Here is a 54,790-nt window from a genome sequence, read left to right as displayed (position 1 = left end):
CCGTTTCACCGGGGCCCTCCGGGCGCTTCCCTTCGTTCTTGCGTTTCCGACTCTATCAGACTCTTTCGTGTCCGATTCCCGGTCGAAGCGGGTTACTGCGGTACTACTTTTCGCTTTCCAGTTCTTCGCTTTTCGCGTTTCCCTTTCCGGCGAGTCCGACTCTATCAGGCCTTTTCCGTGTCTCTGACCGGGGTCCTCGCGAACATGCGGGGTCGCCGAACAGGGTTACAGTCTGGGCTTGGGAGTCGCTGCCGATCCCGGACTCGAAGTCGCTTCGGGGTCAGGCAGGGGTACGACAGTACAGGCGACGGTGGGACGAGGCAAATCGTTTGCGGTGCACCTCTAGGTCTGTCAACCGGTAGCTCTCGGGCGGAACCGGGACTTCATATGACTTACGCTGCTGATCAGTACGCCGCCCCCGATCAGCCGTGGCGGTGACCATCAGGATCCCCACCCCTGGGAGGCTCTCCATGACCACAGTGACGTCCCCTCTTGCCGGCCGCGCCATCGGGCTCACCGCGGTTCCCGACCCCGTCTTCTCCGGAGCGATGGTGGGGCCCGGTACCGCCATCGACCCCGTGCGGGAGCCCTCCGAGGCCGTGTCACCGGTCGACGGCATCGTCGTCTCCCTCCACCCGCACGCCTTCGTCGTCGTCGACGACGAGGGGCACGGAGTGCTGACGCACCTCGGGATCGACACCGTGCAGCTCAACGGCGAGGGCTTCGAGCTTCTCGTGAACAAGGGTGACACCGTGACCCGTGGTCAGGGCATCGTCCGCTGGGATCCCGCGGGCGTCGAGGCCGCCGGCAAGTCCGCGATCTGCCCGGTCGTCGCCCTGGAGGCCACGGCCGAGTCCCTTTCCGACGTCCGCGAGGACGGCGACGTCAAGGTCGGCGAGACGCTGTTCGGCTGGCAGTGACACCCTCGGCGCAGGGACGAGCCAGTCGGGCATCCACCGCGGCGGTGCGACCGCCGCACAATCGGAGCAGGTGAAATGGAGACAACGCTGCGAGGCGTCGGCGTGAGCCACGGTGTGGCGATCGGCGAAGTTCGGCACATGGGTACGGCGGTGCTGGAGCCCCCGGCCAAACAGATTCCCGCGGACGAGGCGGAGCGCGAGCAGGGGCGTGCCCGCCAGGCGGTGGAAGCCGTTGCGGCCGACCTCGTCGCACGCGGCAACCTGGCGGGCGGCGAGGCCCAGCACGTGCTCGAGGCCCAGGCCATGATGGCCCAGGACCCCGAGCTGATCGCCGATGTCGACCGCCGTATCGCCGTCGGCAGCACCGCCGAGCGCGGTGTCTACGACGCGTTCGCCGCGTACCGCGCGCTGTTGGCCAATGCCGGGGAGTACCTGGCGGGCCGTGTTGCCGACCTCGACGACGTCCGCAACAGGATCGTGGCGCGGCTGCTCGGAGTGCCGATGCCGGGTGTGCCGGACAGCGACGAGCCGTACGTGCTGATCGCGCGTGACCTCGCTCCCGCCGACACCGCACTGCTCGACCCCACGCTCGTCCTCGGTTTCGTCACGGAGGAGGGCGGCCCGACCAGCCACAGCGCGATTCTCGCGCGGGCGCTCGGGGTGCCGGCCGTCGTGGCTCTGCCGGGTGCCGGTGAGATCGCCGAGGGCACGGTCGTGGCGGTGGACGGCAGCACGGGTGAGATCTTCGTCGAGCCGAGCCAGGAGAAGCGCGCCGAGATGGAGAGCGCGTCGGCGGCCCGCAAGGCGGCGCTGTCGGCCGTGACCGGTCCCGGTGCCACCTCGGACGGCCACAAGGTGCCGCTGCTCGCCAACGTCGGTGGCCCCGGTGACGTTCCGGCGGCCCTGGAGGCGGGTGCCGAAGGCGTCGGACTGTTCCGTACGGAGTTTCTCTTCCTGGACGACAGCAAGCAGGCGCCGTCCGAGGAGAAGCAGGTCGAGGCCTACCGCGCGGTGTTGGAGGCGTTTCCCGAGGGACGCGTCGTCGTGCGGGTGCTGGACGCCGGTGCCGACAAGCCGCTGGAGTTCCTGACGCCCGCCGACGAGCCGAACCCCGCGCTCGGTGTGCGAGGACTGCGCAGTCTGCTGGATCACCCGGATGTTCTGCGGACCCAGTTGACCGCCCTGTCGCGTGCGGCCGAGGGGCTGCCCGTGTACCTCGAGGTCATGGCTCCGATGGTGGCCGACCGTGCGGACGCGAAGGCGTTCGCCGATGCCTGCCGTGAGGCGGGGCTGCAGGCGAAGTTCGGTGCGATGGTGGAGATTCCGTCCGCCGCGCTCCGGGCCCGCTCGATCCTGCAGGAGGTCGAGTTCCTGTCGCTGGGCACGAACGACCTGGCGCAGTACACCTTCGCGGCCGACCGTCAGGTGGGAGCCGTGGCCCGGCTGCAGGACCCGTGGCAGCCCGCGCTGCTCGACCTGGTCGCGCTCTCGGCCGAGGCCGCCAGGGCCGAGGGCAAGAGCTGTGGTGTGTGTGGTGAGGCCGCTTCGGACCCGCTCCTCGCGTGTGTGCTGACCGGTCTGGGGGTCACCTCCCTGTCGATGGGCGCGGCGTCCATTCCCTATGTGCGGGCGACGCTGGCGAAGCACACGCTCGCGCAGTGCGAGCGCGCGGCGTCCGCGGCGCGTGCGGCGGACTCCGCCGACGAGGCGCGGCTCGCGGCGCAGGCGGTGCTGTCGGGCGAGTGACGGCGTCCGCCGTACGCGGTCGTGTGTGAAGGGGTTCCCGCCGGTTCAGGCGGGAACCCCTTCGGTCCGATCGGGGTCAGCGGTGGGCCTCCGGCTCGTCGGTGCCGAGGTCGAACCCGGCGCAGTACTCGACACCGGATTCCGGGGACACGGGCTCGCCCGTGTCGGCGTCGGTGCAGTAGGCGTTGAACACCTCGCCCGCGGTGAGCGGGAGGAGGCTGCCCCGGTGCAGACGCCATCCGTGCACCCGGTCCGGATGTCCGGGCGTGGTGGTACGCAGGACGACGCCTCCCCGGGTCTCGAGCGCGACCCCCACGGCGAGCACGGTGGCGAACTCCGCACCCTCCGAGGACGGGAACCGGGCCTGGCCGTCCGAGTCCTGGGTGGTGTGGAGGACGGCCAGAAGCTGTTCGTCACCGTTGGGTGTGCTGCAGACGATGTGATGGCTGCCCGGTCCCGCCGTCTCCAGCAGACGCATCAACAGGTGCGACGCCCGGTCGAAGGCTGCCCGGCCGATGTCCTGTCCGCAGTCGGCGCAGTCGCCGAGTCCGGAGAGCAGCATGGTGGCGTACTCCCAGGTCGCGCGGCGGACGGCCCGCGAGACGAGGAGCGGGATCAGCGTGTCGATGGTCTGGCCGGCGTAGGCGACCGTGGCTCCGGCCGCGGCGATCTCGGCGGTGAAGCGGCTGCGGCTCGTGCGCGCGTCGGGATCGAGGTCCGACTCGGCGCAGAACTCCGCGTAGTCCTCGGGGTCGAAGAGGGCGACGGTGGTGTGCACGCCCTGCGCCGTGAGCGTGCGCAGCAGCCCCTCGACCTGTCGTAGGTAGACGGCGTGGTCGTCGAAGGTGAAGCTGCGGTATCGGCGCATGGCCGCGAAGTCCTCGGCGTCGACCAGGAGGCCGACGGTACTGGGTGCTTCGCGGCGCAGTGCGCGTCGCATGGACGGTGCGGAGCGCCGGTGGCTTCGCCCGGTCGGTTGGATGTGTGCCATGAGTCCCCCTGTGCACTGCGAACGGTTGCTCACTCAGCGTAGTCAGAGGGACTGACAGTGGTCGTGCCGGCGGCCGGGTCAGCGGCGCTCGCGGGCGAGCTCCTCGTAGAAGTGGAGGAGTTCGAGGTTGTCGATCGACCCCGGGTTCACTGCCTTGGCCAGTGCTGTTCCCTGGAGGAGTCGCTTGACCGGAACCTCGATGCGCTTGCCGGTGAGGGTGTGGGGGATGCCGGGGACCTCGATGACCTCGTCCGGAACGTGACGGGGCGACAGGTTCTCGCGGATGGTCCGCTTGATGCTGTCGCGCAGCCGGTCGTCGAGCGTGGCGCCCTCGGCGAGATGGACGAACAGGGGCATCCAGTAGCCGCCGTCCGGCTCTTCGAGGCCGATGACGAGGGACTCGCGGATCTCGGGGAGCCGCTCGACGGCCTCGTAGATGTCGGCGGACCCCATCCGGACGCCCTGCCTGTTGAGGGTGGAGTCCGAGCGGCCGTGGATGACGACGGAACCGCGGTCGGTGAGGGTGATCCAGTCCCCGTGGCGCCAGACGCCGGGATACATGTCGAAGTAGCTGTCGTGGTAGCGGCGGCCGTCGGGGTCGTTCCAGAAGCGGACGGGCATGGAGGGCATGGGCGCGGTCACGACCAGCTCGCCGACCTCACCGGTCAGCGGTTTGCCGGCGGGGTCCCAGGACTGGAGGTCGGTGCCGAGGCAGGGGGCCTGGAGCTCACCGATGTGGACCGGCAGGGTGGGGACCGCTCCGGCGAAGCAGCTGCAGACGTCCGTGCCGCCGCTGACGGAGGCGATCCACAGGTCGGCGCCGCTCTCGTGGAACTCGTCGTGGAGCCAGCGGAAGCCGTCGGGCGGGAGCGGGGAGCCGGTGGTGGCGACGCACTGGACACGGCTGAGGTCGTGGTCGCGGGCGGGGTGGACGCCCGCCTTCCGGCAGGCCATGACGTACGCCGCCGATGTGCCGAAGAGGGTCGCGCCGGTCTGCTCCGCGACGCGCCACTGGGCGCCGACGTCGGGGTGGCCGGGGCTGCCGTCGTACAGCACCACGGTGGTGCCGGTGAGGAGGCCGGAGACGAGGAAGTTCCACATCATCCAGCCCGTGGAGGTGTACCAGAAGAAGCGGTCGTCGGGGCCGAGGTCGCAGTGCAGCCCGATCTGCTTGAGGTGTTCGAGGAGGATGCCGCCCTGGGACTGGACGATCGCCTTCGGGAGGCCGGTCGTGCCGGAGGAGTACAGCACCCACAGGGGATGGTCGAACGGCACCTGCTCGAAGACCGGTTCGGTGCCGGAGGCGGTGAGTTCCGACCACTGGAGGGCGCCCTCGGGCGCGTCGGTGCCGAGCAGCGGGATGTGGACGACCGCGCGCAGGGTCGGGAGTTCGCGGCGGAGTTCGGCCACGGTGTCGGTGCGGTCGTGTTCCTTGCCGCCGTAGCGGTAGCCGTCGACGGTGAAGAGGACGACGGGTTCGACCTGCTGGAACCGGTCCAGGACGCTTCGCGCCCCGAAGTCGGGGGCGCAGGAGGTCCAGACGCCGCCCACCGCGGCGGTCGCGAGGAACGCGACGACGGCCTGCGGGATGTTGGGCAGGTATCCGCTGACGCGGTCGCCGGGGGTGACGCCGAGCGCCCGGAGTTCGGCGGCCAGCGAGGCGACCTGGCGCCGGAGCTCGGACCAGCTGACAGCTGCCTGGGTGTGGGTCTCGTCGACGTACAGCAGGGCCGGCGCGTCCGCGCGGAGCGGGTCGTCGGCGGTGCGCAGCGCGTGTTCGGCGTAGTTGAGGGTGGCGCCGGGGAACCACCGGGCGCCGGGCATGGCGCGGTCGCCGATGACGGTTTCGTACGGGGTGGAGAAGCGTACGTCGAACCAGTCGGCGACGGCCTTCCAGAAGGTGTCGAGTGCGTCGACCGACCAGCGGTGCAGTGCCGCGTAACCGCCGTCGGCGGGCGCTCCGTGGTGCTCGGCCGCCCATCGCTGGAAGCGGGTGACTGCGGCTGCCTCGACACGTTCGGGCTGGGGCTGCCAGAGGGGGGCTTCGCCGGCTGCTGAGGTCATGGAGGCTCCCTGGCCTTTCGGGGTGTACGCGGGGTGTGCGTAGGTCGCGCGCACGGGCTGGGGTGTGCGCGTGAACGGCTGTCACGGACGATGTCATGTGATCGTCCTGCGCACCAGGGTCCGCCCGCCATGGTTGCGTGTCCGGGTGTGTGGTGGAGCCACAGGTGAACGGAAGCTGAACGGAGCATGCTTGTGTCCGTGCTCGCGTCCGGGGGGATGGCAGGGTGGCCGCATGGATGGTCGTGACCTGGTGCGCTCGGTGAAAATGGTGGGTTCCGTGCAAGGGATGCGTGCGGTGCGCTCCGCCTGGCGGCACCGGCGTGCGGATGCCCGGGGACTGGTGCCGCGCGGTGCCGAGCGGGCCCGTGTGCCCGGGCTCCTGGTGGGCGCGGAGCCGGGGCCGGGCGGCGGAGTGGTGCGGTTCGCCCGCTCGGAACTGCTCGTTCGGGTGGCGGTGGGCGGTCCGGTGTTCTGGTCCTGGGACGGCGCCGGGCAGCTTCCCTCGTACGCCTTGCCGGGGGCCGGGCCGGAGGCGGATCCGCGGGCGTGCCTGGAGCCGGACACCAACGGCGGCTGGCAGGTGGTGTCGGAGCGGCTGACGGTGGTGGTGTCGCGGCACGGTGCGGTGGAACTGCGGACGCCGGGTGGGGTGCTGTTGCGCCGGGAGCTGCCGCCGCGCTGGTGGGAGCCGGTGGAGGGGGGTGCGGCCCGGTGGGTGCAGCGCTCCGAGGTACCGGCGGACGCACGGTTCTTCGGGCTGGGCGGGCGTTCCGGGGGGCCGAGGCTGAGGGAGGGCACCTACCGGTTGTGGAACACCGATCCCGGGGGGCGTTTCGGTCCGGGGGACGATCCGCTGTATCTGACGATGCCGGTGCAGGTGGTCGTCTCGGACGCGGGGACGCATCTGGTGTTCCACGACAACTCGTGGTCGGGCGGGGTGACCCTCAGGGAGGGCGAGGAGGGCGCGGGTTCGGGGCATGACCGGCCCGGTACGTGTGAGGTGCGGATGGACGGCGGTCCGCTGCGCTGCTGGGTGGTCGCGGGGACGCCGGCCAGGGTTCTCCAGGGCTGGACGGGGCTGACGGGTGCGCCTGCTCTGCCTCCGTCGTGGGCGCTGGGTCCGCAGCACGCGCGCTGGGGGTTCGGCAGCGAGCAGGAGGTGCGGCGGGTGGTCTCGGGATACCGGGAGAGAGGGCTGCCGCTGTCGGTGCTGCACCTGGACATCGACCACTACGACGCCCATCAGGTGTTCACGGTCGACCCGGAGCGGTTCCCCGGTCTCCCCACACTCGCGAAGGAGCTGCGCGAGGAAGGCGTACGGCTGGTGTCGATCGTGGATCCGGCGGTGCGGGCCTCGGTGGGCAACGCGGTGTTCGACAGCGGCATGGAGGTCGGTGCGGAGGGTGCCTTCGTCCGGGATCCTCAGGGGCGGCCGGTACGGGGTGAGGTGTGGCCGGGTGAGTGCGTCTATCCGGACTTCACTGATCCGGATGTGCGGGAGTGGTGGGGCGGGCTGTACGAGGAGCGGCTCGGTCAGGGGTTCGCCGGGGTGTGGCACGACATGAACGAGCCGGTGTCGTTCTCGGCTTTCGGGGATCCGTCGTTGCCGCGTTCGTCGAGGCACGCGCTGGAAGGCCGGGGCGGAGACCATCGCGAGGCTCACAACGTGTACGCCCTGGCCATGGCGAGGGCCGGGTACGAGGGCCTGCGCCGGCTGCGTCCCGAGGAGCGGCCGTTCCTCTTCTCCCGTTCGGGGTGGGCGGGGATGCAGCGGTACGGGGGCACGTGGTCCGGTGATGTGGCCACGGGATGGCCGGGGCTCCGGGCGTCTCTGGCCCTGGTGCTGGGGCTGGGGCTCTGCGGGGTGCCGTATTCGGGGCCCGACGTCGGGGGCTTCGACGGGTCGCCGTCGCCGGAGCTCTATCTGCGCTGGTTCCAGCTGGGCGCGTACATGCCGTTGTTCCGTACCCACTCGGCCATCGACGCGGGGCGCCGGGAGCCGTGGGAGTTCGGGCCGGAGGTGCTCGCGCACGCCGGGCAGGTGCTGGAGGAGCGGGAGCGGCTGCTTCCGTATTTCGTGACGCTGGCGCGGCTGGCCCGGCTGACGGGTGCGCCGTACGTGCGGCCCCTGTGGTGGGGTGCGCCGGGGGACCGTGAGCTGCGGGACTGCGAGGACGCGTTCCTGCTGGGTGACGCGCTGCTGGTCGCCCCCGTGCTGGAGGAGGGGGCCGGCCGCAGGACGCTGCGGCTGCCGCGGGGCCGTTGGTACGACACGGCGACCGGGCGCGCTCACGAGGGCCCGGGGCAGGTGGTGGTGGAGGCGCCGCTGTCACGGATTCCGGTGCTGGCCCGGGCCGGTGCGGTGATCCCGGTACGGAGCCCGGAGGGGGGCCTTGAGCTGGAGGTCTGGGCTCCGCCTGCCGGGCGTACCGGGGGCGGGCTGGTCGTGCGGGACATGGGTGACGGGTGGGAAGAGGCCGAGGTGGAGCGCTACACGTCGCGTCTGGGTGCCGGACGTGTGGTGGTCGAGCGGGACGGTGAGGAGGAGGCGGTGCCGTATCCGGTGCGTGTACGGGGGCTGCCGGGCCCCGCTCAGCCGTAGTCCCCGGCGAACCAGGCGCGTACGGCCCGGGTGTGCAGGGGGAAGGCGAGTTCGCCCGGGGTGCGCAGGACGGCGTACCCCGAGGTCTCGTCGGTGGGTGCGGAGAGCGGCAGTTCCCCGGCGGGGCGCGGCGGGAGCAGTCCGAAGAGCAGCAGGTGGCCGTCCGGGGAGCTGAGGGCGTCGGCGAGGCGTACGTCCGTCTCGTCGGCCCGGATGCCGGTCTCCTCGCGCAGTTCGCGGACGACCGCGTGGCGCCAGTCCTCGGTCTCGTCGATGTAGCCGCCCGGCAGCGCGGTTCCGCCGCGGTGCGGCGGGATGGCGCGGGTGATGACGACGAGGCCGGTGCCGTCGGTCCCGGTGACGGGCAGCAGGGCCACGGCGACGGGCAGCGGGTTGCGGTAGGCGGTGCGGCCGCAGGCCGTGCAGGTGCGCGGCCAGGTACCGGAGGCGTACAGGGCACCGCAGTTGCCGCAGTGGGAGTCCTTCACGGGCGGACTGTATCCGATCGCTCTTCTCTTGCGGCGCCGAAGCTGATAGACGGTGTGCCCATGACAGGAATTGCTCGTGCTCTCCGTACCCTGGCCGCCGCCGGCGCCGCTCTGCTCGCCGTGACGGCCGCCGCCCCGGTCGCCGCGGCCAGGCCCGAACCAAAGGCTCCGCCGGAGTTCGTCGACCTGCGCTCCGTCGATCCGACGATCATCACGGAGATGCGCTACACGACCGCGCACAACTTCATGGGTGAGCCGGTGGACGGCTACCGGCAGCCCGTCTGCATCCTGACCCGGCCCGCGGCTCTCGCACTGCGCACGGCCCAGCGGAGCCTTCTGCGCCAGGGCTACTCGCTCAAGGTGTACGACTGCTACCGGCCGCAACGCGCCGTCGACCACTTCGTGCGCTGGGCGAAGGACCTCGACGACCAGTCCATGAAGGACGAGTTCTATCCGCAGGTCGACAAGACGCGGCTGTTCGAGGACGGTTACATCGCGGAGAAGTCCGGACACAGCCGGGGCGGCACGGTCGACCTCACCCTGGTCAAGCTGCCCGCGTCGCCGACCCGGCCGTACGAGCCGGGCGAGGAGCTGGCGCCGTGCTATGCGCCCCGGGGTGAGCGCTTCCCGGACAACTCGGTGGACATGGGAACGGGATACGACTGTTTCGACACCCTGTCGCACACGGACGACCCCCGGGTGCAGGGGGTACAGCGCGCCAACAGGCAGTTCCTCAAGTCGACGCTCTCGGCTTCGGGCTTCGTGAACCTCGCCGAGGAGTGGTGGCACTTCACCTACAGGCCCGAGGTCTTCCCCGACACGTACTTCGACTTCCCCGTGGCGCGCCGCTCCGTCGCGGGGCACTGAGCCGAGGACGGTGGAAGGGCGACCGGGACCACCCCCGTGGGCTCCGGCCGCCCTTCTTCTTCTCGGACGCCGAACCGGCGTGTCCGGTTGCCGGTCGAGCCGTTACGGTGCCTCCATGTCACAACAGACGTTCGAGTCGTACGAAGAGTTCTGGCCGTACTACGTCGCCATGCACTCCAGGGCGGCGACCCGTTGGGTGCATCTGACCGGGACGCTGACCGGTCTCGCGCTCACCGCGTACGGTCTGGCGCGCGGCCGCAAGCGGTACGCCCTGGCCCTGCCCCTGATCGGGTACGGGACGGCGTGGCCGGCGCACTTCCTGATCGAGAAGAACAATCCGGCGACGTTCGGGAACCCCGCGTGGTCGCTGCGCGGCGACGCGCAGATGATCCGGATGATGCTCGCCGGCCGGGACGGCGAGCTCGCCGACACCGCGGCCCGGTGGCTCGCCGAGAACAGGTGATCTCCTGGTGCGCACAGGGTTGACGGGCCGTCACTCCGGGTGAAGACTCCTTCCACGCCCGCCCCCCGCACCGTACGCGCGGTCCGTACCCCAGTCGGCGGGGGTACGGACCGCGTCCGGTGCCGTCAGGTGGCCGCGGGCTCCCTGACCCGGTCGGCGTGCACCATGGCGTGCTCGACGACCGCGACGAGGACGTCCCGTACGGCCGCCTTGTCGCGCGCGTCGCAGATCAGCACCGGCACCTCGGGGTCGAGGTCGAGTGCGGCCCGCACCGTCTCCACCGGGAACTGCTCGGCGCCCTCGAAGAGGTTGACGGCGACCGTGAAGGGGATCGCCCGGCGCTCGAAGTAGTCGACGGCCGCGAAGCAGTCCTCGAGCCTCCGGGTGTCCGCGAGGACCACCGCCCCGAGGGCGCCCTGCGCCAGCTCGTCCCAGAGGAACCAGAAGCGGTCCTGCCCGGGGGTGCCGAAGAGGTAGAGGACGAGGTCCTCGCGCAGGGTGATGCGGCCGAAGTCCATCGCCACGGTGGTGGTGCTCTTGCCCTCGACCCCGGCGACGTCGTCGACGGGGCGGCCCGCCTCGCTCAGCCGCTCCTCCGTGCGCAGCGGTCTGATCTCGCTGACCGCCCCGACCAGGGTCGTCTTGCCCACACCGAAGCCGCCCGCCACCAGGATTTTCAGGGTAACGGGCTCGACGGGCCGCTTTCTGCGGCTAGAGCGCCCGAAGGCCATTGATCACCTCGCGAAGAATGCTCACGTCCGGCAGCTCGGCCGGCGGAACGGGACGGGTGACGTGCACCAGTTCGTCCTCGACGAGGTCACCCACCAGGACCCGGACCACCCCGACGGGGAGGTCCAGTCCGGAGGCGAGTTCGGCGATCGACTGGGGCATGTCGCTGCACAGTTCGACGATCTCCACGTGTTCCGGGGAGAGCGTCTGGTCCCTGCCGGGATCGTCGGCCGCCGGTTCGGGGACGACGATCGCGATCAGGTCGAGACGATGACGGGACGCGCTGCTGGTACGCCCCCGGGTCATCGCGTAGGGCCGGACCACCGGACCCGCTTCGGCGTCGTACCAGCGCGAGGATCCCGCTTCGGCGGGAGCGGGCGGTGATCCGGGCGCGGCGTCCCGGACGGAGTCTGCGCTCATCCCCTCGCCTCACCCTCCGGCGGACAGACCGGTGGTCCGGGGTGCGTTGGCCAGGTGGACCCCCACGCGCTTGACCATCAGGGTCATCTCGTACGCCACCTGTCCGACGTCCGAGTCCGACTCGGCCAGGACGGCGAGGCAGCTGCCGTCACCCGCCGCGGTGACGAAGAGGAACGCCTCGTCGAGTTCGACCACGGTCTGCCGGACCCGGCCGGCGTCGAAGTGACGGCCGACCCCCTTGGCCAGGCTGTGGAATCCGGAGGCAACGGCAGCCAGGTGCTCGCTGTCCTCGCGGGTCAGGTCCTGGGACGTTCCGGTGGCGAGGCCGTCGCTGGAGAGGACCAGCGCCTTGCGGATGCTCGCGACGCGCTCGACCAGTTCGTCGAGGAGCCAGTTGAGTTCGCCGGAGCCCTGGCGTGCGGCGTTGTGTGCTGCTGCGTTCGGTGCGGTCATCGACCGTCCCCTCCCGGAGTGGTTCCTGGTGCTGTCTCGCCGGGGCCGGTCACGTCCTCGGCGTTCTGCCGACGGCCGCGCTGCCAGCCGCGTTGTAGCGAGGCCATGCGATTGCGTACTTCGTCCGCGTCACGTTCGAGGTCGTCGTCGGTGTCCGCGGGGGCGTGGCCGGAAGTCCGTCCTGCGGAGTCCTCCCGGAGCTGTGGGGCGAGGCTGGCCTGCCGGACCCTGCGCGGGAGGCCGCCGATCGTGTCCGGCGCCGCCGGCCGGGGTGCGGACCTGAGCCGTACCGGGGGACCGTCGGCAGGGGCCGCTCCCTGACCGGACCCGGCGGCCGTCCCGCCCGAGCCGCCGTCCGGGGGGAATCCGTCGGCAGCGCCGTGGTGGGAACGGCCCGCGTCGCCGATGCGGCGTCCCTGGTCGGCGACGAGCGTCGGCGGCTTGCGGCGCGGCAGGGGGACGGGCCCCGCGGGCCGCATCGGCCTGACGTCCGCGGTACGGCCGTCGGACGCCTGCTGGTGCTGCTCCCGGTCGGCTTCACGCCGCAGGTCACGGGCCCGGAAGATGCCACCGCGCTCGCTCTCGGTGTCCTCCAGGTCGGACACACCGTCCAGGACGGGCCCGAGAGCCGGATCGAGCTCCCGGTCCCGTGCCGGGTCGGTGAAGCCGAGTGTGCCCACGGGTCCTTCGAGTTCGACCGGGCCGTTCAGCACGGACGGGTCGGTGAGACCGGTGGGGACCGGGGAGAGTCCCGAGGGCCTGCCCGGGACGTCGGTGTCCGCGATACCGTCCCTGCGGGCCTTGTCGCTGCCGGGCGCGTTCCTGCCCGGCCGCCCGCCGCCGATCGCCTTCTCGGCCCGCCGGTCGAGGCGGAAGCCGGTGCCGTGCGTGTCGGGGGCGTCGGTGAGCAGTTGCGCCGGGATGAAGACGACCGCGGTCGTCCCTCCGTACGGTGAGGTCTGCAGCGACACCCTGACGTTCTGACGCTGGGCGAGCCGGCTGACGACGAAGAGGCCGAGCCGGTCGGTGTCGGAGAGCTCGAAGTCGGGCGTCTCCGCGAGTCTCAGATTGGCGTCCAGGAGGATTTCCGGCGCCATGCCGAGGCCTCGGTCGTGGATCTCCAGGGTGAAGCCGTTGGCGACCCGTTCGCCGTGCACCTGGACCGCGGTGTGCGGGGGCGAGAACACCGTGGCGTTCTCCAGCAGTTCGGCGATCAGGTGGGTGAGGTCGGCGACGGCCGGGCCGCCGACGCCGATGCGGGGCAGGCGGCGGACCTCGATGCGCTCGTAGTCCTCCACCTCCGCGACCGCGGCCCGCACCACGTCCATCAGCTGGATCGGCTTGCGCCACTGACGGGACGGCGCCGCCCCGGAGAGGATCACGAGCCCTTCCGCGTGGCGGCGCATACGGGTGGTGAGGTGGTCGAGGCGGAAGAGGTCGGCGAGTTCGTCGCCGTTCTCGGTGCGCCGTTCCATGGTGTCAAGGAGCGTCAGCTGGCGGTGCAGGAGAACCTGGTTGCGGCGTGCGAGGTTGACGAAGACCTCGGACACCCCGCGGCGCATGTCGGCCTGCTTGACCGCGGCCTCGACCGCGGCCCGTTGCAGGGTGTTGAGCGCCTGTCCGACCTGGCCGATCTCATCGCGCTCGTAGCTCAGGTGGGGGGCTTCGGTCTCCACGTCGACCTGTTCGCCCGCGGCCAGCCGCCGCATGACGCTGGGGAGCCGCACCCCGGACACCTCGTGGGCGTCCTTGCGCAGCCGGGAGAGGTCACGGACGAGCTCGCGTCCCACGCGTACCGAGACGAAGACGGAGACGAGCAGGGCGACGAATCCCAGGACTCCGGCGACACCGGCCCGGATCAGGACCCGGTATCCGGCGGGTTCCGCGCGGTCCTGGAAACGGACGGACATCTCGGTGCCGTCGTTCGCCAGGCGCTCCAGGACCGGCGGGGCGACCTCCTCCCAGCGCGCGGAGTCGACGGCGCCCGGCTCGGTGATCGGCCCCGCCGCGATGAGCTTCTGCTCGGTGGTCCGGAGCGGCTCGGTGTCGGGGCTGTCCCAGTACTGCTCCATGCGCGTGCGTTCGCTCGCCGGCAGGAGTTCGAGGTTGACCTCGTACAGGAGCTTGCGGCTGGCGGCGAGGTCGGAGACGGCGCGGAGTTCCGGGGCGCCGAGGCGTCCCGCGATGAGGCCGGAGGCGATCAGCGCGTCCTCGCGGGAGAGCATCTCGCGGGCCCGGGAGACGCCGACCAGGGCCCGGACCTGCTTGTCCATCGAGACGTTCTCCATCGTGTGGAGACCGTTGAGGAAGCGGTAACAGGGGTCGACGAGACCGTTGTAGAAGGCGAGCGTCCTGGTCCGGTCGATGGTGCGCCTCTCGACGGATCCGCGCAGCGCGTCCAGACCGTCGATCTCACCGAGGATCGCGTCGAGCTGGGCCTCCGACTCGGGACTGAGCTTGTCCCGGATGTCCTTGCTCCTCGCGCTCTGCCTGACGTCGGCCACGACACGGTCGGTCACGGCGCGCCGGCGGCGCAGAAGGGGAAGGGCGTCGGAGGCACGGGGGTCGGCCAGGAAGACGAGAGTCTGGCGGCGTTCGCCCTGGACCGCGCGGATGGTGTCCTCCAGCGGGTGGCCGACCTCCTCCACGATGGCACTGGCGCCCATCAGCTCGCCGGCTTCCCTGCCGGTGACGTAGGTGGCGAAGACCCAGAGGCCCGTGAGGGAGGCGAGCGGCACCAGGAGCAACGCCACGATCTTCCTGCGGATGGACTTCCCGCGAAAGCGCATGGCCTCCCCCAGCTCGGCCCCGCACCGCGGGGGTGTTCGTGTCGGCGTCCCGGGCGGTTCCGGCTGCCCGGTCTTCCTGCGTGTTCCGGCGTTCTGCCGCGGTCCACCGGGCGCCTGCCCCGTGTTCCGTCAACAAACGGCGCGAGCCTACTACTGACTCCCCGGTAACTCGAAGGCGTGTCCGGACGATTTCCGGCCGCTCTTTCCTGCGGTTGTTCACCCGTTGTCCTGGTATTCCCTGCGAAGAAGTTCGCGAAAGCGACAGAGAATCGCTGGAGGGACGCGGCGCATCCACACAAGGCAGTTGGCTGGAATTCTTCGTTCCGTGACCTTTCAGGGCTGGTTGATGCCTCTTGGCGGGAATCTTCACCGCCTTGCGTTCGTCCGTACGTACGGGGCAGAAGAACCTCACGGGGGCGTGTGCGACGGACGAACCGCTCGGTCCGCGTAGAACGGACGCGAGGCGGGAAGCCACCCCTTGTGCCGGACACTGATGGGGAGTTGAGGTCCTTGGACACGGACAAGCGCCGGGGGACGACGGCACCGCCGGCGACCGGCGCACCACCGGATGCCGCGTCCGCGGCCGGTGCCAGGATTCCGCGGCAGTTGTGGGTCGAGGAACCCGCGACACGGCGGAGAATGCCGGACCCGGTGAGAACAGCGGCCGTACGGGCCGTTCTCATCATGTCGCTGACCATCATTCAGGCCTTGGTGGCCTTCCTGTGCACGATGGCCGGGTCCTGGCTCGCCTTTCCCATGGTGCTGGGTGGTGTGGCGAGCACGGTGGTGGCCACGTGGTCGGTGCTGGACGTCTGGGTGACCCGGCAGGTGTGGAACCAGCGCAACGGCGTGGTCTCCGTACCCAGCAGCACGGCGCGGCGTATGCGCCGGGAGCGGCGGATCGCCAGGCGCGGCGCCCGGGCGAGGGCGCGCGGGGAGGCACGGATACGACGCCGGGGCGAAGGCAGGCTCTCGCGGGCCTGACCTCCGCCCCGGCTCCTAACGGCCGTCGGAGGCAGGTGCGGGGTCCAGGTGCGCGTCCGGGCGCGTGTCCGTCATCTCCGCGCGCATCTCGGGGACGGCCGCCGCCGGAGCGTTCCCGCCCGACCCGCCGGTCCTCTTGAACATGCGCGTCGCGGTGATCTCGCCGTGGACGGTCTCGCCCTCGGGGTCCTGCTGCGGCAGACCGGGCCTGAGGTGCTCCTCCACACTGATGTACTTCAGTCCCGCCCTCAGGTCCGCGTCGTTGCGGAGGCGGATGACCAGCGGGAACTCGGCGAGCGCCGTGGTGTCGAACAGCCCCGTCGTGTACAGCAGCTGGACACCCAGCGCGTCGGAGACCGCGCGCTGCAGCTCGAGCAGGTACGTGGCGTTGGCCCGGCCGATGGGGTTGTCGAGGAAGAGCGTGCCGGCGTGCCGGTGCCGGTCTCGGCCCCGGTCGTTGCTGCGCAGGGCCGCCATCGTGCAGTACAGCGCGATCGCGGCGGTGAGCAGCTGCCCGCCGGAGAAGACGTCGCCCATCTGTCCGACCGGGACGCGCTCGGCACGGAGTACCGCGTCCGGCTTGAGGATCTCGACGGCGATGCCCTTGGGCTGCAGTGCCGCCTGCACACCGCGCAGCAGCAGGGACATACCGTCCCGGCGCAGGTCGGAGTTCTTCTTGAGGGCCGCGTGCGTGGCCTCGTCGATGACCTCGCCGAGCCTCTCGGTGAGCGTGGCCTGGTCGGGTTCCTCGAAGCGGATCCGCAGGAACTCCTGGCCGGACCACTCCCCCAGCCCTTCGGGGAGCCGGGAGAGCCGCTGCGCGGAGCGGAGCGTCGTGAGGGCCGACTCGACCAGGCCGCGGAGCCGGTCGACGATGGACTCGCGGTTGCGCTCCAGCTGGGCCAGCTCGTCGGTGAGCACACGCAGCCTGGGCGCGAAGGCCGCGGCCCACTTCTCGGCGTGGTCGGGGAGTGCCGCCGCGGGGAGTTCCCTGATCTGCTGCCGCGCGGGGGTGCGGACCTGTTCGTACCGGGTGGAGTTGGCGTGCCGTACGAGGACGTCGCTCGCCTCGCGTACGGAACTCTCCGCCGCCGAGAGGTCGGTGGCGCAGCCGCGCAGTGAACGGCGCGCCTCGGTGGCGGACTGCCTGGCTTCCTCGAGGGTCCCCGGGTAGGGGTCGGGGGACTCGGTCTCGTCGTCCGGGCCGTGGTCCCTGAGCAGGTCGCGCAGAAGTGCGGCGGTCTCGTCGAAGCCGCTCGCGGAGTCCTCGGCGGTGCGGTGGGCCCGCAGCAGTTCGGCGTGGGCCGCACGCGCGGTGTCCAGCGCCTGGGTGGCGGAGGCGAGTTCGGCCGTCGCCGTGCGGAGCAGGGTCTGCGCCTGGTCGGCGTCGGCCGGGGCGAGATCGGCGGGCAGCTCGGTGTGGTGGGAGGCCTCGTCCGCGGGGGCGAGCCGTTCGGCCTCGCCCCGCAGCCGGCCGAGCTGTTCGCTGGCCGTCGACGCACGGGTCTCCAGGAGCTGGACCAAGGACTCGGCGCGGGCGGAGGCGGCCTGCCGGGAAGGTCCGTCGGCTCCGTCGGTCCCTTCGAGGAGCTGGGCGGCGCGGGTGCGGACCTTGTTGGTCAGCCGGTCGAGTTCGGCGAGAGCGGCGCTCTCGTCGCTCTCGGCGCGCGCCTGCTCGGCGCGCAGGTCCGCTCCGACGCCCACCTTCTCGTACAGGCGGGAGGCCGCCCGGTACGCCTCGCGGAGGGCGGGCAGGGAGGTGCGTGCGGCGGAGGCGTCGGGCTCCGGCAGGGATTCGGGGGCGCCCGCGATCTCGGCCCGCTCGGCGCGCAGGGCGCGGGCGGTGCGGTGGGCGTCGTCCGCGGCACGCTGGGCGGCCCGGCGGTCCTCGTCGGCGGCGCGTGCCCGCTCGAGGTACGACGTGGCCCGTGCCTCGGACTCGGCGGCCTCGTCGGTCAGTTCACGCAGACGCGCCTGCCAGCCCGCCCGGTCGCGGAGCCGGTGGGCGAGTCCGGCGAGCGCGTCCGCGGCGCGGCGTGCGCGCTGCGCCGCCTCCTGGCGTTCGTCGCGGACCCTCGCCGCGTCGGCTGCGGCCTCGTCGGCCTCCGCTCGCACGGTGCGGGCCTCGGCCAGCTCCGCTTCGGCGGTCTCCGCGGCGGCCCGGGCGATGCGGGCGGCTTCACCGAGCTCGGCGAGCATGCCGGGCGGGCAGTCGGCACGCCAGGAGCCGATGCGGGCGGCGAGGGAGCGGTCGGCGGTGAGCCGGGCGGCGAGCGACCTGATGTCCTCGTCGCGTGCCGCGGCCCGCTCCCTCAGCGCCTGGCGCTCCTCGTCGGCGGCGTGTTCGTCGTGCATCGCGGGGTTGGGCGGGACGAGGAACACGCCGTCGTCGCCGCCGGACGCGGGTACGGGCGCGAGGAGGGCGGTGGTGGTGCCGACGGCCACGGCCGACCTCGGCAGCAGGGCGGCGGCGGCCAGGACCTCGCGGGCGCGGGTGTGCGCGTCCGGGTCGGTGATGACGACGCCGTCGACGAGCTCGGGCCGGGCGGCCAGGACCGCCGCGTGGTCGGCGGGGTCCACGGCCTGCGCGAGGTAGCGCCAGCCGGGCAGGGCGGGGATGCCGTGCTCGCCGAGGTATTCGACGGTGGCGAGGACGTCCGGCCCCGGGGGCAGCAGTCCCCCGTCGCCGAGGGCACCGAGGATGCGGGAGTCGTCGGCGGCGGCGGTGCGCAGGTCGAAGAGCCTGCGTTCGGCCGCGGTGACGCCCTTCTCCAGGAGCTCCTTCAGCTCGTCGGCGCTGTGGTCGAACTCCTCGGCGGTGAGGGACCGGGCATCGCCGGAAGCCGCTTCGTGCGGGCCGTCGGTGGTGGCGTCCGTCCCGGCGGCGGGGCTGCGGGGGTGGGGAACGCCTGCTCCGGCCGCCGCGGGCAGACCCAGCAGGTCGGTGAGCCGGTGGTCGGCGGCGATCGACTCCGCGGCCCTGCGCTCGGCCTCGTAGGACTGTTCCGCGGCCCGGGCGGCGTCGGCCGCGCGGGCTGCCGCGAGCTCGGTGCGGCTCTCCGCCGCCCCGGCTTCCCGGGCCTGGTCGGCGGTGGCCCGGGCGGCTTCCCGCGCGGTGTCCCAGGCTGCGACAGCGGCCTGTTCGGCGTCGTTCGCGGCGAGGGCCGCGCGGGCCGGGTCGGCGTCCGGCGCGGTGTCGTCGAGCCAGCCGGCCCGCACGGCCTCCGCGGTCTCCTGCTCGACCTCGGAGAGGCGCTGGCGCAGGTGCCCGGCCTCGCTGCGGGCGCGCTGGGCCTCGGTGGCGGCGGTGGTGGCGTCCCGGTGCGCCGTCTCGCCGGTGGACTGGAGGATCGCCGAGCGCTCCTCCTCCTCCTCGGCCACCCGCTCCCCCGCCTCCGCGGCGGTGTGCAGGGCGCGTACGAGGTCGGCGGCGGCCGTGGCGCGTGCGGCGAGGGCGGGGGCGGCGTCGCGCTCGGCCTCCCGGATCGCCACGGCGACGCGCGCGGAGCGGTCCGCCGCGGCCCGGTGGCGCAGGACCGCTTCGGCGGCCTGCCACGCGGAGTGCAGGGTGCGCGCCTCGACCAGCTCACGGCGCTGGGCGGCAGCGCTCTTCTCGGCGGCGGTCAGGGCCAGCGAGGCGTGCCGGTAGGCCAGTTCGGCCGCGATCAGACCACGGTGGCCCCGGGTCGCCTCGGCCTCGGTGACGGTGTGGGCGGCGGCGGTGACCTGCTGGGCGAGCTCGCCGGTGCGGCCGCGTTCCTCGGCGGCCCGGCCGGAGAGCCTGCGGGCGAGGGTACGGGTGCGCCGCTCGGCACCGGCGTGGACGTCGCGGCTGCGGGCCCTGGCCGCGGTGGCGTCGACGATCCGGCCGAGCAGGTCGACGGAACCGGCGGTGAAGTCGCGTTCGGCGGTGAGCTCGGCGCGGCGGCCGAGTTTGTTGCCGAAGCCGCTGACGAGGTCGGCGAGGCCGTCCGTGTCGCGGGTGTCGGTGACGGCCCGCAGCAGCAGGTCGGTGAAGTCGGAGTCCTTCTTCACGGCGAAGAGGCCGGCGGCCTCGCCCTCGTCGGCGTTCATCTCCCGCTGGTAGCGGAAGAGTTCGGGGTCGAGTCCGAGGTCGCCGAGGTGTTCGTTCCAGCGGTCGTGGATCTCTTCCCAGTGCACGTCGAGGTGCGGGTAGAACTTGCCGGCGTCCGTGAGGGCGTCGCGGAACCCCTTCATGGTGCGGCGCCTGCCGCGTGCCGCCGAGGCCCCTTCGGCGGGCCGGCCCACCGCGCCGGCCTCGGAGACGGGCAGGCTGTCGAGGCTGAGCCCCGGGCCCGGACGGAAGGAGTACCAGGCCTCGGCGAACTTGCGCGGGTCGTTGGAGACCTGACGGCCGCGCCATTCGCTCACCTTGCCGACGACGACGCACTCACCGGTGAGCGTGTGCTGCCACTCCAGGGCGACGTGTCCGCAGTCGTCGGCGAGCAGGAACTTGCGCAGCACGCCAGAGCTGGCTCCGCCCAGCGTGTTGCGGTGCCCCGGCAGCATCACCGAGAAGATCAGCTTGAGCAGGACCGACTTGCCGCCGCCGTTCTCCAGGAACAGCACGCCCGCGGGCGCCGGGCGCCGTGGTGGGCCGACGGGCTCGTCCTCGAAGAACTCGGCCTGGGCCGGGGCGGGCCTGGGCACGGGCTCACCGACTCCGCGCAGGTCCAGCACGGTGTCGGCGTAGCGCGCACCGGCGGGTCCGATGGAGTAGAGGCGGACCCGGGACAACTCGTACATGGCGGCGGACTCTCGTCGTTCAGGCGGGGCGGGCGGCTGCGGCTGGGGCGGTTCAGGAGTGGAAGGGGAGGCCCGCGTCGGCGGCCAGTTCCAGGCCCTCGGTGTCGGGCGGGGGCAGCAGGGTGGCCGAGCCGTCCGTGACCGGGACGACTCCGAGCTCCAGCAGCTCGGCCATGGCGGCGCTGCCCGCCATGTCGCGTACCTGGAGCTGGTATCGGGCCGTGGTGCGGTAGGCGCCGCCCGCGTCGTCCCCGGTGCGCTGGAGGAAGCCGGAGTCGGTGAGGAAGGCGACGGCCTTGCCGATGATGCCGGTCGTCGAACCGGCCAGCCTGCGGGCGTCCTTGGTCGCTCCGGTGGCACTGCGGCGGGCGTAGATCCGCCATCCCGATTCCAGGCCGGGGGCGTCGGTGGCGGGGTCGGTGTTGTCGCCCTGTTCCTCCGCGCGTTCCTCCAGCCGGTGGCACGCCTGCCGGACGAAGGCGTCGATGCCGTTGACCGTGATGCGGCCGATGTAGGAGTCGTCGGCCAGGTCCTCGGGCCGCGGAAAGGCCATGGCGGCGACGGCGAGGTGGGCCAGGCCGTGCAGGAAGCGGTCGGCGGAGTCGGAGGAGGCGCGGCGGGCGTAGTCGCCCATCCGCACGGCGAAGACCGAGTCCTCGCCGGCGGTCACGGCCATACCGGCGCGGGTGGAGACCTCCAGGACGACGAGTCCGAGGCCGGTGGCGACGGCGTCGGCCAGCCGGGCGAAGGCGGGCTCCTCCCGGTAGCGGCGGAGCAGCTCGGTGTATTCGGCGTCGCGGGCGGGCATCAGCTTCGGCTGCAGCCCGAAGGAGACCAGCCTGGCCGCGTCCGCGGCGTCCGCCGGGGTGACAGCGGCGGGAGCGGCCGGCCGCGCGGCGTCGGCCGCGTGCGCGGGGGACGGGTCTCCCCACGCGTCGGTGTGCTCGGCGTGCTGCTCGCTCAACTCTGTGACTCCTCGGTGCGGGTGCCGCGCTCGGGCGGCAGGGGGTGGGGGGACGGGCCGTGGACGCTCACGACGCGTCCTTGCGGTCCGCGGCCATGCCCGCCGCGTCCAGCAGGGCGGTGCCCACTATCAGGTCGGCTCCGCCGAACTCGTGGTCCTCGAGCGGGGTGCCGTCGTCGACGGCGAACAGCAGCCGGCGCTCGCCCTGGCGGTAGGCCGTGCCGACCGGCGGGCTGGCGGCGTGGACGGCGAGCAGCGCGACCAGGTAGGGAAGCTCGGGGTCACGCAGCCGGGCCTCGGCGAGGAGGCCGGAGAGCCGCCGTGGGACGTCGTGGTCCAGGTCGAGCAGTTCCATGGCGGCGGAGAGCTGTTCCTCGCTGAACCGGCTGTCGTCCGGGGTGGCGATGAGGTCGGGCTCGGGCATCTCCGCGCCCAGGTGCTCGCGCTCCACCGGGGGCATGAGCAGCAGGTCGACGAGGTCGCCGACGCGGACGGACGTGGGGGTGCGCAGCCCGGTGCCGTGCGCGAAGAACGCGTCGGTCGCCCGGGTCGCCTGCTCGACGGGGAGCGGGAGCAGCGGTACGACGAGCTGGCCGTACAGGTCGAGGCCCGTGCGCGCGGTGGGGGTGGCGAAGGCCTGTCTGTCCTGCTCGGCGCGGAACAGCGGCCCGGCCTCCAGCAGCCGGGACTGGAGCTGGGTGTGGCGGCGGATGCAGTCCTTGACGATGTCGACGAGCTCGGCGGCGCGGCGCTTGTTCTCGGGTTCCTCGGCCTCGTCCCTGGCCTTGCGGATGTTGGTGAGGATCGCGTTCTCGTGGCGGTAGCGGTCGGCGACGTGGTCCAGGGCCTCGGTGATCATGTCGGGGACCGCGTTGAGCCAGTCGACGGCGCGGACGTTGCGCCGGGTCGCCTCCAGGGTCCTGCGAAGCGTCTCGGCGTACTGCACGGTGCGGTAGCGGGCCTGCTCGGCGGCGAGCTGCGCGTCCGCGAGGCGGCCCCTGCTGACGAGGACCTCCAGCTTCACCTCGGCGGCGATCTGGGCGCTGGTGACGTCCGTGTCCAGGGCGCCGACCAGGACGTTGACCGCCTCGTCGGTGGCGCGGAGGTAGACGGTGCCGCCGTGGCCCGGGACCTCCTCGACGAGCTTGAAGTCGTAGTCCCGGCGGACGTAGACGCCGTCGGGCCCGAAGGTGCCGTACACGGCGCGGAAGCCCCGGTCCACGCTGCCGACGTTGATCAGGTTCTCCAGGACCCAGCGCGCGACCCGTTCGTGCTCGGCGACCGGCCGGCCGGGCGCCTGGGCCGCGACCCGCGGGAGGAGCCGGGCCACTATCTGGTCGTGGTCGGCACCGGTGTCGAAGTCCATGTTGAGCGTGACGAGGTCGATGGCGGCGAGGGCGACTTCGGCCATGGCGTAGACCGTGTACTCACCGGCCAGATTGGCCTTACGCACGTCGAGGTCGTGCAGGGGGGCGGTGCAGGCGAGCGCGCGCAGCCGACGCGAGAGCCCCTCATCGGCGGCGGGTCCCGGAGCGGGCCTCGGTCCCGCGCTGAGCTGGGGCGCAGCGGTCTGGGTGTCGGCAGGCGAAGTCACGCTGCACAGATTAGGTCCTCACACCGACAACGGTCGAAACGGCGCAGAAGCGACCGGTCACGGGCGGCCGTAGCCACCGCCTCCGGGGGTGCGCAGCACGAGGACGTCCCCGGTGTCCAGTGCGGCCGTGTCGCACCCTTCGAGGGGGGTCACGGTCCTGCCGTCGGCCCGTTCGACGTACTGCTCGCCGAGGGCTCCGGGGCCGCCTCCCGCCATGCCGTACGGCGGGACCCGGCGGTGTCCCGACAGCAGGGCCACGGTGACGGGTTCGAGGAAGCGGATCCTGCGTTCCGCCCCGCTGCCGCCGTGCCAGCGGCCCGTACCGCCGCCGGCCCCGCGCACGCAGAAGCTCTCCAGCAGCACCGGGTAGCGCCATTCGAGGATCTCGGGGTCGGTGAGCCGGGAGTTGGTCATGTGGGTCTGGACCGCGTCGGCCCCGTCGAACCCCTCGCCCGCGCCGGAGCCGCTGGCGACGGTCTCGTAGTACTGGATCCGGTCGTTGCCGAAGGTGAGGTTGTTCATGGTGCCGGACCCCTCGGCCTGTACGCCCAGGGCCGCGTACAGGGCGCCTGTGACGGCCTGGGAGGTCTCCACGTTCCCCGCGACGGTCGCCGCCGGGTGGACGGGAGCCAGCATCGATCCTTCCGGGACGCGGATGTCCAGGGGCTTCAGGCAGCCGCTGTTGAGCGGGATGTCCTCCTCGACCAGGGTCCGGAACACGTAGAGGACGGCGGCCGTGACCACGGACCGGGGGGCGTTGAAGTTGCCGCCCTGCTGGGGCGAGGTCCCCTCGAAGTCGATGACGGCGCGGCGCGCTTCGCGGTCCACGTCCACCCGGACCGCGATGACCGCCCCGTTGTCGGTCTCGTAGCGGCAGGAGCCGTCGCGCAGCCCGGCCACGATCCGGCGTACGGACTCCTCGGCGTTGTCCTGGACGTGGCCCATGTAGGCCTCGACGACGTCCTGGCCGAACTGCCGGGTCATGCGGCGCAGTTCCGTGATGCCCTTCTCGTTGGCCGCGATCTGGGCGCGCAGGTCGGCGAGGTTGGTGTCGGGATCGCGGGAGGGGTGGGCGGCGCCGGTGAGCAGGCGCCGGGTCTCGGCCTCGCGGAGCGTGCCGTCGCGCACGAGGAGCCAGTTGTCGAACAGGACGCCCTCCTCGTCGACGGTGCGGCTGAAGGCGGGCATGGAACCGGGGGTGATGCCGCCGATCTCCGCGTGGTGGCCGCGCGAGGCCACCAGGAAGCGCAGCCGGGCCCGCTCCCCGTGCGCGGGCTCGTCGAACACCGGGCTGACGACGGTCACATCGGGCAGGTGCGTCCCGCCGTGGTACGGGTCGTTGACGGCGTAGACGTCGCCGGGCCGCAGGGTGCCCGCGTTGCGCCGGAGCACCTCCTCGATGGACTCCCCCATCGACCCGAGGTGCACCGGGATGTGCGGGGCGTTGGCCACCAGGCCGCCGTCCGCGTCGAACAGGGCGCAGGAGAAGTCCAGGCGCTCCTTGATGTTGACGGAGTGGGCGGTGTTCTCCAGTCGTACGCCCATCTGCTCGGCGATCGACATGAAGAGGTTGTTGAACACTTCGAGCATGACGGGGTCCACCCGGGTCCCGACGGCCGTCCGGCCCGGTCTCGGTTCGGCCCGGCTCAGCACGAGGTGCCCGGCCGTCCCGGCCGTGGCCTGCCAGCCGGGGTCGACGACGGTGGTGGCGTCGTCCTCGGCGACGACGGCGGGCCCCCTCACGACGTCCTCCGCGCGCAATGTGTCGCGGCGGTGCAGCGCGGCGTCCCGCCATCCGTCCCCGGTGAACATCCTGACGGTGCCGAGGGGCCTCGGCGGCCCCTCCCCGGTACGCACAGCGGTCCGGGGCGCGGTGTGCGGGCCGGCGGTTCCGGTGGCCTCCACGGAGACGGCCTCGGCCACCAGGGGTTTGTCCATGGTGAAGCCGTACCGCGCCCGGTGTGCCTCGGTGAACTCCCGTGCCATGGCCGCGACGGTGCCGTGGGCGACGGGCAGGGAGGCGTCCGTCCCGGCGTACCGCAGGAGGATCCGTGCCCGGGTGGTGACGGCGCTGTCGGGGATGCCGTCGGCACGGAGCTCCGCGCGCGTCCGCTCCGCCAGGTCGTCGCGGACCGCGCGGACGCGCCGCGCCGAGTCCTCGTCCAGGGCCGCCTCGACGGACTGTTCGCGCATCGCGGTGGCGTCGGCGAGGCCGATCCCGTACGCGGACAGGACGCCGGCCAGCGGCGGTACGAGGACGGTGCCGACGCCCAGGGCGTCGGCGACGGCGCAGGCGTGCTGTCCTCCGGCGCCGCCGAAGGAGGTGAGGGCGTAGCGGGTGATGTCGTGGCCGCGCTGTACGGAGATCTTCTTGACCGCGTTCGCCATGTTCAGCACGGCGATCTCCAGGAACCCGGCGGCCACCTCGGCGGCCGTGTGTCCGCTCCCCGTGGCGGCCGACACCTCCTCGGCCAGGGCGTCGAAGCGCTCACCGACGAGACCCGCGTCGAGTGGCTGGTCGCCCCCGGGCCCGAAGACGGCGGGGAAGTGCTCGGGGCGGATGCGGCCGAGCATCACGTTGGCGTCGGTGACGGTGAGCGGCCCGCCCCGGCGGTAGCAGGCGGGGCCCGGGTCGGCCCCGGCCGAGTCGGGGCCGACCCGGTAGCGCCGTCCGTCGAAGTGCAGGACGGACCCTCCGCCGGCCGCGACGGTGTGGATGCTCATCATGGGCGCGCTCATCCGCACCCCTGCCACCTGGGTGCCGAGTTCGCGTTCGAACTCGCCCGCGTAGTGGGAGACGTCGGTGGAGGTGCCGCCCATGTCGAAGCCGATGACCCGGTCGTGGCCGGCCTGGGCGGACGTGCGCACCATCCCGACCACGCCGCCCGCGGGACCGGAGAGCACGGCGTCCTTGCCCCGGAAGTGCGCGGCCTCGCGCAGCCCGCCGTTGGACTGCATGAACATGAGCCTGATCCCCGCGAGTTCGGCGGCCACCTCCTCGACGTACCGACGCAGGATCGGTGAGAGGTAGGCGTCGACGACCGTGGTGTCGCCGCGCGGGATCAGTTTGATCAGCGGGCTGACCTCGTGCGAGCAGCTGATCTGGGTGAAACCCGCCCGCGCCGCCTCCTCCGCCACCGCTCGCTCGTGGTCCGGGTACCGGTAGCCGTGCATGAGCACGACGGCGGCGCTGCGGATGCCGTCCCCGGCGACGGCTTCGAGCCGTTCGGCCACGACGGCGCGGTCGAGTGCCCGTACCACGGCTCCCCGCGCGTCGGTCCGCTCCGGGACCTCGACGACCCGGTCGTAGACGGCCTCGGGGAGCAGGATGCGCCGGTCGAACAGGCGGGGCCGGTTCTGGTAGGCGATGCGCAGGGCGTCCCGGAAGCCTTCGGTGATGACCAGAGCGGTCGGCTCGCCCCGTCGTTCCAGGAGCGCGTTGGTCGCGACCGTCGTGCCCATCTTGACGCCCGCGACCCGGTCGGCGGGGACCGGGTCGTGGGGTCCGAGGCCGAGCAGCAGACGGATTCCGGCGACCGCGGCGTCGCGGTGGCGTCCCGGGTCGTGCGACAGCAGCTTGCGGGAGACCAGCCGGCCGCCGGGGTCACGTCCCACCACGTCCGTGAACGTGCCGCCGCGGTCGATCCAGAACTCCCAGCGTCCGGTCATCCCTCCATTCTGGCCCGGGGGACGGACCTCCGCAGAAACGGCGTACGGGGCAATCCGTCCAGCGCTTCGCGCAGGGCCCGCTCCGCCCGCGCGTCGAGCTGCCGGCTCGTGCCGCGTGCCCGGTGGCCGATCTCGGTGGTCGCGAGGCCGAGCAGTCGGGGCAGCAGATCGGTGCTGCGCCTGGCGAGCCGGCCGGTGCCCTCGGTGGCCGGCCAGAGCACCGCGGCGGCGCGGGTGGGCGTGGGCTGCCGCGGCTCGCGTCCCGGCGGGGATCCGAGGGCCAGGTCGCGTTCGGCGAGCAGCCGGTGGAATCCCGCGGCCAGTCTCCGGTGACCCCGCTCGCCCGGGTGGAGCCGGTCCAGCTCCACAGTGAACGGTCCTCGGTCCAGGCCCGGTCCGAAGGCAGGCGTGACGAAGTTCGCGAGCCGCACGATCCTGAGCCCGCCGGAGGCCTTCCCGGTCATGCGGCCACCGCCGTCCGGCCGCCGAGGACCTCGTCGTAGTGGCCCAGGAGCTGGTCGCCGACGGCTTCCCAGGTGCGGCCCTCGACAGCGGCCCGCGCAGTCCGGCCGAAGGCCCGGGAGCGCGGGGTGTCCGCGCCGCGCGCAGCGGCGCCTCGCTCGGTCCGTCGCCGACGACCACGACGCGTAGCTCCGGCAGTGAGCAGGCGCCGGCGAGGAGTTCGACGTGCTTCTCGGGGGCGAGACGTCCGGCGTATCCGATGATCTTCTCCCCGCCGGGGGCGAGGGCGCGGCGGAGGGCTTCGTCGCGCAGTCCGGGGCGGAACCGTGCGGTGTCCACTCCGCGCGGCCACAGTCGCACCCCGGGGACTCCGTGGTCGGTGAGGTCGCGCTGTGCGGCGGTCGGGGGGGCCAGGGTGAGGTCGGCGGCGCTGTGCACGGCGCGCATCCGGCGCCAGGCGGCGCCCTCCCCGGTGCCGAGGTAGGTACGGGCGTAGCCGGCCAGGTCGGTCTGGTGGACGGCCACGGCGGGCAGCCCCAGCCGGGCGGCGACCGCCATGCCGCGCACCCCGAGGACGAACGGGCCGGCCAGGTGGATGAGTTCGGCGCGGTGCCGGGTGAGCGCGGCGGCGAGCCGCCGGCCGGGAAGGGCCACGCGGACCTGCGGGTAGCCGGGCAGGGGCAGCGAGGGAACCCGGACCACGGGGCAGGGGTCGTCGGTGGACGCGGAGCCGGTGGGTGCCGTCGCCCCGGCGGGGGCGATGACGAGCGGCCGGTGGCCACGGGCGGCGAGGTGCCGGGCGGTCTGCAGGGTGCGGTGGGCCACGCCGTTGACGTCGGGCGGGAAGGATTCGGTGACGATGACGACACGCATACGGGTGTTGTCACCGCATGGGGCGTGTCCCTGCCGACTTGGATCTGTCCGCCCGGGGAGCTCACGTGAGCGTTTGCCGCGCGCCCCCGGCGCGCGGCGTCCGGACTCCGTCGGTCTGCGGAGTGCCGGTTCAGACGGCGGGTGCGTCCGGTCCGATCCTGCTGCGTACGGCGGTCTGGACCTCGGCCTCCTCGGCCGGGTCGGCGGCGAGCCGCCTCAGCCGCTCGGCGACGCGGATGTCCCCGGTCTCGGCATGGTGTGCGGCGAGTTCCCGGGTGGTCTCCTCGCAGTCCCAGAGGCACTCGACGGCGAATCCGCTGGCGAAGGACGGGTCGGTGGCGGCCAGCGCCCGGGCGGCGCGGCCGCGCAGGTGCGAGGAGCACGTCTCGCGGTACACATGACGCAGGACGGGTGCGGCACAGGCGATACCCAGCCGGCCCGTGCCGTCGACCAGGGTCCACAGCCGCGGGGCGTCGGGGCCCTCGCCGCGGACCGCCTCGCGCAGTGCGGCGAGGACCAGCGGGGCGTCCTGTGCGGCGCCACGGCAGGCCAGGACCCCGGCGGCCGACGCGCCGAGGGCGTCGGGCCGGTGGGCCCAGCGCCGCGCACGGCCGACCGCCTCCTCACCGCACATGCGCTCGAAGGCGGCCACAGCCGCCTCGGCGACGGTGCGGGAGGCGCCGGCGACCGCCTGTTCGACGAGATCGAGCACGGCGGGGTCCCGGGCCTCGGCGAGGTAGTGCAGGGCGGCGCAGCGCGCGCCCTCCGGGCCGCTGCGGGCGGCCTCGACGATCAGGGGGCGGTCCTCGGTGCCGGCGACCGCCGAGAGGCAGCGCGCCGCGGGGACGTGGAGCGCGCTGCCGCGCTCCAGTCCTTCCTGGGCCCAGTCGAAGACGGCCTGGACGCTCCAGCCCGGGCGCGGTCCGCCGGGCCTCATCTGCCGCTGCCACCGGTCGAAGGAGCCCTGCTCCGTCGCGGACCTGACACGGGCGCCGACCGTGTCACGCGGGTCGTCGGCCCAGAGCCGCCAGGGGCGGGGCTCGAAGGCGTCCCGCACGGTCGCGGCCAGTTCCGCGGTGCCCTCCGGGGTGGCGGGGAAGCGGGCGAGCACCGCCTCGGCGAGGGAGCGCAGCCCGGTGTCGTCGTCGCGCAGGGCCAGCTCGTCGAGCGCCCAGGCCCAGTTGGCCCCGGTCGCGGCGTACCGGCGCAGGAGCACGAGGGCGTCGTCGCGCCCGTAGGAAGCGAGGTGCCCGAGCACGGCGAGTGCGAGGCCGGTGCGTGAGTCGTCGGTGTCGAGGTGGTCCTCGGCGTCCCACAGATGGCGCTCGATCTCCTCGGTGCCACCGTCGAGGTCGAGGTACAGGCGGGCGTAGTAGAGGGAGCGGTTCTCGACCTGCCAGTCATGACGCGGATCGCTCAGGACGCAGTGGTTGAGAGCCGCGAGGGCCTCGGAGCGGGGGGCGGCGAGAGCGTGGAGCGTGCCGTCGCCGCGGCCCCTCTGCAGCAGGCCGAGCAGTGTGCCGCTCGGCGCTATGAACGGATCGAACATGGGGAAAGCCTCACATCAAGCTGTCGACGCAACCGGGACTGTGCTGTTCCATGTGCCGGGGTGACATCCCCTAGGCCGCGCAGCAACATGATCGGCCGACCGCCGTCTTCTGCCTGGTGTTCATCTTCCTCTGCCTCTCGTCGGTGGCCCGATTCGGACCCGCGACGTCATGATGACCCAGCCATTTCGCCGACGCGACCACATTTACGACGCACCGGTCGGTACGCGGTCCGGGCCGCCGCTCAGCGCGCACCGAAGAGTTCCAGCAGGTCGTCCTTGCCGAACATGCGCGCGGTGTCCACGGCGGAGGGTGTGCCGGCGGCCGGGTCGGCGCCCGCGGCGAGCAGTGCGTCGATCACTTCGCGCTCGCCCTTGAAGACGGCTCCGGCCAACGGGGTCTGCCCCCGGTCGTTGGCCCGGCCCGGGTCGGCGCCGCGGTCCGCGAGCGCCACGACGGCGGGGGCGTGGCCGTGGTAGGCGGCGAGCATGAGCAGGGAGTCGCCCCGGTCGTTGGTGAGGTTCGCGGGGACGCCCGCGTCGACGTAGGCGGCGAGCGCGTCGCTCTCGCCCCGGCGGGCCAGGTCGAAGACCTTCGTCGCCAGCTCGACCACCTCGGGATCGGGGGTTTCGCTCATCGGGGCGGTCCGCCTTTCATGGCCTTCGCGGCCGTGGCCGGCCTGGTGGGGGTACGGCGAGGGCCGTACGAGTGAATCGACAGAGTACTGCTCGGGACAGTCGTGAGCCTTCCCCGCAGGGGCGGAAGATCACGGTGCCGGGGCCGCTTTTCCGGCGGGGACAGGGCCGCAGCGGCTCCCCCCGGGCAGCGGGGTGGCGGCCGTCCACCCTCCGGTCGGGTGAAATCACACCTTGATCACTCAGTTGCACCTTTAATCGTATAGATACATCTTGTGATCCTGGAAGTACTCATGGTGACTGTCCCCTCGACCAGGAGAACCGCTCATGATCCTCTCCATCTCGGGCGTGGTGCTGCTCGGCATCATCGCCTTCCTGTTCTTCAAGAAGGACGGACTCAAGGCGTCCCACGCCCTCGTCTGCTCCCTGTTCGGCTTCTACCTGGCCGGCACGGCGATCGCCCCGAGCATCACGGCCGGCGGGGCGAGCCTCGCCAGCATGCTGGGCGGGATCAAGTTCTGACGCCCCCAGACCGCTCCCACCTCTCCAGGAGACCGACGTGGCCCGGCGACCACTCCCCCGCATCCTCAGCAGCGGCAGCGCTTCGATCACCCGCAGTCGCGAGATCGCGCGCACGGCCGCCGACAACGCCACCGACGTCCTCCATCCGCTGATCACGGTCACCCGTGGCATGCGGTTGCTGGCGGGAGCGGGGCGGCAGAAGTGGACCGCGACACCCAGGGACCGGCGCGGACACGTGCTGTTCCTCGTCGCGGCCTGCGTCCTGGCGGTGGCGCTCATCCCCTACGGGCCGCTGCTGGCCCTCATCTCGGTGATGGGCGCCGCCGCATGGCGGGGACGCGACCGCACCCCCGCGAGGACCGGCCCCGACGAGGCGGGGACCGCACGGCTCCAGGCCCTGTACGAGGCGCTGGTCCCGCACTTCTCCGTGCCCGACGACCCCGCGCCGCTGTTCTCCCACGGCGGCGACTGGGAGAAGGCCTTCGGCACCTCCTACGTCTTCGACGCCGACGGCCGCCTCACCCGGCTCCAGGTGACCTACCCGGCGTACTTCACCGACGGCGACCCCGCGGCCCGCTCCCGGGTCGAGCAGGTGCTCCACGCCAAGTCGGGCCGGGGCCGCGAGTACCACTTCGCCTGGGACGAGGAGAGCAACCAGCTCCTCATGACGGTGCTCCCACCCCTGCCCACCACCATCGCCGCCCAGCGGTTCGTCACCGCCCCGGGCGAGACCGTGCTCGGCTTCACCGACGCCGACGCGGTCCGGCGGACCGTTCCGGTCGAGGACGGCGACGTGACCCGGGACGCCTCCCCGGTGATCTGGCGGACCGGGGGCCGCTCCACCGAGCCCCATCTGCTGGTGGTGGGGCACCCCGGCAGCGGCACCACGACCCTGATGCGTTCACTCGCCCTGCAGGCGCTCCAGCAGGGCGACGTCCTCGTGGTGGAGGGCGGCGGAACCGGCGAGTACGGCTTCCTTGCCGGCCGGGACGGAGTGCTGGCCGTGGAGCGCGGTCTGGCGGGAGCCCTCGCCACGCTCGAATGGGCGGCTCACGAGACCGAGCGGCGGCTCATCGCCGCCAACCGGGCCCGCCAGTCCGGGCATCCGGAGCCCGAGGACATCGGACGCCCTCTGTGGATCCTGCTCGACCGCCCGAGCGCGCTCGGGCACCTCGCGGCCGCCGACGGGCGGCAGGATCCGCAGGAGCTGCTCCGGGTGCCGCTGCGGCACGGCCGCGCCGCCGGGGTCACCGTCCTCGTCGCGGAACAGTTCGACAGCCTGCACGCCCTCGACGAGACCGTGCGGACCCACACCAGAGCACGCGTCGTCCTCGGCCCGGCGGACCGCGACGAGGTCGAAGCCGTCCTCGGCGCCCAGCCGCACACCACACCCACTCCCGACGTCCCGCCGGGCCGCGGGTACACCCGGCTGGGCGGCGGACCCGTCCTGCGGCTCCAGGTACCGGCCACTCCGGATCCGTACGACGACGCCACCAGCGAGGCGCACCGCACGGCGGTGCTCGACCTGCTGCCCGGCGGGGCGCCGGCGGTGGAGGCCGTGCAGGAGGCCCTTCCGGAGCCGGAGCCGGAACCCGAGATCGTGTCCACGCACAAGGACCGGCTGATCGGGGCACCGGCCACCGCGGAACGCTGAGGCGCGGGTCCTCAGGCGACGAAGGTCCGGGGGGCCTCCGCCCCCACCCCCGCGCCGGAGGCGACCAGGCCGGCGGCCGTGGCGAGCCGCTGAGCCGCCTCGTCCGCCACCGCGCCGCCCACCGTGAAGGGCAGCCGCACATAGCCCTCGAAGGCCCCGTCGACCCCGAACCGGGGCCCCGACGGGACGCGGACGCCGACACGTTCGCCCGCCACGGCCAGCCGGGAGCCGGACAGCCCGCCGGTGCGCACCCAGAGCGTGAGGCCACCGCGCGGCACCTCGAACTCCCACGCGGGGAGCTCTCGTCGCACCGCCCGCACCAGGGCGTCCCTGTTCTCCCGCGCCTGCTCACGCCGGACGGCCACGGCCTGCTCCCAGCCGCCGGTCCGCATCAGCCAGTTGATGGCGAGCTGCTCCAGCACCGGGGTTCCCATGTCGGCGTACGCGCGGGCCGCGACCAGGCTGCGGATCACGTCCGGCGCGGCCCGGACCCAGCCGATGCGCATACCGGCCCAGAACGCCTTGCTGGCGGATCCGACGGTCAGGACGGTGCTACCCGCGGGGTCGAAGGCGCAGACCTTGCGCGGCATGTCCTCGCCGGCGTCCAGGTCCAGCTCGCTCATGGTCTCGTCGACGACCAGCACCGTGCCCGCCGACCGCGCGGCTTCGACCAAGGCGCGGCGCTGCTGCTCGTCGGCCAGGGCGCCCGTGGGGTTGTGGAAGTCCGCGACGACGTAGGCCAGGCGCGGCGCCGCGTCCCGCAGCACCTGCCGCCACCGGTTCATGTCCCAGCCGCCGAGCCCCTCCTCCATCGCCACCGGCACCAGCCTGGCGCCGGTCTCACGCATGAGCTGGAGGATGTTGGCGTAGCTCGGGGACTCCACCGCGATGCGCTCGCCGCGCCCGGCGAAGAGGTGGCAGATGGCGTCGATGGCTCCCATCGCCCCGGTGGTGACCATGATCTGTTCCGGCATCGTCGGGATGCCGCACCCGGTGTAGCGGTCCGCGATCATCTGCCGGAGGGCGGGCAGGCCGGCCGGGTAGTCGCCGTGGGTGTGCGCGTACGGCGGCAGTTCCTCCAGTGCCCCTTGGACGGCCCTGGTGAGCCACGGTTCCGGGGCGGGCAGGGCGGCGCAGCCGAGGTCGATCATCGAGCCGAGGGATTCCGGCGGCAGCGGTTCGAGGCCCCGGGCCGGCAGCGGGTTCCCGGCCGGGACGGCGGTCCAGCTGCCGGCACCGCGGCGTGACTCCAGGAATCCCTCCGCGCGCAGTGCCTCGTAGGCGGCGGCTACGGTGGTGCGGCTGAGGGACAGGGCGAGGGCGAGCTCACGCTCGGCCGGCAGCCTCGCGGCGACCGGGACCCGGCCCTCCAGGACGAGCAGACGGACCCCGTCGGCGAGGGCGCGGTAGGCGGGCGGTTTGCGGGTGCCCGGCGCCAGGGGACGGGCCTGCTGACCCTGGAGCTGGCGGGCGAGCTGCGCCGCGCCGACGGTCGAGGTCCACTGCACCATGAGAATCAGTCCACCTTCCTCGGATTGGCCATAGTTGGCAGCCAATCCCCTGCCACAGAGTGACACGGAGCAGTCCACCACCACCACACAGGGGGCACCACCTTGTCCGATCCCACCGCGCGGAGCGGCACCAGGCTCACCCGGCGGCTGACCCATCTGTACGTCGGTCTGGCTCTGTACGGGGCCAGTTCGGCGCTCCTGGTGCGCGCCGGGCTGGGACTCGAACCGTGGGGGGTGCTGCACCAGGGGCTCTCCGAGCGGACCGGTATCTCCATCGGGGTCGTCTCGATCATCGTCGGGGCGGTCGTCCTGCTCCTGTGGATCCCGATCAGGCAGCGACCGGGGCTCGGCACGGTGTCCAACGTCTTCGCCGTCGGGATCGCGATGGACGGCACCCTCGCCCTGGTACCGGATGTGCACGGCCTCGGGGCGCAGATCCCGTTGACGGCGGCGGGCATCGTGCTCAACGGCGTGGCCACCGGCCTCTACATCTCGGCACGCTTCGGTCCGGGTCCCCGCGACGGCCTGATGACGGGCCTGAACCGGCTCACGGGCCGCTCCATCAGGATGGTGCGCACGGCGATCGAGGTGGCGGTGGTCGTGACCGGCTTCCTTCTCGGCGGATCCCTGGGCGTCGGCACCGTCCTGTACGCCCTGGCCATCGGCCCGCTCGCGCAGTTCTTCCTGCGCGTCTTCGACCTCTCCGCGCCGGATGCCCGCACCGTGGCCGGTACCGGACCGTCACCTCGGGAGGCGATACTTCCGCGGTGACCGCAGCGAATTCGGGGCGCCACCCCTACCTGGACCATCCTTCGACGATCGCCTTCGCCCACCGCGGCGGGGCGGCGGACGGCCTGGAGAACACCGCAGCCGCGTTCCGCCGGGCGTCCGGCGCCGGCTACCGCTACTTCGAGACCGATGTGCACGCCACGTCGGACGGGCGCCTGGTCGCCTTCCACGACCCGACGCTGGACCGGGTGACGGACGCCCGGGGGCGCATATCCCGCCTCCCCTGGAGCGAGGTGCGCCGGGCGCGGGTGGGAGGCAGTGAGCCACTGCCTCTGTTCGAAGAACTGCTGGAGGAGTTCCCGCACGCCCGCTGGAACGTGGACATCAAGGCGGAGCCCGCCCTCGTGCCGCTCGTCGACCTGATCCGCAGGACCGACGCCTGGGACCGGGTCTGCGTGGGGTCGTTCTCGGAGACGCGGGTGGCCCGGGCCGCCCGCCTCGCGGGTCCGCGGCTGGCCACCTCCTACGGGGTACGCGGGGTGCTGGGCCTGCGACTGCGCTCCTACGGCATCCCGGCGCCGCTCCGGGCGGGCGCCGTCTGCGCGCAGGTCCCCGAGAGCCAGAACGGCGTCCGTGTCGTCGACCGCCGGTTCGTCCGCACGGCACACGCCCGCGGCCTGCAGGTGCATGTCTGGACGGTCAACGAACCGGAACGGATGGCGGCGCTCCTGGACCTCGGGGTGGATGGCATCATGACCGATCACATCGAGACGCTGCGCACGGTGCTGAGCGGGCGGGGGGCCTGGGCCTGATGCCGGGACCGGCCGCGTCCGCACGGGACGAACGAGGGGGCGCGGTGTGAGCACCGGAACCGCAGGGACCGCGGATCCGGCCGGGCAGCCGGCCGGGACCGACGAGCGCAGGCGCGAGCAGCGCGGCTGGTACTTCTACGACTTCGCGTGCTCGGTGTACTCCACCAGCGTGCTGACGGTCTTCCTCGGCCCGTACCTGACGTCCATAGCCAAAAGGGCCGCGGACGCGGAGGGGTTCGTTCACCCGCTGGGCATACCCGTCCGCGCCGGTTCGCTCTTCGCGTACGCCGTGTCGGTGTCCATCGTCGTGGCGGTGCTCGTGATGCCCGTCGTGGGTGCGGCGGCGGACCGCACGGGCCGGAAGAAGCCCCTGCTCGCGGCGGCCGCCTACACGGGCGCGACGGCGACGGCCTGCATGTTCTTCCTGGACGGCGACCGCTACCTCCTGGGCGCCTTCCTGCTGATCGTGGCGAACGCGTCGATCTCCGTGTCGATGGCCCTGTACAACGCGTATCTGCCCCAGATCGCCACCCCGGAGGAGCGCGACGCGGTCTCCTCGCGCGGCTGGGCGTTCGGGTACACCTCGGGGGCGTTCGTCCTCGTCCTGAATCTGGTCCTCTACACGGGCCACGACTCCTTCGGGCTGTCGGAGTCCGACGCGGTACGGATCTGCATCGCCTCGGCCGGCGTGTGGTGGGGGGCCTTCGCCCTGGTACCGCTGCGGCGGCTGCGCGACCGGCGGGTCGAGGCGGGCGGCGACGGAGCGGTCGGCTCCGGATGGCGGCAGCTGCGGGCGACGCTGCGCGACATGCGCCGCCATCCGCTCACGCTGTCCTTCCTGCTCGCCTATCTGGTCTACAACGACGGCATCCAGACGGTGATCTCGCAGGCCTCCCTGTACGGCTCCGAGGAGCTCGGCCTCGATCAGACGACCTTGATCACCGCGGTGCTGCTCGTGCAGGTGCTGGCGGTGGCCGGGGCCCTGGGCATGGGACGACTCGCCCGGGTGTACGGAGCGAAGCGCACGATTCTCGCGTCGCTGGCGGTCTGGACCCTGATCCTCGCCGCGGCCTATGTCCTGCCCTCCGACGCGCCGGTGTTCTTCTACGTCCTGGCGGCCGCGATCGGGCTCGTGATGGGCGGCAGCCAGGCTCTCTCGCGGTCGCTGTTCTCGCACCTGATCCCCCGCGGGAAGGAGGCGGAGTACTTCTCCGCCTACGAGATGAGCGACCGGGGGCTCAGCTGGCTGGGGCCCCTGGTCTTCGGTCTCGGCTACCAGCTCACCGGCAGCTACAGGGATGCGATCCTGTCCCTGGTGCTCTTCTTCGCGGTCGGCTCGGCCCTGCTGGCGAGGGTGCCCGTGCGGGCCGCGGTGGCCGCCGCGGGCAATCCCGTTCCGGAGCGGATTTAGACGTCGAAGTGAAAGGCCGGTAGTGTACGCCTTTGGCCTGCCCGGAGGACCGTTACTGCGAGTGGAAGACGTCGAACCGTTGGGTGACAACGTCGAACATAGGTGACAAACCGGGCACCGATGGGTAAGCAACCCAGACCAAGCAGCGGCACGACGGGCGACGCATGACCGGCGACGGGAATCTTTGCCGCCGACCGGACGTTGACCGGATGACGACGACAGCGACACCTGTCCTGTGGGCGACAAGCCCGGGAGGCACGATTCATGAGTGAGCGAGCTCTCCGCGGCACGCGACTCGTGGTTACCAGCTACGAGACGGACCGCGGCATCGATCTGGCCCCGCGCCAGGCGGTGGAGTACGCATGCCCGAACGGACATCGATTCGAGATGCCGTTCTCGGTAGAGGCGGAAATTCCGCCGGAGTGGGAGTGCAAGGCGTGCGGCGCCACGGCACTCCTGGTGGACGGGGATGGCCCCGAAGAGAAGAAGGGCAAGCCTGCGCGTACGCACTGGGACATGCTCATGGAGCGGCGCACCCGCGAGGAGCTGGAAGAGGTGCTGGCCGAGAGGCTGGCGGTTCTCCGCTCCGGTGCCATGAACATCGCCGTGCACCCGCGGGACAGCAGGAAGTCCGCCTGACCGCGCCACACCGCACAGATCAAGAGCCGCGGGCCGCGACACAGCACATGTGTCGCGGCCCGCGGCTCTTGGTGTGCCAGGACCTTTCCGGGGGCCCGCCGCCGCGCCCCGTGACGGGTGACGGCGGCGGGACCGGGAGGTCAGGGGGTCAGCGGCGGCCGGTCCGTGCCGGTGCCGTCGTCCGGGCGGGGGTGCGTGGTCCGGCCGTCCTCGCGGATGACCTCGCCCTGGACGACCTTGCCGTCCGGCCGGTGGATGCGTGCCTGCTGGAAGGCGTCCGAGAACCCGCCGGGCGTCGCCGCCCTCATCCGGCGGTCCAGGGAGCGCTCGGCGGAGCGCCCGAGCACGGTACGGACCGGGGGCAGCAGGAGCAGGAGCCCCGCCACGTCGGAGATCATGCCGGGGATCATCAGGAGCAGGCCGCCCAGCATCAGGAAGCCGTTGCCCTTGGTGCCGGACGGGGCCTCGGCCGGGCCCTCGGGAGCGCCGGGCTGCCCGGGCATCCGCTGCAGGGTCTCGGTGAGGTTGCGGAAGGCGCGTCGGCCGGCCCGCTTGATCACCGCGGCGCCGAGCACGGCGCCGGCGACCAGGATCAGCAGCACGGTGAAACCGTTCGTCGCACCGGCCACCACGGTCAGCAGCCAGATCTCCAGGACCAGCCAGGCGGCGATGCCCAGCGGCAGGAGGGTACGGGCGCGTGAGCGCCGTGGACGGGTCGGAGGCGGGGTGCCGGTCGTCATGCCCCCAGTGTGCCTGTACGGGCGTGCAGGCGGCGTAAGGGGGTGATCATGAGGCTTCGGCCGGCAGGGCGGTCAGGGGGCCTTGCGGCCCAGCACCTTGTTGGCCCGTCCGGTGATGCCCCAGCCGGTGACCCGCCACAGGGCCTCGACGAGGATGTCGCGGCTCATCTTGGAGTCGCCGATCTCGCGCTCCATGAAGGTGATGGGCACCTCGACGACGTGGTAGCCCGCCTCGACGGCCCGCCGGGCGAGGTCGACCTGGAAGCAGTACCCCTGCGAGGCGACCTCGTCGAGGCCGAGCCCGTCCAGGGTCTCGGTGCGGAAGGCCCGGTAGCCGCCGGTGACGTCCCGGACCGAGAGGCCCAGCAGCATCCGGGAGTAGAGGCTGCCGCCGCGGGAGATCATCTCGCGGTGCCGGGGCCAGTTGACCACCCGGCCACCGGGCACCCAGCGCGAGCCGAGGACCAGGTCGGCGCCCTTCAGCGCGGTGAGCAGGCGGGGCAGTTCCTCCGGCTGGTGCGAGCCGTCCGCGTCCATCTCGACCAGGACGCCGTAGCCGTGCTCGGAACCCCAGCGGAAACCGGCAAGGTAGGCGGCGCCGAGCCCTTCCTTGCCCTTGCGGTGAAGGACGTGCACATGGCTGTCGCCGACCGCGAGCTCGTCGGCGACCTTGCCGGTGCCGTCGGGGCTGTTGTCGTCGGCGACGAGGACGTCCGCATCCGGAACGGCGGCGCGCACCCGGGCGACGATCAGCTTGACGTTCTCGGCCTCGTTGTAGGTCGGAATGATCACCAAGACTCTGCCGAGCGGGCCGAACTGCCTCTGACCGCCGTCGTTCACTACTGCCCCTTAAAGTCCGTACGCAGGTGCACACCATATCCAGCACGGGGCGGCAGGACTCCGACATGGTCACGGGTCGCGTCCGCCCCCGCGGACAGAAGCGTGGAACTGCGGACAGAAGGGGACCACTGCGGGTGGGGGCCCGGTGTCCTTCGGGCCGACCTGGGATCCGCTGGCTGCGGGTCGACCGAGAGCCGTTGTCTACTGAACCTCCGGGCCCCACCCGGGTCGCACCTGCCGTCCGGACGAAACCTTCCCACGCCCCCGAGGCGCGGGCGCTGAACCTGGCTGTCGTGGTGCTGCACCGGTGCGGCACACCACCCCACATGACCCAGCGGCGTTCGACGACTGCGTGGAGGTCTGACCGGTCGGACGTCCAGTGGTGGACCCGGCCGAACCTACCGGCCCGCAGCCGCTTTCTGTCAACAGTCGCCCGACCTGCCGTTTCTTCGGAAAACGCCTGGTCAGCGCAGCGGACTCACAGGTCGTCGCAGAGTGCCCGCGCCATCGATCGGCGGTACGGAACAGCGCGACGTCACTCGTTCGGCCGTACGTAGACATTTTGTCCGAACACCACCGTGCGGAGACAGACCGGAAGGTCCGCTCCCGGGGAGAGATCGGGCAGACCAGGGGTGCCGGAGCGTGGATCGGTGGACCAGCGCGCCACCCGGTCGTCGGGGGCCTGGACCAGCAGGTCGCCGGTACGCCAGACGGCGTAGTCGGCGGGGGCTCCCGGGACGAGCACACCCCCGTCGTCGCGCCCCACGGCCCGCCAGCCGCCCCGCGTGTGGGCGGTGAACCCTGCGCGCACGGAGACCCGGTGGTCCGGGGTGCGGTGGTGGGCGGCGGCCCGCACGGTCCCCCAGGGGTCCAGCGGGGTGACCGGGCTGTCCGAGCCGAAGGCGAGGGGCACACCGGCGCGCAGCAGGGCGGCGTACGGGTTGAGCGTGGCGGCGCGCTCGGCACCGAGGCGCCGGGCGTACATGCCGTCGGGACCGCCCCAGGCCGCGTCGAAGGCCGGCTGGACGGAGGCGGTGAGGCCGAGCTCGGCGAAGGCGGCGACGGTCTCCGGGGTGAGCATCTCGGCGTGTTCCACCCGGTGCCTGGCCGCCCTGATCCGGGCGAGCCCGAGCGTCTCGGCCGCGGCCCGGACGCCGGCCACCACGGCGGAGACCGCCGCGTCACCGATGGCGTGGAATCCGGCCTGGAGACCCGCTTCGGTGCACGCCGTCACATGCGCGGCGATCGCCGCGGCGTCGAGACGGCCCTCGCCGGTGTGCGGGGCGTCGGCGTAGGGCTCGTGCAGGAGGGCGGTGTGCGAGCCCAGCGACCCGTCCACGAAGAGGTCGCCGGCCGCGCCCACGGCACCGAGTTCACGGATCCGCCGGGCACCCTTCGCGTCCTCCACCGGCTCGGCCCAGTAGCCGAAGACCCGGGGGCCGGGCTGTTCGGAGGCCAGCCCCAGGAGCGCGGTGAAGTCCTCCTCGTCGGAGATCTCGGGGCCCGCGCACTCGTGCACGGTGCCGATGCCCAGCGAGGCGGCGTGCGCGAGTGCGGCGCGCTGGGCCCGCGCCCGCTGCGCCGGGGTGACGGCCCCGTGGGCCGCCGCGCGCACCGCGTGGTGGGCGTCGCCGGTCAGGGGGCCGTCGGGGTGGTAGCCGGTCCTGCCGGTGACGCCCGGCACCAGGTCGAGGAGCGCCGTGGTCACGACGGCCGAGTGGACGTCGACCCGGGGCAGGTACAGGGCCCGGCCTCCGGCCGCCTCGTCGAGTTCCCGGCGCGACGGGGGGCGCTGCTCGGGCCAGCGGGCCGCGTCCCATCCGTGACCGAGGATCACCGCGCCGTCCGCCTGGTCGCTCGCGAACGCGCGGACGCGTTCGAGGGCTTCGGCAAGCGTGCGCGCCCCGGAGAGGTCGAGCCCGGTGAGAGCGAGTCCGGTCGACGTGGTGTGGACGTGGGAGTCGGTGAAAGCGGGGGTGACCAGGGCCCCCTCCAGGTCGATCACCTCGTCGACACCGCTCGCGAAGGCGTCGGCCGCCCCCTCGGACCCGACCCAGGCGACATGGCCGCGTTCGACGACCATCGCGGTGGCGAACGGATCGGCGGGGCTGTGGACGTCTCCACCGCGCAGCAGCACGGTGCGGTGTTCGCTCTGGGGGGCGGTGCTCTCGGTCATGGGAACAGTCTCGCGCCTGCCGGGACAGGTTCGTCCCCCGCCCCCTCCTCGACGGCGGGCGGGAGCCCTCAGACGCGCGGCGGCCGTGCCTCGTAGGGCGTGGAGAGGACGACGGTCGTACGGGTGGAGACGCCGGCCAGCGTCCGGATCCGGGTGAGCAGGTGTTCGAGCTCCAGAGGGCTGGAGACCCGCACCTTGAGGATGTAGTTCTCGTCGCCCGCGACGCTGTGGCACGCTTCGAGCTCCGGCACTCCGGCGAGCCGCTCGGCGATGTCGTCGGGTGCGCTCGGGTCGAACGGTTTCACCGAGATGAACGCGGTGAGGGGCAGGCCGACGGCCTCGGGGTCGACGACCGCGGCGTAACCCCGGATCACCCCGCGCTGCTCCAGCCGGCGGACGCGCTGGTGCACGGCCGAGGTGGACAGGCCCGTGGCCTTGCCCAGGTCGGTGTAGCTCATCCGCCCGTCCTTGACGAGCAACTCCACGATCTGACGGTCCAGCTCCTCCATGCGGATCAACCTATGGCCCCAGGTCCCTCCAGGCACAGTCGTAGGGCCCCAGGAAGGGCACGTTCGAGGGTCATGTGACCAATGCCACATTTTTACGGGTGGGTAGCCGACGGCCTCGCGATTACGGCCGACCTCCGCCGGGAAGTGCTTGCTGTGGCCGAGGCCGTGGCGCCATGCCGGCCCACCCGAGGGGGGAAAGACCCATGCAGAGCCTGAAGCTCACCGGACGTACCGAACCGCAGCCCGATACGGACGCGGTGGGCACCGCGTTCACCGCTCCGGACGAGGACACCGTCCTCGACGCGTACGACACCTTCGAGATGTACCGGGTGATCTGCCCGGACTGCTCCCAGCCGATCGCCCTGCTGGCGGACGAGGACGTGCTTCCCGAGCACGCGCTGTGCGCCACGCGGTGGAATCCGTTCGTCCTCACCGTCTGCCCCGGCACGAACCGCGACGCCTCCCTGGCGCTCCCGGCGGACGAGTCGCTGGAGGCCCAGGAGCAGGAGACGGCGCTGCTGTTGACGCTCCCTCAGGGGCTCGACTGGCGCATGCAGCCCTTCTCCCACGCCGGCGGCCCCGGTTCGCGTCCCCTGCGGTACGTGCCGCAGCTGCGGCGTCACGCGGCCTGACGTCCGCGCGCCCGAGGGCGCGTCCTGTGCGTACCACGACGGCCGGGCCGGCGTGGTACGGCAGTCCACCGGACGGCCGGTGACCGCGGCACCCGAGGAACGGGCGCGCGAATCGGCCGGACAGTGACTCCCGGCCCCGTGGCGGCGTTGGCCCTGTATGACCACGCTGCATTCAACGGCCGGCCCGGCCCGCCGCCGTCTCGCCGCACCGACGCCCGGAGAATCGGTTCCCCGGTCCGGGCCGTCGCCCCAGGAGTCCGCGCGGCAGCCCGTGCCGCACAGCACCGACCCGCCCATCTACCGCGCCATGCTGCGCCATTGGGAGAGCGCGGGCCGGACCCTGCCGGGCCGCCATGACCAGGAGTGGAACCGGATCATGACGACACCGGTCTGGTCGGACCGGCCCCTGCGGTTCAGCGTGTCTCGGGACCCGCGAGGTGACGGGCGATGACCATGCGCTGGATCTGGTTGGTGCCCTCGACGATCTGGAGCACCTTGGCCTCGCGCATCAGCCGCTCGACCGGGAAGTCGAGGGTGTAGCCGTAGCCCCCGAGCACCTGGACCGCGTCGGTGGTCACCCGCATGGCGGCGTCGGTGCAGAAGAGCTTCGCCATCGCCGCCTGCCGCGAGAACGCCAGGCCCGCGTCGCGGAGCCGGGCGGCCTCCAGATAGAGCGCCCGCCCGGCCTCGATCTGGGTCGCCATGTCGGCGAGCATGAACCGCAGCCCCTGGAAGTCCGCGACGGGGCGGCCGAACTGGCGCCGGTCGGTGGCGTAGCGGACGGCCTCGTCGAGGGCCGCCTGGGCGACACCGACGGCGCACGCGGCGATTCCCAGGCGCCCCGAGTCGAGTGCGGACAGGGCGATGGCGAATCCCTGCCCTTCCTCGCCGATACGGCGGTCGCCGGAGATCCGTACGCCGTCGAAGTGCAGTTGGGCGGTGGGCGAGCCCTTCATGCCCATCTTCTTCTCGGGCAGGGCCGCGTCGAGGCCCTGGGCGTCGCCGGGGACGAGGAAGGCGGTGATGCCCCGGGGGCCGTCCTCCCCGGTACGGGCCAGCACCGTGTAGAAGTCGGCGACGCCGCCGTGCGTGATCCACGCCTTGGTCCCGGTGAGCACCCAGTCCTCACCGTCCCGCACGGCCTTCGTGCGCAGGGAGGCGGCGTCGGAGCCCGAGGACGGTTCGGAGAGGCAGTAGGCGCCGAGCAGGCCGCCCGCGAGCATCGCCGGGAGGTGGGCGGCCCGTTGCTCCTCGGTTCCGTATCCGGCGAGCGCGTGGCAGGCGAGGGAGTGGACGCTGACACCGAGACCGACGGTGAGCCGGGCGGCGGCAAGCTCCTCCAGGACCTGGAGATAGACCTCGTACGGCTGGTCACCGCCGCCGTGGGCGGAGCCGTACGGCAGTCCGAGCAGCCCCGCTTCGGAGAGCAGGGTGAAGACGGGACGCGGGAAGAATCCCGCTTCCTCCTCCTCGGCCGCCCGTGGGGCGATCTCCTTCGACACGATGTCGCGTACGAGCTCGACGAGCTGCCGGGACTCCTCGGTGGGCAGACGGCGTTCCACCGGCTGCTGGGCACGGTCGGACATGACGGCGCTCTCCTCCCTGTCGGGCGTGTCGGCGGTCGCGCGCGGGGTGTGCGCGGCACCGCCGGGTGGTCCCGGGCGGTGCCCGGAAATCTACGGCTCCTCAGCCGATCCTGCCTTCCCGGATCACGGGAGGCGCTGGCCAGCGGCTGTGGCGCGTCGAGTATGCCCGATCGGAGCGCACGCGTCACCGGGTCGCGGGAGCCGTGATCAGGGAAATTGGTCCGAACCATTGACCCAACTGGTCTAGTCCTTCTACGGTCTCCCCCAAGCCTCATCGCGTCCATGCCAACCACAGGTGGACGGACAGGCACCCCCCACCACACCCAAGCCCTCCCCCACGAGGAGCCACAATGACCGGACTTCACCGTCCCCGCGCCCGCCTCCGGGCGCTCGCCGCAACCTTCTGCACCGCCGCCCTGGGAGCCGCGCTCCTCGGTGTCGCGGGTACGTCCTCCGCGGGTGCGGCCCCCACCGCCTCCGCTCCGGCGGCAGCCGGCGCCACCCCCACCGCGGCCGGCGACAAGGTGGTCGGATACTTCACCAACTGGGGTGTCTACCAGCGTGATTACCACGTCAAGAACATCGAGACCTCCGGCTCGGCCGACAAGCTGACGCACATCAACTACGCCTTCGGCAACGTCCAGGGCGGCAAGTGCACCATCGGGGACAGCTACGCCGACTACGAGAAGGCCTACACGGCCGACCAGTCGGTGGACGGCGTCGCGGACACCTGGGACCAGGAACTGCGTGGAAACTTCAACCAGTTGCGCAAGCTGAAGAAGCTGCACCCCGACCTGAAGGTCATCTGGTCGTTCGGCGGCTGGAGTTGGTCCGGCGGCTTCGCGGAGGCCGCGAAGAACCCGGCCGCCTTCGCCGAGTCCTGCCACAGCCTGGTCGAGGACCCGCGCTGGGCCGATGTCTTCGACGGCATCGACATCGACTGGGAGTACCCGAACGCCTGCGGCCTGACCTGCGACACGAGCGGACGCGACGCGTACGGGGACCTCCTGTCGGCGCTGCGGTCGAAGTTCGGCACGGACAGCCTGATCACCTCGGCGATCACCGCGGACGGATCCGACGGCGGCAAGATCGACGCGGTGGACTACGCGGGGGCGGCCCAGTACCTCGACTGGTACAACCCGATGACCTACGACTTCTTCGGCGCGTTCGCGGCGCAGGGCCCGACCGCTCCGCACTCACCGCTGACCTCCTACCCGGGTATCCCGACGGAGGGCTTCAACAGCGACGCGGCGATCTCCAAGCTCAAGGGCCTGGGCATCCCCGCGGAGAAGCTGCTGCTGGGCATCGGCTTCTACGGGCGCGGCTGGACCGGCGTCACGCAGTCCGAGCCGGGCGGCACAGCGACCGGGGCCGCCCCGGGGACGTACGAGGCGGGCATCGAGGACTACAAGGTCCTGAAGGACAGCTGCCCGGCCACCGGCACCGTCGCGGGCACCGCGTACGCCCACTGCGGCACCGACTGGTGGAGCTACGACACCCCGGCCACCATCACCACGAAGATGGACTACAAGAACCAGCAGGGCCTGGGCGGCACCTTCTTCTGGGAGCTCAGCGGCGACACCGCGAACGGTGAACTCATCAAGGCCATCAACTAGCCCCGACGGGGTACACGGACCGCAGGGCGGGTCAGGGGTGGGGTGCCGGGCGGGCGCCCCACCCCACCCGTCGTGGGCGGGGGCGTCTCTCTCCGTCCCCGCCTCCGGCGTGCTGTGCACGGGCAGGCAACATCCGTGCGTGCGCGGGCAAGGGAGCACGGCCGTCACGCCCTAGCGTTTCCTGTACACCCCATTGATTCCCCGGTGCACGCATCCGGCACGACCCGGCACCGTGCGCCGGGTTCACGGATTGCAGGAGTACCGCTCATGCCTGAAGACGTCGCACGCACCTCCCCCGTGCTGGAACCGGCCGCTGCCGCTTTCGCCGAGGCGACCGCGAACCCGCCCTATCTCTTCGAACTCGCCCCCGCGGACGGCCGTAAGGCGGTGGACGAGGTCCAGTCCGGCGACGGCGTGGCGAAGCCGGAGATCGACGAGGAGTGGATCACGGTCAAGGGCGGGCCGACGGGCGACGTCCGGGCGCGCATCGTGAAGCCGGCCGGCGCCACGGGGACGCTGCCGGTGATCCTCTACATCCACGGCGCCGGATGGGTGTTCGGCAACGCGCACACGCACGACCGCCTGGTGCGCGAACTCGCCGTGGGCGCGGGCGCGGCCGTGGTCTTCCCCGAGTACGACCTCTCGCCCGAGGCCCGCTACCCCGTGGCCGTCGAGCAGAACTACGCCGTCGCCCGGTGGATCGTCCAGGACGGTGCCACCAAGCAGCTGGACGGTGCCCGGCTGGCCGTGGCCGGCGACTCGGTGGGCGGCAACATGACCGCCGCTCTGACGCTGATGGCCAAGCAGCGCGGTGACGTGGCCCTCAAGCACCAGGTGCTGTTCTACCCGGTGACCGACGCGAGTTTCGACACCGGCTCGTACCGGCAGTTCGCCACCGGCTACTTCCTCCGTCGTGACGGCATGCAGTGGTTCTGGGACCAGTACACGACCGACGAGGCCGAGCGCGCGCAGATCACCGCCTCGCCGCTGAGGGCGACGACCGAGCAGCTCAGCGGTCTCCCCGCGGCTCTCGTGATCACCGGCGAGGCGGACGTGCTGCGCGACGAGGGCGAGGCCTACGCCGACAAGCTGCGTGAGGCCGGCGTGCCCGTCACCGCCGTGCGCTTCCAGGGCATCATCCACGACTTCGTCATGCTCGACGCCCTGCGGGGGACCCACGCCGCGGAGGCCGCGATCACCATGGCCGTCCAGACGCTGCGCACCGCCCTGCACGGCAGCTGACCACGACAGTCCCGCTCCGACACAGACACCGACCCGAGACAGGCAGAGAGATGACCACCACCCCCACCGTCGTACTCGTCCACGGAGCCTTCGCCGACGCGAGCAGCTGGTCCGGCGTCGTGACCGAGCTCCGGAGCCGCGGCATCCCCGTGGTGGCCGCCGCGAACCCGTTGCGCGGGCTCGCCTCCGACGCCGCCTACATCGCGGCCGTGGCCTCCAGGATCGACGGACCCGTCGTCCTGGTCGGGCACTCCTACGGCGGCGCCCTCATCACCGTTGCGGGGACCGCCGAGAACGTCGTGGGTCTCGTCTACGTCGCGGCCTACGTCCCCGACGAGGGCGAGAGCCTCGGCGAGCTCCAGGGCCGCTTCCCCCTCTCGCCCCTGGTCAGCAACCTGCGCGAGGGCGGGTACCCGGTCGCGGGCGAGGAGTCCGCCGTCGAGGTCACCATCGCGGCCGAGAAGTTCCCCGAGATCTTCGCCGCGGACGTCCCGGCCGACGTCACCGAGGTGCTCGCCGTCTCTCAGCGGCCGCTGTCGACCACGGTGTTCACCGAGGCCGCCGCCGCGGCCGCGTGGCGGACCAAGCCCTCGTGGGCTCTCGTCGCGGGCGCCGACCAGGCGATCAACCCCGACGTCGAGCGCTTCGGCGCGGAGCGGGCCGGGGCGACGACGGTCGAGCTGGACGGAGCCTCGCACGCCGTCGCGGTCTCCCGGCCGAAGGAGGTCGCCGGGCTGATCGTCGACGCGGTGACGGCCACGACCGCCTGATCACTCGCGCAGGACACGGACCGCGGCGCGGCCGGCCCCTCGGGCCCGGCCGCGCCGCGGTCGTCGTGCCACCCGTGCTCGACGACGCCGGCACTGCCCGATAATGGTGGTTCGGTCGTGAAAGCGATTCGGTCGTGCTACCTCCGACGGCGGCACTGCGGGCCCGACGAGCGAGGACAGCATGAGTGTGCGGGAGAACGGCCTTCCCGGTGACGGGAACGGCGGGCCGGAACTGCTGGGACGCTCGGCCGAGCGTGCGGTTCTCTCGGCCGCCCTCGCCGGGGCCGGTGCCGCGGTGCTGCTGCGCGGTGACCCCGGAATCGGCAAGACCAGCCTGCTCGAATGGGCCGTCCGCCGGGCCAGGGCCGCGGACACGAGGGTGCTGCGCATGGTCGGCGCGGCTGCCGAGTCGGGTCTGGCCTACGCCGCGCTCCACCAGGTGCTGTGGCCGTTGCTGGACGAGTCCGCGGGCCTTCCCCCCGCTCAGCAGGACGCGCTGGAGCGCGCGCTCGGCGTGCGTGAGGGAGCGCCTCCGGACGGATTCGCCCTGGGCGACGCCGCACTCGGCCTGCTCGCCAGGACGGCCGCCCGCCGGCCGCTGCTCGTGGTCCTCGACGACCTGCAGTGGGCCGACGAGACGAGTGCCGCGGTCTTCGCCTTCCTGCAGCGGCGGATCGAACGGACGGCGGTGGTCCTGCTCGCTGCCACGCGCGATGCGGAGGCACGGTTCGACGGATCCACCAGCACGGTCGTCGACGTGGGGTGTCTCAGCCCCGGCGAGGCGGGCGTCCTGGTCGACTCACGCTGCCCCGGCCTGGAGTCCGGGGTGCGTGACCGCATCCTGCACGAGGCCGGGGGCAACCCGCTCGCGCTGACCGAGCTGCCGCTCCAGCTGGACCCCGATGTCGGCCGGGGCGTGCTGCCTCTGCCGGACCACCTTCCGGTCGGCACCCGCCTCGGGCGCATGTTCGATACACGCATCGCTCGCCTCTCGTCCCCGGCGCGGGACCGGCTGCTGCGGCTGGCCCTCGGGGAGGCCTGGCGCGGGGCGGACCTTCCGGGTACCCGGGGCCACGTGCCGCGTCCGCCGGGCGACGACGCCCTGCTGAGGGAACTCACCGGTTCCGGCCTGGCGGTCGTGGATCCCACGACCTCGGAGCTCCGCTTCCGCCATCCGCTGGTCGCGTCGTGCGTGGTGGAACTCGCACCGAAGGCGGCGGTACGCAAGGCGCATCTGCGGATCGCCGCACTGCTGCCCCCGGACCACCCGCAGCGCGCCCTTCACCTGTCGGCCGGGACCGTGGACCCCGACGAGGCGACGGCGTCGTGCCTCGAACGGGCCGCGGAGGAGATGGCGCAGCGGCGCGGCGACGTGGAGGCCGCCCGGTTGTACGGCAGAGCGGCTGAGCTCAGTGAAAGCCCGTCGGGTGCCGTGCGGCGGTGGATCATGGCCGCGTCCCTCGCCACCCGGGGGACGGCTCCGCTGGACTTCATCCGCCGTCTCCTGGACGAGGTGGCGCGGCATCCGGTGCCGGAGGACCTCGCCGTCCTCCACCAGTTCTCGATCGCCTTCTTCCAGCTGCACGAGGGATCGGACTACCGTGCCCCGGCCGTGGTCATGTCCGAGATCCTGGACGGCCTGGGAGCGCTCCCCCAGGAGGAACCGGGCGGCCTGAGGGACTCGTTGTTCTGCCTGCTGATCCTGACCACCGTCTACACCGGGGACGACGCCCTCTGGGGGAACCTGGACCGGCACATCCACCAGGCCTCTCCGCTCGCCGCGCTCTGCTACGACGTGTGGAAGGACCCCGCCCGCACCGCGCACGGCGCCGCCGAGCGGCTGCGGCCGGCGCTGGCCACCCTGACGCCCCACCAGGAGGCCATGTCCGTCTGGCTGATCCTGTGGACGGCTGTCGGTGCCGACGTGATCGGTGAACACCCTGAGCTGCTCCAGAGGCTGCAGAGGCAGCACGTCTGGGGTACCCGCTCCTTCCTCGACCTGGTCACCTGCCGGGACGACGTGATCAGGGGCCGCTGGGAGAGCGCGCTGCGCACGGCCGAGCGGGGAGCCCGGGAGTCGGCGGCACGGGGCTTCGACATCCACCGGATGACCCATCACCTGCATGCCGGGTTCGTGCTGGCGGGCAGGGGCGAGGCCGATGCTCTGGACTCCCTGCACGAACAGCTGGGGCCCTGGGCCAGGGAGCGGGGGCTGCGCTTCCTCCTGGACGGGATGCACGCCCACCGCTCCCTGCTGGCCCTGGGGGCGGGGCGGTACGAGGACGCCTACGCCCACGCGGCCGCGGTGACCCCGCCGGGCACACTGCCCGCCCGCGTTCCCTGGTTCCTGCACAGCTTCCTGGACCTGGTGGAGGCGGCGGTACACACCGGACGTGAGGAGCAGGCACGCGCCCACGTCGATGCGGCCGTGGCCGCCGGGGTCGCGGAGATCTCCGGTCATCACGCGTTCACCGTGTCCGCAGCGGCGGCCGTCGTCGCCCGGGACGACGCCCGGTTCCGAGCGGCGCTGGCCCGTCCCGGTGCCGAGCTGTGGCCCTTCACCCATGCCCGTCTGCACTTGGCGTACGGCGGTCACCTGCGTCGCCGGAGCCGGCGCAAGGACGCCGTGTCCCCGTTGCTGGAGGCGAGGCGGATCTTCGCCGGGCTCGGTGCCGTGCAGTGGGTGGCCGCGGCCGACCGGGAGCTGAGCGCCGCCGGTGGCGCCGTCCCGCCGACGGCGGGACGGGGCGAGGCGTGGCAGGGGCTGACCGCGCAGGAACGCCGCATCGCCGATCTGGCCGCCTGCGGACTCACCAACCGGGAGATCGCGCATCGTGTCCGGGTGTCCCCCCGTACGGTCGGGGCGCACCTGTACCGGATCTTCCCGAAGCTCGGAGTGACCTCCCGTGCCGCGCTCTTGGAGGCGCTGGCGGACGGCGGTGCCCGCGGCCCCGCATCGGACGCCCGGTAGCGGCTCGCCGGGCTCTGCCGGAACCCGTCAGTCAAACGACGTACTCCTGCGTCCACCCGCTGTCGCAGCATCGGGTGACAGCCCGTGTCGCAGGAAGGGGTTCCCATGAGGTCGGCCGGTCCGGAGCCTGTCGGTACAGAGGCGGTCGACGGCTTCGCCGGGCTGCGGATCGATCCGGGCGGCGGGCCCGCCGATGTGCGCAGCCACGTGGTCGGGCCGCTGCGCGTCACCACGGTCCGGGGCGCGGCACTCGCTCTGCGGGCCGTACCCGGGGATGGGCCGGGCGTCACGGCGCTGGTGCACGTACGTGGCGCGGCGGTCCTAGGCGGTGCGGGCGACGGGCGGTGCGGTCCCGGGGACCTGGTGGTGTGCGACGGCCCGTTCGACCTGCGGGAGACGGAGGACTTCCTCCTCCACGTGGTCCGGTTGCCTCTGCGTGTACTGGGTCCGGTCGACCCGGCGGTCCTGCGCGGGGTGCACCGGCCGGCGGACAGCCCCACGGCCTCCCTGATCGAACCGCTGCTGGTGTCCCTGGCCGCGCCGGGCCGCGCATGGCAGGGGCCGACCGCCGACCGGCTGGCCTCCGACACCGCGGGGCTGTTCACGACCCTGGCGAGGGAGACGCGCAGCACCTTCCCCGCGGACGCCGGGTCCGACCGGCACCTGCTGACGACCCGGCTGCGTGCCTACGTCAACGAGAACCTCTTCGACCGGGGTCTGTCACCCGAGAGCATCGCCGCCCGTCACCACATCTCGGTGCGCTACCTGCACAAACTGTTCGCCGGTGAGGGAGTCACGGTCAGCCGGTGGATACAGCAGCGCCGGCTGGAGGAGTGCCTGCGTGAGCTGGGCCGCCGGGGCGGGGCGCCACGGCCGGCCGTGGCGGTGGTGGGCAAGCGCTGGGGCTTCGGCAACGCGGCCCACTTCAGCCGGAGTTTCCGCACGGCGTACGGCATCTCTCCCCGTGACCGGTCCGGCCCGCCCGTCCGGCCGTCCTGATCCGTGTGCCGGCGGCGCTCACGCGGCCCGCTGCTCGTGGTTCAGGGCCGGACGGTGCCGGTCGTCGCCGGTGCGGCACCGCGCCACCGGCCGGGCGGGTGACCGTACAGGGCCTTGAAGGCCCGGCTGAAGTGCGCCGGGCTGTGGAACCCCCAGCGCGAGGACACAGCAGAGACGGTCGCGCTGACGCTCCCCCGGCGGGCCAGTTCCTTCGCGCATTCCTCGACGCGGCGCCGCTGCACGAGCCGGCTCACCGTGACGGCCTCGTCCTCGAAGAGGCGGTGGAGGTAGCGCACGGAGATGCGGTGGGCGGCGGCGATGGACTCGGGGCCGAGGTCCGGGTCGCCGAGATGACGGTCGATGTGGCGCAGCACGGACCGCACCAGCCGGTCGCGGGCGGCCCCCGCGTGGTCGTCGTCGTCCGGGTCGGAGGCGTCGTGCACCAGGGTGGCGAGCAGATCGGTGGTGTTGCCGCCCAGGGCGTCGGCGACCGAGGGGGGTATCCGGCCGGCCGTGACGGCGAGCCGGGCGAGGAGGGGGACGAGGAGCGCGGGCACTCCGTCCCGTGGGGACAGGGCGCGCCCGGTCACTCCGCGGACGGAGTGCGCGGGTACGTCGAGCGCATGATCCGGCACGCGCAGGACGCGGAGGCGGAATCGTTCCCGCTCGTCCAGCGAGAAGGGACGCCGCAGGTCGACTACGGCCGCCTGCCCCGGTTCCAGCACGGTGCTGCGGCCGTCCTGGGTGAGGGCCGCGTGTCCGTGTTCCTGGAGGACGACCGCGACCGCCCGGGCGGGTGCGCTCTCGACGAGTCCGGGGGTGCGGCTGAGCCGGACGGGGTCCGCCTCCAGCGACAGCAGGCGTACGTACCCGAGCGGGACGCCGGTGAGCGACGCCTCGAAGGGGCCGTCCTGCCGGCGGCCCGCCTTCACCGCGGCCAGCCGCAGCCCGACTTCACGCTGCCAGGCGGCCAGGCGGCCGGTGCCGGCGTCGCGGGCGGGGTCGGGGTGCACAGGGGTCTCCTCACTCGTACGGTCACCCGAGTCTGACCGGCCGGAGCGCCCGGTCGTTAGGTCATCTGACTGACCGGCGTGGCAGGGCGGACAGCGTGCCGGGCCGGGCTCGGACGAACTGTGCACGGATCGGCACGTCCCGGTGCGCCGGGCGGTGCCCTGGCGTTCTCGGCGGCCCTAGGGTGGTGCCCCGGTGCCGGGAGCGGGAAGCTCCCGGCACCGGGTGTTTGCCTGCGTGGCCGCGGCGGGCTCCGCTCCCCCGCTCCCGGCCGCGCCACGCGCAGGAGTCCACCATGGAACGGCAGGGTCAGCCCCTGGCACCGCCGCTCGTACTGGAACGCCTCGCGCGGTCCTTCGCCGAGAGGAACCGCTGTCCTTCGGCCTGGGTCGGATCCGACGTGGCGAGGGCCAGGGCCACCGCCGCCGCCTGGCAGGACGGCGCCGCGGGCCACCCGGACGTGACGGAGGAGTGGCTGGCTCTGCCGGGGCCGGCGGGCCGGCGGATCAGGGTCTGCGTCCTCAGGCCGGCGGGGGTGACGGGGCCGTTGCCGGTGGTGCTGTACCTGCACGGGATCGGCTGGATGCTGGGAAGTGCCACCGCGCATCGGCTGCTGCTCGCCGACCTGGTGCTCGGTGTGGACGCGGCCGTCGTCGTGCCCGAGTACGACCGGGTCCCCGAAGCCCGCTACCCGGTGGCGGTGGAACAGGGGCTCGCGGTCGCCGGGTGGATCGCCGACCACGGTGCCCAGTGGCAGCTGGACGGCGGGCGGATGGCCGTGGCCGGGATCTCGGCGGGCGCCAATCTGGCCGCCGGGGTGACGCTGCTGGCCCGACGCAGCGCCGGGATCCGGTTCCGGCACCAGGTACTGGTCTGCCCGGTCACCGACTCGGCCATGGACACACCGTCGTACGGGCTCTTCGCCGAGGGGTTCTTCCTGGGCCGCGCCGCGATGAGCGGCTTCTGGGAAGCCTACGTACCGGATCCCGGAAGGCGGTCCGAGAGCGCGGCCTCGCCCCTGCGCGCCACCGCCGAGGAGCTGTCGGGACTGCCCCCGGCACTCGTCGTGACCGCCGAGGCGGACGTCGTACGCGACGAGGGCGAGGCGTACGCCGCGAGGATGCGGGAGGCCGGGGTTCCGGTGGTGTCGGTGCGATACCAGGGGACGGTCCACGGCTTCGTCCTGTTCGGCGCCCTGCGGGAGAGCCACGCCTCGCGGGCGGCCAGGACCCAGATGACGGACACGCTCCATGTCGCCCTGCACGGCGGCTTCTCCTGAGCCCGGCCGCCGCACCGGCGTTCCGTGCAGTGTCGGAACAGCACCGGTCCTCCACGGTCAAGGACCGGGACCGGGGCGGCCCTAGCGTCGTCGGTGGGCCGTCGCGCCCGCCACGCGGTGGGCGCTTCCCGGCTCCCGCGTGCGACACCGAGTCTCAGGAGCACCACCCTCATGACCACCGCTTCCGCCGCGCCGGCCCCGTCCGCCACCACGGCACCGGCCGCTGCCCAGCCCCTGCTGCACCAACGGGGTGCGGAGATACAGCACTTCGGCACGGTCAAGCAGCTGCCGATCGCCCTGTCGCACGACGCCCGGATGTACGCGTGCCAGCGGCTGAACCGTCTCCTGGCGGACACGCAGATGCTGTACGGCCTCTACAAGAAGCACCACTGGCTGATGAGGGGCGCCACCTTCCACCAGCTCCACCTGCTGCTCGACCAGCACGCGACCGCGCAGCTCGCCGTCGTGGACGCTCTCGCGGAGCGGGTGCAGAGCCTCGGCGGAGTGGCCGTCGGCGACCCCCGCCACGCCGCCGAGATCACCTCGATCCCCCGCCCGCCGAACGGCGTCGAGGAGGTTCCGGCGATGCTGTCGCGGCTGCTGGAGGCGCACGAGACGATCCTCGGTGACGCCCGGGACGCCGCACGCAAGGTCGCGGAGCAGGGGGACGACGGGTCCAACGACATGATCGTCTCCGAGGTGATCCGTACCGGCGAGACGCAGGCGTGGTTCCTGGCGGAGCACCTGGTCGACACACCCCTCACCCAGGTGAGCAGGACGGCTCCCGCACACCCGGAGGACGGCGCCGCTCGCGGCTGACCCCGCGGCGGTGCCGCCGTGCCGGGTGGCCGGGTCCGGAGGACCGTCCCGGGCGCCGTCAGCCCTCGCGCAGGGCCTGCGCGAGGGCTGCCCGCGAGGTGATCCCGAGCTTGGGATAGATCTTGTACAGGTGGGTGGCGACGGTACGGGGGGAAAGGTGGAGCTGCCGCCCGATGTCCTTGTTCGTCAGTCCGGTGGCGGCGAGCCGGGCGATACGCGTCTCCTGTCCGGTGAGCTGCTCTCGGCCCTCGGCCCGGGTGCCCACCTGATGGCCGTCCGCCCGCAGTTCGGCCGC

42 protein-coding genes and 1 pseudogene (1 of these 43 cut by a window edge) are annotated in these 54,790 nt (G+C 72.7%); 20 read left to right on the top strand and 23 right to left on the bottom strand.

Features of this window, described 5'->3' with window-relative positions; genetic code table 11:
• Positions 1–470 precede the first annotated feature (470 nt).
• Complete coding sequence (locus IA22_RS0120090; RefSeq protein ID WP_015576303.1) at positions 471–920, top strand: PTS sugar transporter subunit IIA; 450 nt, start codon at positions 471–473, stop codon at positions 918–920.
• A 75-nt stretch (positions 921–995) separates the two neighbouring features.
• Positions 996–2,666 carry a phosphoenolpyruvate--protein phosphotransferase gene (gene ptsP, locus IA22_RS0120085; protein ID WP_030124353.1) on the top strand — a complete coding sequence of 557 codons (1,671 nt, stop codon included), beginning with the start codon at positions 996–998 and terminating at the stop codon, positions 2,664–2,666.
• A 76-nt stretch (positions 2,667–2,742) separates the two neighbouring features.
• Here the strand turns inward: ptsP and IA22_RS0120080 are convergent, their stop codons facing one another.
• Positions 2,743–3,657 (bottom strand): hypothetical protein, encoded by a 915-nt coding sequence (locus tag IA22_RS0120080; RefSeq protein ID WP_030124352.1) that lies wholly within the window; start codon positions 3,655–3,657, stop codon positions 2,743–2,745.
• A gap of 78 nt (positions 3,658–3,735) precedes the next feature.
• Complete coding sequence (locus IA22_RS0120075; protein WP_015576306.1) at positions 3,736–5,721, bottom strand: acetoacetate--CoA ligase; 1,986 nt, start codon at positions 5,719–5,721, stop codon at positions 3,736–3,738.
• 232 nt (positions 5,722–5,953) lie between these two features.
• Between IA22_RS0120075 and IA22_RS0120070 the strand changes: the two genes are divergently transcribed.
• Positions 5,954–8,323, top strand: a complete 2,370-nt coding sequence (locus IA22_RS0120070; protein ID WP_030124351.1) for a glycoside hydrolase family 31 protein — start codon at positions 5,954–5,956, stop codon at positions 8,321–8,323.
• On the opposite strand, the gene IA22_RS0120065 is transcribed toward IA22_RS0120070, so the two are convergent.
• Entirely contained in the window at positions 8,314–8,811 is a 498-nt protein-coding gene (locus IA22_RS0120065; RefSeq protein ID WP_014157473.1) for an NUDIX domain-containing protein, read from the bottom strand. The two genes, IA22_RS0120070 and IA22_RS0120065, sit on opposite strands and share 10 nt — an antisense overlap.
• A gap of 60 nt (positions 8,812–8,871) precedes the next feature.
• On the opposite strand from IA22_RS0120065, the gene IA22_RS0120060 reads away from it, so the two are divergent.
• Positions 8,872–9,678 carry a M15 family metallopeptidase gene (locus IA22_RS0120060; RefSeq protein WP_014157472.1) on the top strand — a complete coding sequence of 269 codons (807 nt, stop codon included), beginning with the start codon at positions 8,872–8,874 and terminating at the stop codon, positions 9,676–9,678.
• A 115-nt stretch (positions 9,679–9,793) separates the two neighbouring features.
• A complete protein-coding gene (locus IA22_RS0120055; RefSeq protein WP_030124350.1) occupies positions 9,794–10,141 on the top strand; it encodes an Mpo1-like protein in 348 nt (115 codons plus the stop codon).
• 125 nt (positions 10,142–10,266) lie between these two features.
• On the opposite strand, the gene IA22_RS0120050 is transcribed toward IA22_RS0120055, so the two are convergent.
• From IA22_RS0120050 to IA22_RS0120035, 4 genes are read right to left on the bottom strand one after another with little or no spacing between them, the layout of a single operon-like run.
• Positions 10,267–10,872 carry a GTP-binding protein gene (locus tag IA22_RS0120050; protein WP_014157470.1) on the bottom strand — a complete coding sequence of 202 codons (606 nt, stop codon included), beginning with the start codon at positions 10,870–10,872 and terminating at the stop codon, positions 10,267–10,269.
• Positions 10,853–11,290 (bottom strand): DUF742 domain-containing protein, encoded by a 438-nt coding sequence (locus tag IA22_RS0120045; RefSeq protein ID WP_014157469.1) that lies wholly within the window; start codon positions 11,288–11,290, stop codon positions 10,853–10,855. The genes IA22_RS0120050 and IA22_RS0120045 overlap by 20 nt, the downstream gene beginning before the upstream one ends.
• A gap of 9 nt (positions 11,291–11,299) precedes the next feature.
• Complete coding sequence (locus IA22_RS0120040; RefSeq protein ID WP_014157468.1) at positions 11,300–11,743, bottom strand: roadblock/LC7 domain-containing protein; 444 nt, start codon at positions 11,741–11,743, stop codon at positions 11,300–11,302.
• Entirely contained in the window at positions 11,740–14,532 is a 2,793-nt protein-coding gene (locus IA22_RS0120035) for a sensor histidine kinase (protein ID WP_015576311.1), read from the bottom strand. The genes IA22_RS0120040 and IA22_RS0120035 overlap by 4 nt, the downstream gene beginning before the upstream one ends.
• 510 nt (positions 14,533–15,042) lie before the next feature.
• On the opposite strand from IA22_RS0120035, the gene IA22_RS0120030 reads away from it, so the two are divergent.
• On the top strand, positions 15,043–15,516 hold the full coding sequence (locus tag IA22_RS0120030; protein ID WP_015576312.1) for a hypothetical protein: 474 nt from the start codon (positions 15,043–15,045) through the stop codon (positions 15,514–15,516).
• Between the two features lie 15 nt (positions 15,517–15,531).
• Here IA22_RS0120030 and IA22_RS0120025 read toward each other — a convergent pair whose 3' ends face one another.
• The 8 genes and pseudogenes from IA22_RS0120025 to IA22_RS0119990 form a co-directional block, all read right to left on the bottom strand.
• Positions 15,532–20,283, bottom strand: coding sequence for a hypothetical protein (locus IA22_RS0120025; protein WP_015576313.1), 4,752 nt, complete (start codon positions 20,281–20,283; stop codon positions 15,532–15,534).
• Between the two features lie 52 nt (positions 20,284–20,335).
• Positions 20,336–21,247, bottom strand: coding sequence for a hypothetical protein (locus IA22_RS0120020; protein ID WP_030124348.1), 912 nt, complete (start codon positions 21,245–21,247; stop codon positions 20,336–20,338).
• Positions 21,248–21,314: 67 nt separating this feature from the next.
• Positions 21,315–22,841 (bottom strand): hypothetical protein, encoded by a 1,527-nt coding sequence (locus IA22_RS0120015; protein WP_030124347.1) that lies wholly within the window; start codon positions 22,839–22,841, stop codon positions 21,315–21,317.
• Positions 22,842–22,898: 57 nt separating this feature from the next.
• Positions 22,899–26,510 (bottom strand): hydantoinase B/oxoprolinase family protein, encoded by a 3,612-nt coding sequence (locus IA22_RS0120010; protein WP_030124346.1) that lies wholly within the window; start codon positions 26,508–26,510, stop codon positions 22,899–22,901.
• The gene (locus IA22_RS37165) at positions 26,507–26,974 is read right to left on the bottom strand and encodes a hypothetical protein (protein WP_051694818.1); all 468 of its coding nucleotides are present in this window, start codon (positions 26,972–26,974) and stop codon (positions 26,507–26,509) included. Before IA22_RS37165 ends, IA22_RS0120010 begins: the two co-directional genes overlap by 4 nt.
• Positions 26,971–27,845 (bottom strand): annotated as a pseudogene (locus tag IA22_RS38275) (glycosyltransferase). Before IA22_RS38275 ends, IA22_RS37165 begins: the two are co-directional and overlap by 4 nt.
• 130 nt (positions 27,846–27,975) lie before the next feature.
• Complete coding sequence (locus IA22_RS0119995) at positions 27,976–29,394, bottom strand: hypothetical protein (protein ID WP_015576319.1); 1,419 nt, start codon at positions 29,392–29,394, stop codon at positions 27,976–27,978.
• A 242-nt stretch (positions 29,395–29,636) separates the two neighbouring features.
• Positions 29,637–30,029, bottom strand: a complete 393-nt coding sequence (locus tag IA22_RS0119990; protein WP_014157459.1) for an ankyrin repeat domain-containing protein — start codon at positions 30,027–30,029, stop codon at positions 29,637–29,639.
• A 325-nt stretch (positions 30,030–30,354) separates the two neighbouring features.
• Between IA22_RS0119990 and IA22_RS0119985 the strand changes: the two genes are divergently transcribed.
• Positions 30,355–30,549 (top strand): hypothetical protein, encoded by a 195-nt coding sequence (locus IA22_RS0119985; protein ID WP_014157458.1) that lies wholly within the window; start codon positions 30,355–30,357, stop codon positions 30,547–30,549.
• Positions 30,550–30,586: 37 nt separating this feature from the next.
• Complete coding sequence (locus IA22_RS0119980; protein ID WP_030124344.1) at positions 30,587–32,203, top strand: membrane protein; 1,617 nt, start codon at positions 30,587–30,589, stop codon at positions 32,201–32,203.
• An 11-nt stretch (positions 32,204–32,214) separates the two neighbouring features.
• Here the strand turns inward: IA22_RS0119980 and IA22_RS0119975 are convergent, their stop codons facing one another.
• Positions 32,215–33,714, bottom strand: coding sequence for an SCO1417 family PLP biosynthesis transcription factor (locus IA22_RS0119975; RefSeq protein ID WP_030124343.1), 1,500 nt, complete (start codon positions 33,712–33,714; stop codon positions 32,215–32,217).
• Positions 33,715–33,816: 102 nt separating this feature from the next.
• Here IA22_RS0119975 and yczE point away from each other — a divergent pair, with 102 nt between their 5' ends.
• The 4 genes from yczE to IA22_RS0119955 all read left to right on the top strand — a co-directional run bounded on the left by yczE (position 33,817) and on the right by IA22_RS0119955 (position 37,305).
• Positions 33,817–34,485 carry a membrane protein YczE gene (yczE, locus tag IA22_RS0119970; protein ID WP_015576323.1) on the top strand — a complete coding sequence of 223 codons (669 nt, stop codon included), beginning with the start codon at positions 33,817–33,819 and terminating at the stop codon, positions 34,483–34,485.
• A complete protein-coding gene (locus IA22_RS0119965; protein ID WP_015576324.1) occupies positions 34,482–35,255 on the top strand; it encodes a glycerophosphodiester phosphodiesterase family protein in 774 nt (257 codons plus the stop codon). The genes yczE and IA22_RS0119965 overlap by 4 nt, the downstream gene beginning before the upstream one ends.
• A 46-nt stretch (positions 35,256–35,301) precedes the next feature.
• Entirely contained in the window at positions 35,302–36,666 is a 1,365-nt protein-coding gene (locus tag IA22_RS0119960; RefSeq protein WP_030124342.1) for an MFS transporter, read from the top strand.
• Positions 36,667–36,930: 264 nt separating this feature from the next.
• A complete protein-coding gene (locus tag IA22_RS0119955; RefSeq protein ID WP_014044757.1) occupies positions 36,931–37,305 on the top strand; it encodes an RNA polymerase-binding protein RbpA in 375 nt (124 codons plus the stop codon).
• 140 nt (positions 37,306–37,445) lie between these two features.
• Here the strand turns inward: IA22_RS0119955 and fxsA are convergent, their stop codons facing one another.
• From fxsA to IA22_RS0119935, 4 genes are all read right to left on the bottom strand, one after another.
• Complete coding sequence (gene fxsA, locus IA22_RS0119950; protein WP_015576327.1) at positions 37,446–38,045, bottom strand: FxsA family membrane protein; 600 nt, start codon at positions 38,043–38,045, stop codon at positions 37,446–37,448.
• Between the two features lie 72 nt (positions 38,046–38,117).
• Positions 38,118–38,885, bottom strand: a complete 768-nt coding sequence (locus IA22_RS0119945; RefSeq protein ID WP_014157451.1) for a polyprenol monophosphomannose synthase — start codon at positions 38,883–38,885, stop codon at positions 38,118–38,120.
• Positions 38,886–39,420: 535 nt separating this feature from the next.
• On the bottom strand, positions 39,421–41,061 hold the full coding sequence (locus IA22_RS0119940) for an amidohydrolase (protein ID WP_014157450.1): 1,641 nt from the start codon (positions 41,059–41,061) through the stop codon (positions 39,421–39,423).
• Positions 41,062–41,129: 68 nt separating this feature from the next.
• Positions 41,130–41,570 (bottom strand): Lrp/AsnC family transcriptional regulator, encoded by a 441-nt coding sequence (locus tag IA22_RS0119935; protein WP_014157449.1) that lies wholly within the window; start codon positions 41,568–41,570, stop codon positions 41,130–41,132.
• A 203-nt stretch (positions 41,571–41,773) separates the two neighbouring features.
• Between IA22_RS0119935 and IA22_RS0119930 the strand changes: the two genes are divergently transcribed.
• Positions 41,774–42,202, top strand: coding sequence for a hypothetical protein (locus IA22_RS0119930; RefSeq protein ID WP_015576329.1), 429 nt, complete (start codon positions 41,774–41,776; stop codon positions 42,200–42,202).
• Positions 42,203–42,615: 413 nt separating this feature from the next.
• Here the strand turns inward: IA22_RS0119930 and IA22_RS0119925 are convergent, their stop codons facing one another.
• On the bottom strand, positions 42,616–43,788 hold the full coding sequence (locus tag IA22_RS0119925) for an acyl-CoA dehydrogenase family protein (protein WP_015576331.1): 1,173 nt from the start codon (positions 43,786–43,788) through the stop codon (positions 42,616–42,618).
• A gap of 350 nt (positions 43,789–44,138) precedes the next feature.
• Here IA22_RS0119925 and IA22_RS0119920 point away from each other — a divergent pair, with 350 nt between their 5' ends.
• From IA22_RS0119920 to IA22_RS0119900, 5 genes are all read left to right on the top strand, one after another.
• A complete protein-coding gene (locus IA22_RS0119920; protein ID WP_030124341.1) occupies positions 44,139–45,404 on the top strand; it encodes a glycoside hydrolase family 18 protein in 1,266 nt (421 codons plus the stop codon).
• 267 nt (positions 45,405–45,671) lie between these two features.
• Positions 45,672–46,646, top strand: a complete 975-nt coding sequence (locus tag IA22_RS0119915) for an alpha/beta hydrolase (protein ID WP_015576333.1) — start codon at positions 45,672–45,674, stop codon at positions 46,644–46,646.
• Positions 46,647–46,696: 50 nt separating this feature from the next.
• On the top strand, positions 46,697–47,416 hold the full coding sequence (locus IA22_RS0119910) for an alpha/beta fold hydrolase (protein WP_015576334.1): 720 nt from the start codon (positions 46,697–46,699) through the stop codon (positions 47,414–47,416).
• A 181-nt stretch (positions 47,417–47,597) separates the two neighbouring features.
• A complete protein-coding gene (locus tag IA22_RS0119905) occupies positions 47,598–50,387 on the top strand; it encodes an AAA family ATPase (protein WP_030124340.1) in 2,790 nt (929 codons plus the stop codon).
• A gap of 105 nt (positions 50,388–50,492) precedes the next feature.
• Entirely contained in the window at positions 50,493–51,386 is an 894-nt protein-coding gene (locus tag IA22_RS0119900; RefSeq protein WP_030124339.1) for a helix-turn-helix domain-containing protein, read from the top strand.
• A 41-nt stretch (positions 51,387–51,427) separates the two neighbouring features.
• Here IA22_RS0119900 and IA22_RS0119895 read toward each other — a convergent pair whose 3' ends face one another.
• The gene (locus tag IA22_RS0119895; protein WP_030124338.1) at positions 51,428–52,399 is read right to left on the bottom strand and encodes a helix-turn-helix domain-containing protein; all 972 of its coding nucleotides are present in this window, start codon (positions 52,397–52,399) and stop codon (positions 51,428–51,430) included.
• Positions 52,400–52,692: 293 nt separating this feature from the next.
• On the opposite strand from IA22_RS0119895, the gene IA22_RS0119890 reads away from it, so the two are divergent.
• Positions 52,693–53,676: an alpha/beta hydrolase gene (locus tag IA22_RS0119890; RefSeq protein WP_030124337.1), complete on the top strand. Its 984-nt coding sequence runs from the start codon at positions 52,693–52,695 to the stop codon at positions 53,674–53,676.
• 171 nt (positions 53,677–53,847) lie between these two features.
• Complete coding sequence (locus tag IA22_RS0119885; RefSeq protein ID WP_014157439.1) at positions 53,848–54,495, top strand: Dps family protein; 648 nt, start codon at positions 53,848–53,850, stop codon at positions 54,493–54,495.
• Positions 54,496–54,553: 58 nt separating this feature from the next.
• Here the strand turns inward: IA22_RS0119885 and IA22_RS0119880 are convergent, their stop codons facing one another.
• A protein-coding gene (locus IA22_RS0119880; protein WP_030124336.1) for a helix-turn-helix transcriptional regulator crosses the window boundary here: on the bottom strand, positions 54,554–54,790 show its final stretch. The gene runs 2,460 nt beyond the window's last position; 237 of the gene's 2,697 nt are visible here — the last part of the coding sequence; its start codon lies beyond the right edge, outside the window; its stop codon occupies positions 54,554–54,556.

Source organism: Kitasatospora papulosa (genome assembly GCF_000717245.1).
Taxonomy (GTDB): Bacteria; Actinomycetota; Actinomycetes; order Streptomycetales; family Streptomycetaceae; genus Streptomyces; species Streptomyces papulosus.
Note: the sequence above shows the minus strand (reverse complement) of the source record. Positions and strands in the feature narration are given on the sequence as shown.

Excerpts from the sequence above, each read along its gene's own strand:
- IA22_RS0120090 (WP_015576303.1), top strand. The coding sequence starts at position 471 with ATGACCACAGTGACGTCCCCTCTTGCCGGCCGCGCCATCGGGCTCACC.
- ptsP (WP_030124353.1), top strand. The coding sequence starts at position 996 with ATGGAGACAACGCTGCGAGGCGTCGGCGTGAGCCACGGTGTGGCGATC.
- IA22_RS0120080 (WP_030124352.1), bottom strand. The coding sequence starts at position 3,657 with ATGGCACACATCCAACCGACCGGGCGAAGCCACCGGCGCTCCGCACCG.
- IA22_RS0120075 (WP_015576306.1), bottom strand. The coding sequence starts at position 5,721 with ATGACCTCAGCAGCCGGCGAAGCCCCCCTCTGGCAGCCCCAGCCCGAA.
- IA22_RS0120070 (WP_030124351.1), top strand. The coding sequence starts at position 5,954 with ATGGATGGTCGTGACCTGGTGCGCTCGGTGAAAATGGTGGGTTCCGTG.
- IA22_RS0120060 (WP_014157472.1), top strand. The coding sequence starts at position 8,872 with ATGACAGGAATTGCTCGTGCTCTCCGTACCCTGGCCGCCGCCGGCGCC.
- IA22_RS0120055 (WP_030124350.1), top strand. The coding sequence starts at position 9,794 with ATGTCACAACAGACGTTCGAGTCGTACGAAGAGTTCTGGCCGTACTAC.
- IA22_RS0120050 (WP_014157470.1), bottom strand. The coding sequence starts at position 10,872 with ATGGCCTTCGGGCGCTCTAGCCGCAGAAAGCGGCCCGTCGAGCCCGTT.
- IA22_RS0120045 (WP_014157469.1), bottom strand. The coding sequence starts at position 11,290 with ATGAGCGCAGACTCCGTCCGGGACGCCGCGCCCGGATCACCGCCCGCT.
- IA22_RS0120040 (WP_014157468.1), bottom strand. The coding sequence starts at position 11,743 with ATGACCGCACCGAACGCAGCAGCACACAACGCCGCACGCCAGGGCTCC.
- IA22_RS0120035 (WP_015576311.1), bottom strand. The coding sequence starts at position 14,532 with ATGCGCTTTCGCGGGAAGTCCATCCGCAGGAAGATCGTGGCGTTGCTC.
- IA22_RS0120025 (WP_015576313.1), bottom strand. The coding sequence starts at position 20,283 with ATGTACGAGTTGTCCCGGGTCCGCCTCTACTCCATCGGACCCGCCGGT.
- IA22_RS0120010 (WP_030124346.1), bottom strand. The coding sequence starts at position 26,510 with ATGACCGGACGCTGGGAGTTCTGGATCGACCGCGGCGGCACGTTCACG.
- IA22_RS37165 (WP_051694818.1), bottom strand. The coding sequence starts at position 26,974 with ATGACCGGGAAGGCCTCCGGCGGGCTCAGGATCGTGCGGCTCGCGAAC.
- IA22_RS0119995 (WP_015576319.1), bottom strand. The coding sequence starts at position 29,394 with ATGTTCGATCCGTTCATAGCGCCGAGCGGCACACTGCTCGGCCTGCTG.
- IA22_RS0119990 (WP_014157459.1), bottom strand. The coding sequence starts at position 30,029 with ATGAGCGAAACCCCCGATCCCGAGGTGGTCGAGCTGGCGACGAAGGTC.
- IA22_RS0119985 (WP_014157458.1), top strand. The coding sequence starts at position 30,355 with ATGATCCTCTCCATCTCGGGCGTGGTGCTGCTCGGCATCATCGCCTTC.
- IA22_RS0119975 (WP_030124343.1), bottom strand. The coding sequence starts at position 33,714 with ATGGTGCAGTGGACCTCGACCGTCGGCGCGGCGCAGCTCGCCCGCCAG.
- IA22_RS0119955 (WP_014044757.1), top strand. The coding sequence starts at position 36,931 with ATGAGTGAGCGAGCTCTCCGCGGCACGCGACTCGTGGTTACCAGCTAC.
- fxsA (WP_015576327.1), bottom strand. The coding sequence starts at position 38,045 with ATGACGACCGGCACCCCGCCTCCGACCCGTCCACGGCGCTCACGCGCC.
- IA22_RS0119940 (WP_014157450.1), bottom strand. The coding sequence starts at position 41,061 with ATGACCGAGAGCACCGCCCCCCAGAGCGAACACCGCACCGTGCTGCTG.
- IA22_RS0119935 (WP_014157449.1), bottom strand. The coding sequence starts at position 41,570 with ATGGAGGAGCTGGACCGTCAGATCGTGGAGTTGCTCGTCAAGGACGGG.
- IA22_RS0119930 (WP_015576329.1), top strand. The coding sequence starts at position 41,774 with ATGCAGAGCCTGAAGCTCACCGGACGTACCGAACCGCAGCCCGATACG.
- IA22_RS0119925 (WP_015576331.1), bottom strand. The coding sequence starts at position 43,788 with ATGTCCGACCGTGCCCAGCAGCCGGTGGAACGCCGTCTGCCCACCGAG.
- IA22_RS0119920 (WP_030124341.1), top strand. The coding sequence starts at position 44,139 with ATGACCGGACTTCACCGTCCCCGCGCCCGCCTCCGGGCGCTCGCCGCA.
- IA22_RS0119915 (WP_015576333.1), top strand. The coding sequence starts at position 45,672 with ATGCCTGAAGACGTCGCACGCACCTCCCCCGTGCTGGAACCGGCCGCT.
- IA22_RS0119910 (WP_015576334.1), top strand. The coding sequence starts at position 46,697 with ATGACCACCACCCCCACCGTCGTACTCGTCCACGGAGCCTTCGCCGAC.
- IA22_RS0119905 (WP_030124340.1), top strand. The coding sequence starts at position 47,598 with ATGAGTGTGCGGGAGAACGGCCTTCCCGGTGACGGGAACGGCGGGCCG.
- IA22_RS0119900 (WP_030124339.1), top strand. The coding sequence starts at position 50,493 with ATGAGGTCGGCCGGTCCGGAGCCTGTCGGTACAGAGGCGGTCGACGGC.
- IA22_RS0119890 (WP_030124337.1), top strand. The coding sequence starts at position 52,693 with ATGGAACGGCAGGGTCAGCCCCTGGCACCGCCGCTCGTACTGGAACGC.
- IA22_RS0119885 (WP_014157439.1), top strand. The coding sequence starts at position 53,848 with ATGACCACCGCTTCCGCCGCGCCGGCCCCGTCCGCCACCACGGCACCG.